This window comes from Herbihabitans rhizosphaerae, assembly GCF_004216555.1.
Lineage (GTDB): Bacteria > Actinomycetota > Actinomycetes > Mycobacteriales > Pseudonocardiaceae > Herbihabitans > Herbihabitans rhizosphaerae.
The window spans coordinates 57,375-113,262 of sequence record NZ_SGWQ01000001.1 but is presented as its reverse complement, the minus strand read 5'-3'; the positions used below and the strand labels follow the sequence as shown (position 1 = coordinate 113,262).

Below are 55,888 nucleotides of genomic sequence, written 5' to 3'. Positions count from 1 at the left end.
GAGAAGTTCCTCGCCGACCACGGGGAGGCCGTCGAGCAGGCGATGCGGCCGTTCGTGCCGACGTTCGACGCGTGGCACGCGGCCACCGCGCCACGGTCCTGGCTGGAGTCGCTGGTGAAGGCGTACGTGGGCGACGGGCTGGCCGCCGACTTCTACCGGGAGATCGCCGAGTGGCTCGACGAGGAGCCGAAACAGCTGGTGTTGACGGTGCTGGCGGACACCGGTCACTCCGCGTTCGCCGAGCGCGAGGTGCGGGCGGCATGTGAGCGAGATCGCACCGTGCGGGACCGGTTGACCCTGTGGGGGCGGCGGCTGCTCGGCGAATCACTCACCCAGGCGCAATACGTGGCCGCTGAACGGGAGGGGCTCGCCGACCTGTTGATCGCCGGTTCGGGTGACCTGGCCGCGATCGCCGCCCTGTTCCGTCGCCTCCAGCAAGCTCACGGTAAGCGCATGGCGGCGCTGGGTCTTGGCTAGGCTGCTCCCGCGGCGTGGGGCCGTTGACTTTGGGAGTCACCATGTCGTTCTGGGGAAAGATCGTCGCGCCTTGCCTCGCCGCGGCTGTGCTGTGCGGCTGTTCGTCCACGGACGCCGCGCCACCTGAGCAGTCGCCGATGAAGGGCCCGGATCTGTGCAACGCGCTGCGGGGCAAGGAGCCGGAGATCGAGAAGATCCTTGCCGGCCAGCGGGTCGAGGAGTACCGCGAGGGGTTCAACGATCCACGAGGGACCTGGGTTTCCTGCGACGTTGACCTTGCGATCGACAACGGTCAGTCCTCCGCGCCCCGCTCCTCGGCGACCTTCGTCGTCAAGGACCCGTTCCAGGATGACCTGAACCGACTTTTGGACAGCGCCTTCACAAAGCGGTACTCGGAGCCGCCGGCGGTGCACCCGCACGAGCCGGTTCCCGGGCTCGGTGAGGGAGCCGCCTTCGGTATCGATCCTGAATCGTCGTCCCTGGTTCGAGGTGTGAAACTCGCCGTGGTCGGCAAGGTGCGAGGTAAGCGGAAGGTCGTGGAGCTCACCACCAACACGAAAGGCGTCACGCTCGAGCACACGCGTCAACTCGCTCTCCTCCTGCTCGACCGCTGACCGTCGGGAACAACGGCGGCTCGTCTAGCCTTGTGGTGAGTGCGAACGCTGGTCAAACAACGTGGAGGTTCGGCGTGGAGGTAAAGATCGGGGTCGCGGAGACCGCGCGGGAGATCGTGCTGAACAGCACTCTGACCCCTGACGAGGTCGAGGCGCTGGTCGCCGACGCGCTGAAGAACACCCAGGGCACGCTCACGCTGGTGGACGAGAAGGGCAGCCGGTACGTGGTGCCCTCCGCCCGCGTCGCCTATGTGGAGATCGGCAAGAGCGACAGCCGCAAGGTCGGCTTCGCCGCCACCAGGGGCTGATCTATTCGACGTCGGCCAGGGTCGTCGGCACCGCGAACGGCGGTGTCGACGTCCCCATGATCCGGTACCGGTCCCACGGATCGGGGTCGGACAGCTCGCCATTCGCCTCGCCCTCGGGCGTGCGGATCACCGCCTTGGCCTTCTTGCCCGCCAGGAGCGCGCTCAGCGCCTGATCCGTCGCGATCCGGCCGTACCACCGATAGAAGCCGTCGATCGGCTGGAAGTGGCCGCGCAGCTCCACCTCGACGGCGATCTCGGTGTCGCCGACCACCAGGGTCGCCGGCCCGGTGTAGCCGTCCTCGTCGTGGTCGTCGTGCGTGTCGGTCATCGGGAGCCTCCGCTCGCTTCCGCGTCGCCGCCGGCGGGCGACATCTTGATCACCTTGTTCACCTCGAGCGGCTTGGTCGGGTCGACGATGACGCCCTTCTGCCGCAGGATCCCGTCGATCGCCGCCCAGATCAGCTGGGTGAGGTACTCCACGACGGCCTCGCGGCTCATCGTCCTGCGCTCCAGCCACCACTCGCCGACGTTCTGCACCAGGCCGACGATGCCGTGCGACCACGGCTCGGCCGCCCCGGAGTCCAGGTCGAACGCGCGCATGTAGTCGCCGAGCAGGGCGGTCAGCCCGGCGGCGATCAGTTCCTTGTCCTCGGCCACCACGTCCGCGTCCACCGGCTTCTCGGCGAACGAGCGGCGCACCAGCAGCCGGTACAGGTTCGGGAACTCCTCGATCACCGAGAAGAACGAGTCGATCGCCATCCTGATCCGGGGCAGCGGCGCGGTCTCGTTGTTCAGCGCCGGGATCAGCCGGTCGAACAGGATCTCGGTGCCGCGATGGCCCAGTGCCAGGAACAGGTCGGCCTTGTCGGTGAAGTGGCGGTAGAGCACCGGCTTGGTGACACCGGCCTCCGCGGCCACGTGTTCCATGCCGAGATCGGGCCCGTGTTTGTCCAGCGCGCGCAGCGCGGCCTCCACGAATTCCTCCCGGCGAGCCGCGCGGTGAGTCCGCCAGCGTTCCCGCCGTGCGTCGCCCGACCCCTGTTCACGTCCGTGACGCTTGACACCGTCCGCCATGGCGTTCATGCTACCAGAAGTAACTGTTACCCGAGGTAACGCTTAGCTGTCGTCAGCACGCAGCGAGCACGAGGAGGACTCGACGATGAGCCGCGCTGTGCAGGTCGCCAAGGTAGCGGACCGGGAGAAGACCGCGGGCAGGTTGCTCAAATCCTCGGCCGACAAGTTCTACGACCCGCTGGTCGACATCGACTGGAACGCGCCCGTGCCGGCCGACAAGCTGTACCAGCAGGAGGAGCGCGTCTCCCTCTACGGCACCCCGCTGTGGGAGACGATGACCCCCGAGCAGCGGATCGAGCTGGGCAAGCACGAGGCCGCCAGTACCGCGAGCAACGGCGTGTTCTTCGAGGTCCTGCTCATGCAGATGCTGCTCAAGGACGTCTACCGGCACGACCCGACCAGCAACCACGTGCAGTACGCGCTGGCCGAGATCGCCGACGAGTGCCGCCACTCCACCATGTTCGCCAAGGCGATCAGCAAGTTCGGCGTGCCCGCGTACGGTCCGCCGAAGCTGATCAAGACACTGGGCAAGCTGCTGCCGCTGATCGCCCGCGGCCCGTCCGCCTACGGCGCCACGCTGGTCGCCGAGGAGATCCTGGACCGCATGCAGCGGGAGAACATGGACGACGAGAACCTCCAGCCGCTGATCCGCATGGTCAACCGGATCCACGTGCTCGAGGAGGCGCGGCACGTCACGTTCGCGCGCCAGGAGGTCGTCACCGGCATGGCCAAGGCCGGCCGCCTGGCCAAGGTGTGGCACCGGCTGATCACCGCGATCGTGTCCTTCGCGATCACCCGCAGTCTGATCAACCCGAAGGTCTACGAGGCGGTCGGGCTGGACCGCAAGGAGGCCTGGAAGCAGGCCAAGGCCAACCCGCACTTCCAGGAGACAATCCGCTACTGGGGCGAGCGCGTGGTCGGGTTCCTGCGCGAGGCCGACCTGGTCGGCGGGCCCGGCATGGTGTTCTGGCGCCGGTCGATGCTGCTGCCGAAGTGACCATGTTCGTCACCGGCGACGGGACGACGCTGCTCGTGCGGGACTCCGACCCGCACGGGCAGGCCGAGGCGACGCTCGTGATCACGCACGGCTGGACGCTGGACCACACCTCGTGGGAGCGGGTCGTCGCGCTGATCGCCGGCGCGTTCGGGTCGCGGGTGCGAGTTGTCCAATACGACCATCGAGGTCACGGCGGCTCCGACCCGGCCAGACCCGGCGCGGGGACGCTCGAACAGCTCGCCGACGACCTCGCCGAGCTGATCACCGAGCGGGTGCCGGACGGCCCGGTCGTGCTGGCCGGGCACTCGATGGGCGGCATGACCATGTTCGCGCTGGCCGAGCGGCACCCCGAGCTGGTGCGTGACCGGATCGCGGGCACGGCGTTCGTGGCGACCTCGTGCGACATGACCAGCTTGACGCTCGGCCTGCCGACCTGGCTCGCGGCTCCGGTGCTCTACCTGGAGGCGCTGGTGAACCGGGGGTTGGCGAGACTGCGCAGGGGACAGCTGCTCGCCAACCCGCCGGCCGTCGTCCGCCCGTTCATCCGATGGCTGGTGTTCGGCAGGAAGGCCAACCGCCTCGACGTGATCGACACCGCCGCGCAGATCGGAAAATGCCACCCGGCCAGCATGGTCTCAATGCGCAACTCGATGGGCGTGCACAACCGCCCTGCCGCGATCGCCGCGTTCTCGGGAATTCCCGCGGTGGTGCTCGCCGGCACACGGGACCGGCTGACACCGGTGTCGCACGCCCGTCAGATCGCCGCCGACCTGCCGGACGCGGACTTCGTGGTCTACCCCGGCGCGGGCCACATGCTGACCTACGAGCGCACTCCCGAGGTCGCCGACCAACTCGTGCGCCTGATCACCGCGGTCACCACGGCGAAGGTCCGCAAGACGGCTTGACCGCGGCGAGGCCTCAGTGCTGCAGCGGGAAGCCGCCGCCGATGCCCCTCCACCCCAGGTTCGAGATCAGGTCGATCGCGTCCTGCTTGGCGATCGGCCGCTCGTCGGCGAGCCAGGACCGCGCGGTCACCTGACTGACGCCGACCAGGCCGACGGCGAGCAGCCGTGCGCGATCGGCGTCCAGCCCGGCGTCGGCGATGATCGTCTGGGTGATCGCCTCCACGCTGGCGTTCGTGGCCCGCTCGACCGCGTCCCGCACGGCCGGCTCGCCGCGCAGGTCGGACTCGAACACCAGCCGGAACGCCTGGCTCTCGCCGTCCACGAAGTCGAAGTACGCGGTGACCGCGGCGCGCACCCGCTGCTTGTTGTCGGTGGTGGACTCCATCGCGTTGCGCACGCGGGCGATCAGCTCGTCGACATGGCTCTCCAGCAGCGCGAGGTACAACTCGAGCTTGCCAGGGAAGTGTTGGTACAGAACAGGTTTGCTGACCCCGGCCCGCTCGGCGATCTCGTCCATCGCCGCGGCGTGGTAGCCGTTGGCGGCGAACACGTCCTGCGCGGCGTCGAGCAGTTGTGCCCGCCGCGCCGTCCTCGGGAGTCTGGCCCCCCGCGTCGCCTGTCCGTTCTGCTGCACCGTCTCCGACATACCGCCTCCACCCTCGTCACGCGCCACCCCTGCCAGGGTTGCCGGCACGGGACGGTGAGTCGACCTTACTCGCGGGTAGCGGAAATCCGATGCCCCGGGCTCTCAGAGGGCACACTGGTCTGGTGACCACCACCGTCTCCTCGGTCTCGCGCCTCGGTGGCGACGGTACCGACAATCGCACCGTCGTCAGAGCGCCGTTGACCCATGTGCCCCTGTCAACGACCGCGTTGCCGCCGCTGGACACGTCGATCCCGGCGTGGCCGGGCGAGCAGATGCAAGCCGGGGGCGTGCGGCTGCACGTGCGGCACACGGCCGGCCCGGACGGCACGACAGCGCTGTTCGTGCACGGTCTCGGCGGCTCCTCGACGAACTGGACCGACCTGGCCGGTCAGCTCTCCGGACAGGCCGACGGGCTGTCCGTCGACCTGCCCGGCTCGGGACGCTCGGTGCCCGACAAGAGCCACCCGTACACGCCGGAGGCCAGCGCCGCCCTGCTCGCCGACTTCGTGCGCGGGTTGGACCGCGGCCCGGTGCACCTGCTCGGCAACTCGATGGGCGGCGCGATCGCCATCCTGCTCGCCGCGCGGGTGCCGGACCTGGTGCGCACGCTCACCCTGATCTCCCCGGCGGTGCCCGATCTGCGGCCCAACATCCGCCGGGTGTCCGACCCTCGGCTGCCGCTGGCCTTCATGCCGGTGGTGGGCGCCCGTTTTCGTCGCGCGATGGCCCAGCTCACCCCGCGCGAGCGGGTCATGCAGGTGCTGGAGCTGTGCTACGCGGATGCGAGCACGGTGTCCGAGGCGCGGATCGCCGAGGCGGTCGAGCACTTCACCGAGCTGCAGAATCACAAGTGGGCCGGCCCGGCGCTGGCCAGCAGCACGGTCGGGCTGATCAGGTCGTGGCTGGTCCCGCGCTCCCGGTCGCTGTGGACGGTGGCGCGCACGATCAACGCCCCGACCCTGGTGGTGTGGGGCACCGACGACCGCCTGGTGACCGTGCGCAAGGCGGACCGCACCGCCAGCACGTTCCCGCGCGGGCGGATGCTCGTGCTGCCGCGTACCGGCCACGTCGCGCAGATGGAGCGCCCGGTGACCGTGGCGCGCGCCGTCCTCGGCATGTGGGAGGCCGTGGAGCGCGGCGAATGGTGATACTCGTCGTGGCTGACTGCTCACCGCTGGGTCATATGGCACCCTGTTCCACGTGGCTCCGATGACCCAGGACGGCCGTGCCGATGGACGGGGCGCGGTGCGCAAGCGTCCCCGGTCCGCGGCACCGCGCGGGTCGGCCGGCACCGTTCGGGTGCGGCGTCTCGGCGAGGAGGAGCGCTACAAACCGGGCGGCCGGCGCACCACCGCCGAACCGTTGGCCGCGTCGTGGAACCCCAAGCCTCCCAAGGGACGCAGGCGCAAGCAGAAGCGCCAGGGCGTCTCCGGTCTGATCGGCACGTACGGCTGGCGGGTGTACGCGCTGCCGATTCTGCTCGTGCTGACCGCGCTGGTGGCCGTGGACATCGCCGGTGACGACTCGCCGGACGCGCGCGCGGCGAACGCGCCGGGCAGCACGGCCCCGGGCGCACCGGGTGACGGGACCGCGCCGTCCTCGACGCAGCTGTCCGAGAAGCCGCCGCCGCCGCTGGACGTGAACATCCCGACCGCCGACCTGCCGCCCGGCGGCGACTTCACCCAGGTGGGTGCCAACACGTGGCGCGTGGTGCCCGGAACCGGCCCGCGGATCGGCAACGCGGGCAAGCTGTACAAGTACGCGATCGAGATCGAGGACGGCATCGACGTGGCCACCCTCGGTGGTGACGACGGCTTCGCCAAGCTGGTCGACTCGACGCTGGCCGAGCCGCGCGGCTGGGCGCGCAGCGGCCAGGTGTCCGTGCAGCGGGTGGACGGCAACACCAAGCCGGACTTCCGGATCAGCCTCACTACGCCGGGCACGGCGCACCGGGACAACCTGTGCGGCCACCGGATCCAGTACGAGTCGTCCTGCTACAACCGCGTGGACGACCGCGTGGTGATCAACCTGGCCCGCTGGGTGCGCGGCGCGCTGGCGTTCAGCGGCGACCAGCTCGGGTACAAGCAGTACGCGATCAACCACGAGGTGGGCCACGCGTTCGGGCAGGGGCACCTCGGCTGCGGCAACAACGGCGCGCTGGCCCCGGTGATGATGCAGCAGACCTTCGGCGTGGCCAACAACTACGTGGCGCTGCTGAACCAGGTGGAGCCGAGCAACAAGGACAAGGTCAAGGCGGACGGCAAGGTGTGCAAGCCGAACGCCTGGCCCAATCCCACGGGTAGCTAGGACGATTGTGTCCACATCGCGGGACCGTGTCTCGCGGTGGAAGACAATGGACCACGAGCACGTTGCCCGAGGTGTCGCCTGCACCTAGAGGAGGAACCGATGTCGCTGCCGCCGCTCGTGGAGCCGGCCGCCGAGCTGACCAAGGACGAGGTGGTCCGCTACAGCCGGCACCTGATCATTCCGGACGTCGGGGTCGACGGCCAGAAGCGGCTCAAGAACGCCAAGGTGCTGGTGGTCGGGGCCGGCGGGCTCGGCAGCCCGGCGCTGTTGTACCTGGCCGCCGCCGGTGTCGGCACGCTCGGCATCGTGGACTTCGACGTGGTCGACGAGTCCAACCTGCAGCGCCAGATCATCCACGGCGTGTCCGACGTGGACAAGCCGAAGGCGGTGTCGGCCAAGGAGTCGATCGCCGAGATCAACCCGTACGTGACGGTGAACCTGCACCAGGAGCACCTGAACTCGGAAAACGCGCTGGACATCTTCCGCGACTACGACCTGATCCTGGACGGCACGGACAACTTCGCCACCCGGTACCTGGTCAACGACGCGGCCGTGCTGCTCGGCAAGCCGTACGTGTGGGGCTCGATCTTCCGGTTCGAGGGCCAGGTGAGCGTGTTCTGGGAGGACGCGCCGGACGGCAAGGGCCTGAACTACCGCGATCTCTACCCGGAGCCGCCGCCGCCCGGCATGGTGCCGTCGTGCGCCGAGGGCGGCGTGCTCGGCGTGCTGTGCGCGTCGATCGGCTCGATCATGGTCACCGAGGCGATCAAGCTGCTGACCGGCATCGGCGAGCCGCTGCTCGGCCGGCTGATGGTGTACGACGCGCTGGAGATGACCTACCGCACGGTCAAGATCCGCAAGGACCCCGAGGGCGAGAAGATCACCGAGCTGATCGACTACGAGGCGTTCTGCGGTGTGGTGTCCCAGGACGCGCAGCAGGCCGCGGCCGGTTCGACGATCACCGTGCAGGACCTCAAGGCGAAGATCGACTCGGGTGAGGACTTCCAGCTGATCGACGTCCGGGAGCCGCACGAGTACGAGATCGTCAAGATCCCCGGCTCGGTGCTGATCCCGAAGGACCGCATCCTGTCGGGTGAGGCGCTGTCCGAGTTGCCGCAGGACAAGCCGATCGTGCTGCACTGCAAGTCGGGCGGCCGGTCGGCGGAGGCACTCGCCGCGCTGCACAAGGCGGGCTTCTCCGACGCGGTGCACGTCGGCGGCGGTGTGCTCGGCTGGGCCCGCGACATCGACCCCAGCCTGCCCACCTACTAGCTGGGAGTCCAGGCAGGTTGGTCAGCCGGCTGATCGGTGGTACCGACTGGCGGCCCAGGCGGCGATCTGGGCTCGGCTGGTGAAATCCAGCTTGGTCAGGGTGTTCCGGACGTGGGTGTCGACAGTGCGCAGCGAGATCACCAGCCGGGTGGCGATCTGCCGGTTCGTCATGCCCTTGGCGACCAGTTCGGCGATTTCCACCTCGCGCTTGCTGAGCGGGGAGAGCTCGTCCGGATCGGCCACGTCCTCGGCGTGTTCGTCGAGCGCGTAACGGATGGCCGCGTCCTCGGCCATCGCCCGGCCGATCGCGAAGGCTCTGTCGAAGCGCGCGTCCCCCAGCGCCTCGCGGGTCGATTTGAGGTACTTGCGGTGCGGGACGGAGGCGGCGACCTCCGGCACGTAGCCGATTGCGTCCCACTTCGTTGCCGCGATGCCGAACAGGGTCGCGGCGCGCAGGTGGTTGCCCTGACGGTCGGCCACCCAGGCCAACGCGTCGATACGGTACGTCACGGCGGCCTGAGCTCCGACCTGCAAGTCAAGGCGCAACGCCTCCTGCCCGTAGCGGGTGGCGGCATCGACATCACCGCCGAAGCGGACCTCCACTATCAACAGCCCGAAATAGGCCGTCGCCTGCTGGCAGGCGGCACCGACGTGGGTCGCCAAGGACAGCATCCGATGCAGCGCACGTCGCGCGGCCTCCGGGTCGCCCTCATAAGCCGTGCTGATGCCTTGCGTGAGCAGCGAGGGCAGTTCCCGCCGGATGATGCCGTGCCGGCGAAACGTCGCAGCCGCGGACCCGGCCAGCGCGGCCGTGCCTGCTCGAAGCCGCAACATCGACTCCCTCGCACGGACGTAGGTGATGTAGCCGTCAAGGACGTCGTCGTCACTGGCCGCCGCGAGTTCGGCCGCCACCGTCAACCGCTCGTCGGTGTCGTCGAGCTTGGTCAGCCACATGGAGTACAGCGCGGCGACCGTGACCGCGAACGGACGGTTCGGATGGTCGGCTGGCGCCGCGGCGAGCGCGCGGTCCAGCCAGAGCTGTGCCTCCGCGCTGAGCCCGCGAACCTCGGCCCAGTACTCGTCGAGCCGGCAGGCCATCCGCAAGGCGACTCCGGCTTCACCAGGGTGGGCGAGTGACCAGCCCAGCGCGGCCCGGATGTTCGCGTGGTCGGCGCGCAACCTGGCTGCCCACTCGACTTGCTTCGGGCTGACCCACTCCGCGTCGGCCGTGGCGGTCAGCTGGTCGAACCAGTCACGGTGCCTGCGCGCGACCCGCTCCTCGTCACCGCGCTCAGCCAGTCGCTCCCGCCCGTACTCGCGCAGTGTTTCCAGCATCCGGTAGCGAACCCGGTCCGCACCGTCCTCGCGTTGCAGCACGGACTTGTCCAGCAGGCCGTCGATGATGTCGAGCACGTCCCCGTCGACATCCGGGCCGGCGCACACCGCCGCGGCGGCGTTGATGTCGAAGGTGCCCGCGAAGACCGATGCCTGCGCCCACACCGCCTGCTCGGCGGGACTGCACAGCTCAAAGCTCCACTCGATGGTGTCGCGCAGGGTCTGCTGACGTTCCGGCGCGGTCCGTGCTCCGCTGGTCAGCAGCGTGAGCCGGCTGGAAAGGCGCTTGGCGATCTGCCCGGGCGACAGCGAACGGATCCGCGCCGCGGCCAGCTCGATGGCCAGCGGCAGCCCGTCCAGTCGCTCCGCTATCCGCCGCAGGTCCGCTTCGTTGTCCGCGGTCCGCTCGAACGCGGGCGCCACCGCGCGCGCCCGATCGACGAACAGGTTGACCGCGTCTCCGGAAATCTCCAGTGGCGCGAGTGGCAGAATCCGCTCGCCGGCGACGCCCAGTGACTGTCTGCCGGTGGCCAGCACCACGACCTCCGGGCAGTCGGCGATGACCGCGAAGGCGAAGGCGGCGCAGGCCTCCACCAAGTGCTCGCAGTTGTCCAGCACCAGCAAGATCCGCCGCTCGCGCAGGAACTCCAGCACTGACTGCAGGGTGGGTCGATCGGACTGGTCGTGCAGGCCGAGCCGGTCGGCCACCAGAGTGGCCAGCAGAGCGTCGTCGCGCAGCTCGGCCAGTCCGACGAACACCACGCCATCGCCGAACGCCCGCATCACCTGGTCCATGACCTGACCGGCCAACCGCGTCTTGCCGACCCCGCCCGGACCGGTCAGCATCACCAGCCGATTGTCTCCGATCAGCCGACGAAGCTCGGCGACCTCCTCCCGCCGGCCAACGAAGCTGGTCCACTGGCCATGAACCACCGCCGGCGGTTGGCCGCTCACCGACAACCCCGCTCACCTCGCACGCCCGGCTGGACACCATCCAGCGTCCCGGCACTCCTCGGCCGGGATGCCGCGCGCTCACTCTAGCCCGGTTGGCGTAACGGTGCCCGGGGGTCGCGCTGCTCAAGGACGTGGATTGGGTGTATGGCGGCGGTAAGCGTGGTGTGGAGGCGGTCGTTGTCCAGACATGGTGGACAACGCGGCGAACTTCGCGCTCGGCGGTCAGGCCAGCGCTGTGGCGACCAGCCCGGCCACCGCGTTGTCCCGCAGCATGCCGAGATGGGTCACACCGGCGACTTCGATGTTGTTCAGCCCCGGCAGCACCGTGCTGTTGGCCGGCATGACGACGCCGTCGGACGGTGACCAGATGGTGGTGCCGCTGACGCCCGGCGGCAGCGACGCACCCGCGTTGAGCCGCTCGAGGAATTCCGAGCCGGGAATCATCTCGCGAGCGGTGATCAACACCGACCCGAGGCCCGCGTTGGCGCTGCCGTTGTTCGGACCGGCCAGCGAAACCCAGTCGTCGACCTTGCCGGCGCAGCCGGTGTACTTGACGCAGTAGCGACTGTTCAGGCTGCCCATCGAGTGGCCGACCACGTCCACTTTGGACGCACCGGTTGCGGCGAGCACCTCGTCGACCTTGGCCGCGAACTTCTCCGATGTGGTGACGTTGGACTGCGAGGTCGAGTTGTAGCCGAAGGTGATGAGCTGGTCGTCGGTGTAGCCGGACGCCTTCAGCTTGCTCTTGAGCGTGTCCCAGTTCGACGGACTGCCGAACATCCCGTGGACCAGGATCACCGGGTCCTTACCGTTGACGCCCGGCGACGCGGCGGCCGTGAAGAACGTGGCCTGAAATCCGACCGCCGCGGCGCTGAGACCAACGACCACGCCGACAACCGCGACGATCCGCTGGCCCCTTTACGGTTGAGGCGCGATTGTCTAGTTCTCTCGACTCCTCATCAAGCGGCCCGTTCGCTTCAGGCTCAGCGGTTCAGGCTGCTCATGGGCGTCGATCGCAGTCGTAGAGGGTCATGCCTCGGTGGCCGCGGACGTAGTCGGGTGGTGCCACGGTCGCGCAGTTGGTGCTGAGCCAGGCGGCGCGGGCGGCGTACGGGCTTGGTCCTCCGGCGGCGGGTGCGTGGAGGACGTATCGGAGGGTGCGGTCGCGCACCAGGTCGGCGAGTTCGGAGATGGTGGGTGCGGGATCGCGCGCGGTGAAGCCGCCCATGGGCAGGACGGGATGGCCGGCGGCGAGGTAGGGCGCGGCGGTGCTGGCGTCTCCGGCGGCGAACAGGTAGGTCCGGCCGCCGCGTCGGGCGGTGAGGTATTCGAGCAGTGTGGGTTCGGTGACCGGACTGGGCAGTGGGTCGGGCATGGTGCGCACGCTGCCGGGTGGCATGCCGAACATCATGGCGACGATGTCGCGCGGGTCGCGGTCGCCGAAACGGACCTCGGTGATCGGTGGGCCGGCGACCGGGTTGGTGGTGGCCATGAGATCGCCATCCGCGTCCGGGGTGCTCAGTAGCCAGACAACGGGTGCCAGCAGAGTGGTGGTCGCGCCGGCCGCGGCGAGGACGGCCAGCGCTCGGGGTCCGGCGATCGCGGCGGCGATGGCGATCACGGCGGCGATGCCGACGGCGATGCGGAGCCAGGGCATGACGTCGGGGGTCCGGGACAGCACGAACAGCGCGAGTACTCCGGTCATGACGATCACGGCCGGCAGCGTCCAGCGATCGCGAGCTCGCCAGGCGGTCGCGACGCCCAGGCCGGCCAGCGCCGCGATCGCGGGTGCGAGCAGCACGGCGTAGTAGGGATGGATTCCGCGCGCCGCGCTGAGCGCGATCGCCACGCTGACGAACCAGCCTGCCCACAGGCAGTACGCCGCCCGGTGCCCACGATCCCGCCATCCGACGAGCAGGCCGAGCGCGGCGAGCGGCAGCAGCCAGCCGATCTGCCCGGCGAGTTGATCGTTGAGCAGCCTGCCGAGTCCCGGCGCGCCCCCGTAGGGCAACTCGATCCGCGCGGACTCGCCGGGCAGGCCGCGGCTGAGGCCGTTGTAGCCGAACACCATGTCCCACACCGAATCCCCGCCGTCCACGTGCGGGCGGCCCGGCGTGCCGAATACCGATACGGTGGCCATCCAGCTCAGCGACACGGCGACGGCCGTCCCGAGGAAGCCGCTCAGCCGCGCCAGCCGTGCTCGCGACGAACCCGGCGCGCCGATCGCGTAGGCGAGCAGGAACGCCGGCACGACGACGAACGCCGCGAGCATCTTGACCTGGAAGGCCAGCCCGATCGTGACGCCGGCGGCGAGCGGCCACCGCCACCGGCCGTCCTCGAGCGCGCGCTGCCACGTGTACGCGGCAGCGGCCAGGAGGCACACCAGGTAGATGTCCGGCAGGTTCACCCGCGCCGTCGCGAACAGGACCGGAGTGACCGCGAGGGCGACGCCGGCGATCGCTCCCGCCAACAGACCCGACGCGCGCCGTACCGCCGCGAAGACCAGCAGCACGGTCGCGGCCGCCGCGAGGAGTCCGGGTACGAGGAGCGCCGGCTCGGAGAAGCCGAACAGCCGGGCGGAGAGTGCCTGCACCCACATCGCGCCGGGGAGCTTGTCCACGGTGATGAACGGGCCGGGATCCAGAGCGCCCGTGGCGAACGCGAACCAGTCGTCGCTCATCGAGCGAACCGCCGCCGAGTAGTAGTAATGCGTCCCGCCGTTGGCCAGCCCCCACCAGCACAGCGCGACGGCGACCAGGCCAAGGCCCACGGGGACCGCGCGAGTCCGATACGACATTCCGTAGTACTACCATGTGTCGTAACGAGCTCCGCGCTCGACCGTGGGTAGGCTCCGAGCCGGCGTTCGGCGAGTGTCGGGAGGAACGGGTGAGCGGATTCGGCGACCTGGAGCGCGCCGTCATGGAGGTGCTGTGGTCGCGGCCCCACCCGTCGACCGTGCGCGACGTCGCCGATCGCCTCGCGGACCGCAATCTCGCCTACACCACGGTAATGACCGTCCTGGACCGGTTGCAGAAGAAGGGCGTCGTGCGGCGGCAGCGGGTCGGCCGGGCCTGGCAGTACCTGCCGGCGGACAGCAAGGACGCCTACGTCACCCAGTTGATCTTCGACGCGCTGGACTTCACCGGTGATCGGGACGCGGTGCTCGCGCGGTTCGCGCGGTCGGTCTCCCCGGCCGAGGCGGAGGTCCTGCGAGCCGCGCTCGACCAGGCGGCCGAACGGAACGAGAAACGTCGGTGAGCGCGGTCCTGCACCTGCTGCTCGCCGTGGTGCTGTGCCTGGTGGCAATCCCGATGCTGGCGCGCGCGGCCTGGCCGGCACGGTCGCCGAGGACAGCGGTTCTGCTGTGGCAGGCGATCGCTGTGACCCTGCCGCTGAGCGTCGCCGGGTCGCTGATCGCCTACGGCACCGCACCGCACGCCGGGTCACGGGTCGACCTGCTCGTGGCGATCGCCGGGGATCTGGCATCCGCCACGCCGACCAGGACCGTGGACGCCTGGCACCTGCTCGCGGTGCTCGGCGGCACCGCGATCGTCGTCGCGCTGCCGTTGGCCGCTCTGCTCACCTGGATCCCGCTGGCGCGGGTCCGGCGCAGGCACCGCGACCTGCTCGACCTCGTCACCAGCACCGACCCGGCGGCACCCGGAGCGGCGATCCTCGATCATCCCGTCCCGGTCGTGTACTGCGTGCCCGGCCGTCGTTCCCGCGTGGTGATCAGCACGGGTGCCCTGCGGCAACTCGACACGCACCAGGTCCGCGCCGTGCTCGCCCACGAGCGTGCGCACGCCACCGGCCGGCACCACCTGGTGCTGCTGCAGTTCGCGTCCCTGCGTCGACTGCTCGGCACGGCCGGCGCGCAGGTCGGCGCACTGCTGGAAATGTGCGCCGACGACCACGCCAGCAGGGTCGCGCCACGCACCGCGCTGGCCACCGCGCTCGTGCAACTCAGCGCGCCGGCACCGCGAGGCGCACTCGGCGTCGGCGAGCACGCCGTACGCGAACGGGTCACCCGTCTCGCCGACCCGACCGCACCGGTGCCGCTGACCGCCCGGCTACTCGGCCTGCTTACCGGCATCACGCTGATCGCGACGCCCGTGAGCTTCGCGGCCTACGAACTGAGCGCCTGGCTCTGACCGCAGGGCCCTCACAGATGCGCGAGGCGGCGACGGCCATCTCGATTCCGGCGCGGGTGAGCGTGGAGTCCACGGCCGCGGCGATGTCGCGGCGAGTGGGTGCGTACCGCACGGCACCTTCGAGCACGTTAGTGTTTTTCGTCAGCTACCGGCGAGCGAAATAGCGGTATTCGCGCGACATCGGCCCAGGATGATAAAAGGCGCCATCCGACATCGTCCTCGATGGCCAAAAATCATCGCGACGGAAGCGCAGGTCACGCCGCATATTCGGGGCAAAGAATCGCGCACATTCGGACGAGTATGACACTTATCTTCGTGACAAGTCTTCGACGGCGGTTGCGCCTCACGTGATTCTTGGATCTACGTATCGCCTACGTATTTCAGCTGATACCGGACCCGTGTGCCTCGTGTAACGCTGAGTTGCCCTGGCGCAGATCGGGAAGGAATTGACACATGCGGTTGCGTATTTTGGGTTCGGCTGCCGGCCTGCTGGCCGCGCTGCTGGCTCCGCTCGTCGGTACCGCGGGTACGGCGAATGCCGCCCAGTCAGCGGATGCCGTCCAGTCGGCGGATGTCGTCCAGTCGGCGGATGTCGTCCAGCCGTTGATCATCGGCGGTAAACCGGCATCGGAGGACTATTCCTTTTACACCAAGCTGTTCGAGAACGGGAAATTCCGCTGCGGCGCGGCGTTGATCGCCCCGCAATGGCTGGCCACCGCCAAGCACTGCATCGTGAAGGCCCATCCGAACTCGGTACGGGTCGGCGGCGGCACGCTGACCACCGGTGAGGAAATCCCGGTCGAACAGGCCATTCCCGGGCCGGGCGGGAACGACGCGATACTCGGCGCCGATTTCGGGCTGATCAAACTGGCGAAGCCATCGACCTCCACCCCGATCGGCATCACCACCGCGTCGCTGGGGACCGGCGTATCGGTCCGGATCGTCGGGCACGGCTTGACCTGCCCTACCCGCGGATGCGGCCAGCCGCCGGAACAGTTGCAGGAGTTGGACACCAAGCTGGTGACCGGATGTCTGTTGCAGGACGCCAACTCCGAGCTGTGCGTCGGTGATCCGAGTGGCAAGGGCGCCTGCTTCGGCGACTCCGGCGGCCCGCTGGTGACCAAGGTCAACGGCCGCTGGGAGCTGGGCGGCACCACCAGCCGGCTCGGCGGGCTGGTCCCGCAATGCGCGGTGGCCCCTTCGGTGTACAACAAGGTGCTCCACTACAAGTCCTGGATCGAGCAGCACACCGGCCCACTCACGACTGGCTAGCGCACGGATCCACGCCGGGACGGCCGGGGCGCACGATGCCCCGGTCGTCCAGGATCTTCTCCAGCAGGCTCGGGTACGCGGGCATGATCCCGTCCGCGCAGCTGTCGATCAGCCCGTTGTAGAGCGCCGCGTCCTCGACCGCCGACCCGCTGATCCACACGTGCACGGCGTACCCGTCGCGGTGCGCCCGCCGCACGAATTCCGGTGTGGCGACGGGAATCCCGTTCATCGCGACCGGCACCTGCAGCGCCACCGTGCCGGCCGGCGGCCGCACTCCGGTGAGCACGTACGCGGCGATCCCGGCCAGTCCCGGCGCGGTCGGCACGCGCGGCACCAGCAGGTGGAACAGGCCCACGGCGGCGTCGTTGAACGAGGTCACGATCAGATCCGTGCGACCGGTCGGCTTGATCAGATCCGCCAGCAGCCGCGCGTTGTGCAGGAACGACGGCACGTCCAGGTCGCTGGTGCCCTTGATCTCGATGTTGATCGGCGTGCTCGGGAACGCGGCCAGCACCTCGCGCAGCGTCGGGATCGCGAAGTCGTCCGCGGTGTACCCGGCCGGCGGCGGCACCGCGCCGGTGCGCACCCCGCGCAGCGGGTAGGACTCCGGCGGCAGCCCGCCGACCGTGCCACGCCCCGGCACGAAGTTGTACCCCGCGTCCAACGCCCGGACCTGGGCCGACGTGAGATCGCGGACCTTGCCGACGCCGTTCGTGGTGGCGTCCACGGTGGCGTTGTGCAGCACCACCAGCTCGTTGTCCTTTGTGGACTGAACGTCCAACTCGATCATGTCGGAACCGAGTGCCGCCGCACGCTCGAACGCGTACATCGTGTTGGTGGGCGCCTCGCGCTCGCCGCCCGAGTGCGCCATGTTCATCACCCGGCTGGCGAGCCACGGATTGCCCCGGCCTGCCTGTGCCGGCGTGGCGAGAACCGCCGCCAGTGTCATGATCGATAACGCGATGAGACCCGTCCTGCGAAACATGTTCGGGGACACTAGCGGGTGTCGGTGGCGTTTCCGTTGCCGTGCGGTGGCCGGTTCACGGTAGCGTGCGCGGCCGTGGGTTCATCTGCAGTACAGCCGCCGCAGCACGTCCTGGCCGCGTTCGGAGCCAAGGACGGCGTGCCCGAGCCGGTCGGGACCGGGCCGGTGTGGCGAGCCGGCGACACCGCGTTCCGCCCGGCGACCAACCCGGCACAGGCGTCCTGGGTGGCGCAGACGCTCGGCGAACTCGAGGTCACCGATCTGCGCGTCGGCCGTCCGCTGCGGTCCAGCGACGGGCGCTACGTGGTCGGCGGCTGGGTGGCGTTCAAGTTCGTCGAGGGCCGGCACGAGCCCCGCTACGACGACATGGTGGCCGCGTCGCTGCGGCTGCACCAGGCCACCGCGGACCTCGACCGGCCGAGGTTTCTCGGCAACGGGGCCGACGTGTTCACCATCGCCGACCGGGTCGCGTGGGACGCCGAGGAGGCGCCGATGGACCCCAAGCTCGGCGGCCGGCTGTTCGACGTGTTCTCCGGATCGTGCCGGCCGGTGCACCAGCCGCTGCAGGTGGTGCACGGCGACCTGTTCGGCAACATGCTGTTCGACGGCGACGAGGCGCCCGGGATCACCGACTTCACCCCGTTCTTCCGCCCGGCGGAGTGGGCGGCCGCGGTGATCGTGGTGGACGCGATCGCCTGGGGCGGTGCCGACGACGGCCTGGTCTCCCGGTGGTCGCACCTGTCGGAGTGGCCGCAGATGGTGTTGCGCGCCTTGCTGTTCCGGCTCGCGGTGCACGCGATGCACCCGCATTCCAACGAGCAGTCGCTGCTCGGGCTGGAGCACGCGGCCAATCGGATTAGCGCGCTGGTGTGAACGTCTTACCGGACGAGGATCTGCTGGCCGGTCTGCGGCGGCGGGTGCACGACGGCGTGCGGGACGCGTTGCGCGGCGCGGACACGGTGGCGCTGGTCAACTTCCCGAACCACGGCAACCCGGGCGACCCGGCGATCTGGTGGGGCACCCGATGCGCGCTGCGCGAGCTCGGCGTGCGCGTCGGCTACCAGTGCGCGTGGGACACCTACTCGCCGGACGCGCTGCGGCGGGCCGTGCCGGACGGCCCGGTGCTGATCAACGGCGGCGGCAACTTCGGCGACCTGTACGCGGGCCAGCAGGGCCTGCGCGAACGGCTGCTCGCCGAGCTGCGCGGCCGGCGCATCGTGCAGCTTCCGCAGAGTGTCCACTTCGGACAGACGGAGAACCTGGACCGGGTGCGCCGGCTGATCGCGTCGCACGGCGATGTGGCGCTGCTCGTGCGCGAGCAGCGCAGCGAGAAGATCGCCCGTGACGCGTTCGACGCCGAGGTGGCACTGGTGCCGGACATGGCGTTCGCCCTGCCCCGGCTTGATCGCCCGACGACTCCTCACCTTGATCTTGTGTGGCTGCACCGGCGTGAAGGTGATCCCGAGTACGTGTCGCACGGCGGCCCGCCGGACGGGGTGCGCACCCTTGACGTGGAGTGGTTGCACCTGCTCGACCCGGAGCCGCCCTGGCTGCTGTCGCACCGGCTCGCCCGCCGAGCGAACACCCTGCTCCGAGTGCGTGCCCGCTGGGCGTGGCGCCCGTTCGGGGCGACGTTCGTGCCGCTGTCGAAGGGCTGGGTGCGACGCGGTCTGCATGTGCTCTCGTCCGGCCGGGTCGTGGTCACCGACAAGCTGCACGGCCACCTGCTGGCGCTGCTCGCCGGGATCCCGCATGTGGTGCTGGACAACGGATACGGCAAGGTGCGCGCCACCTACGAGACCTGGACGAGCCCGAGCACCCTGGCGCACTGGGCCGACCACGGCGACCAGGCACGGGCGCTCGCGCTGCGCCTGCTCGAGGAGTGACGTGCGCCTGATCATGACGCTGCTGGTGCGCGACGAGATCGACGTGCTGGCCGCTTGCGTGGAGCACCACATCGCGGCCGGCGTGGACCTGATCATCGCGACCGATAACGGCTCGGTGGACGGCACCGCCGAGCTGCTCGCCGAGTACGCCGATGCCGGGGTGGTGGAGCTGCACCACGAGCCGGCCCAGGACTACGAGCAGGGACGCTGGGTGACCAGGATGGCGCGCCGGGCCGCCGAGGCGCACGGCGCCGACTGGGTGATCAACGGCGACGCGGACGAGTTCCACTGGCCGCCGTCGCTCAAGGACGCACTGTCCACTGTGGACTCCGAGTACGGCACGGTCGAGCTGCGCCGGGACAACCTGGTCGCCGATCCGGCCGTCACCGGCGGCTGGCCGCACCGGCTGGTGCTGCGCGACACCGAGTCGCTGTCCACCCGTGGCACCCGCATCGGCCCGAAGTCCGCACACCGGGGTGACCAGAATGTCGTTGTGGCACAAGGGAACCACGGCGTCAGCGGCCCCCTGATCGGCCCGGCCGCGCCGAGGAGCCCGATGGAGATCCTGCACGTGCCGGACCGCTCCTACGAGCAGTTCAGCCGCAAGATCACCAACGGCGGCGCGGCCTACGCGGCGAACACGCGGCTGCCCACCGAGGTCGGCTGGCACTGGCGCGACGACTACGCGCTGCTGCTCGACGGCGAGTTGCCCACCGTGTACGCCGCACGCCAACGCGACGCCGACGCGGTGGCGAAGGGACTTGCCGCCGGCACCCTGGTGCGCGACACCCGGCTGCGTGATCGACTGGAATCCCTTGTCCCACAAGCGATCCTGCCGGACGCGCTGCGCGCGATGCGCTAGGCAGCCGCCTCGTTGATCTGCCGGGCGTGCAGGTGGTGGCGGTGCGCGCCGTCGGCCGCGACGGCGATCATCGCGCGTCCCAGTTGCTCGGTGGTGGTGATCTGGTGCGGCGCAAGCCTTCTGAGCAACGGGTACAGCGGGACGGTGACGCGGTACAGGGCCCGGTAGAGGCGGGTCTTGGAGGTGATTCCGTGCAGCGGCTGGATGTATCCGGGCCGGAACAGATAGGTGTTCATCGGCAGGGCGAGCAGGTCGTTCTCGGTCTTGCCCTTGACGCGGGCCCACATGAGCCGGCCCTTCTCGGAACTGTCCGTGCCTTGTCCGGACACGTACACGAAGGTCAGGTCTGGGTTCCAAGTGGACAGTGCGCGCGCCACGCTCAGGGTGAGGTCGTAGGTGATCTTGCGGTACGCCTCTTCGTTCACGCCGGTGGCGGAGACGCCGAGACAGAAGAAGCAGGCGTCGTAGCCGGACAGCTCTTCTTTCGCGCCGGGCCTGTCGACCAATTCCGACAGGTCAGGCAAGGTGATCTCGCGCAGCTTCGCGTGCTCGCGCCCGACCTTCGTGCGCCCGACGACCAGGACCTCGCGCACCCGCTCGTCGCGCAGACACTCGCGCAGCACTCCCTGGCCGACCATGCCGGTCGCCCCGAAGATGATCACCTTCATTCGCTCACCTCTCGATCAATGTAGCCGTCGAGGAAGGTGTCGCGGGTCTCCGAGGCGGCGTGCGGCGACCAGAGCGCGTGCAGCGGCACGTGCACCGGCGGATCGAGGTCGATCACCCGCACCCGCCCATTCGCCGCCGAACCGGCCTCGGCGGTGACGAACGCGATCCGGTCCGAGCCGATCACCGCGGTCACCGGCGGCGCACCCTGCGTCGAGTTGACCTCGTAGTCCGGTTCGAACCCTGCCGCGCGACAGTGATCGAACAACAAATCGGTGTACCCGGACCGCCCCGGCGGCCCCCACACGATGAACGACTCGCCGGCCAGATCCGCCAGCGCGACCGTGGTCCGCGACGCCAACGGATGCCCGTTCGCCACCGCGATCCGCAGCCGATTCTGCGACACCGTCGTGCGCGTCAGACCGTGCTCCGGCCGCATGCCCCGGCTCAGCCCCACGTCCAGCCGCCCGTCACGCAACCGCTCGATCAGCTCGTCCGGAAAGCACTGGTAGATCGTGGTTCGCGCGTCAGCCGAAGCGACGAGCAGCGCGCTGACCTCGTCCGCCGTGACCGCCGGCGTGTGCCCGATCCGCAGCGTCTCCGCCTCACCGCGCCCGATCCGCCGGGCACGGCCCACCGCCGACCGAGCCAGACCGTGCAACACGTGCGCGTCCTCGATCAGCGCCCGGCCGGCCGGCAGCGGCACCACGCTCGCGCCGCTCCGGTCCAGCAGGCGCACGCCGACCTCGCGCTCGAGTGCGCGGATCGACGTGCTCAACGCCTGCTGGGACAGGTGCAGCCGCGCGGCTGCACGCGTGAAGCTGCCCTCCTCGGCGACGGCGACCAGGTGGCCCAGCTTGCGAAGGTCCAGCTCCATGCGGTCGATTGTCACCGAGTCGTGTAGCCGCCGTTGGGGAAGACGGTCTGACCGGTCATCCACCAGCCGTCCGTGGCCAGGAACGTGATGATCGGGACGATGTCCTCGATCTTCGTGAGCTGGTTGCCCATGGCCTGCGACTTGTGGAACTCCACTCGTTCGGGTGTTTCCTGTCCGTAGAAGAACGGCGTGTCCATCGGGCCCGGCGCCACCATGGTCACCGAGATCATCCGGTCCGCGAACTCCTTGGCCGCCGCGCGGGTGAAGTGCTCCAACGGCGACTTGCCGCCCGCGTAGGTGGAGTACCCGTCGGTGAACGCGTTCAGCAGCGACGTGCCGAGGCTGATGATCTTGCCGCCGTCGTTGAGCCGCCGTCCGGCCTCCTGGATGAAGAAGTACGCGGCCTTCGCGTTGATCGCGAACATGCCGTCGTAGTCCTCCTCTGTGGTCTCCAGGATCGGCTTGCGCAGCACCCGGCCGGTCGTGTTGACCGCGATGTCGACCCCGCCGAACGTGTCCACCGCCGTGTCGAACAGCCGCCGCACCTCGGCGACCTCCGTGAGATCGCCCCGCACCGAGACGGCCTCGGACCCGGCGTCCCGCACCGCCTTGACGGTGTTCTCGGCGTCGGACGCGGAGCCGTCGCCGTGGTAGTGCACGACCACCTTCGCGCCGGCTTCGGCCACTGTGGTGGCGAGCAGCCCGCCGAGGTTCTTCGCGCCGCCGCCGATCACGACGACCTTGTCCTTCAATCCGTGTTCAGTCATGAACTCGACGGTAGAAGTCGTTGCGGCGCAACGGAAACACGAGTTGTTGGTGAGCCTACAAGCGGTGCTGATACCCGCAGGTCACCAGGACACGGGCCCGTCGTCGTCGAAGAATCCGCCGGTCGGTCCGTCGTCGGCGAGGGTGGCAAGGCGGACCGCGATCTCGGCACCCTGCGCCGGTGTGCGGTGCCCCCGGTGGCCGTTGAGGTCGGTGGCGCAGTAGCCCGGGCAGGCCGCGTTCACCAGGACGCCGTCGCCGCGCAGGTGCTTGGCGTACTGCACGGTCAGCGAGTTCAGCGCGGTCTTGGACGGCACGTACGCGCCGGATGCCGGAAGCTGGGCGAGTTCGCCGTCCATGGCGCCGGCCAGCGATCCGACGCTGCTGGACATGTTCACGATGCGCGGAGCACTCGACCGCCGCAGCAGCGGAATCATCGCGTTGGTCACCCGCGCTACGCCGAACACGTTGGTGTCGAAGACTTTCCGGACGACGTCGAGGTCCGTCGTGTCGATCGGGACGCCCCACCCTTCGGCGATCCCGGCGTTGTTGATCAGCACGTCGAGCCGGCCGTGTCGCTCCTCGACGAGCTTGGCCGCCGCGTCGACGGAGTCCTGGTCGGTCACGTCGAGCTGGATCTCGCCGTTCCGGGGAGTGCGAGCCGTGCCCAGTACGGTCATGCCCCGGCTTGTGAGTGCCGAGGCGATCTCGGCGCCGATTCCCTTGTTCGCCCCGGTGACCAGGGCGATCGTGTTCGTGGTCATGATCCAAGCTCACCAGCGGATTCGCGGGAACTCCAGGACCGATAACGGCACCATTGATACTCTCGCTGTATGGATCGTCTCGAAACGCGGGAGTTGCACTACTTCGTCGCGGTCGCCGAGGAGCTGCACTTCGGCCGCGCAGCGCGGCGGATCGGCATCGCGCAGCCGCCGTTGTCCAGGGCGATCCGGCAGCTCGAACGGCGGCTCGGCGTGCGGCTGCTGGACCGCACCAGCCGCAAAGTCGAGCTGACGCCGGCCGGCGCGACCCTGTTGCACGAAGGGCGCAAGGCGCTCGAAGCGGTGGCGGCGGCCGGCCGCCGCGCGCGGCGCATGGGACGGGACGAGCCCCGGCTCGTCGTGGTCACGAAGCCCGGCGGTGACGGCGGCATGCTGCCGGACATCCTCGACGCGTACGCCCGCGAACCCGGCGCGCTCCCGGTCGAGCCGGTGCTGTGCGGGGTGGGGGAGCAGGCCGCGTTGCTGCGTGACGGGCGGGCCGACGTCGGGCTGTTGCACCGGCCCTACGACGACATGAGCGGGTTCGACACCGAGGACCTGCGGATCGAGCGGCCGGTGCTGATCGTGCCGCGCCAACACCGGCTGGCCGGCCGCGAGTCGGTGCGGATGCGTGATCTGGAGGGCGAGCCGATGCCGCGCTGGCCCAACATGCCGGACGACGGGTCGGACCGTCCGCTGGTGCGCGACGCCGCGCAGCTCCTCGGGTTGATCACGCTCGGCCGGGTGGTGGCGGTGCTGCCCGAGTCGGCCCAGACGGATCTGAACAGAGAGCTGGTCGCCGTGCCGGTGAGCGACGGCCAGAGCAGCACGATCGTGGTCGCCTGGCCGGAGCGCAGCTCGTCGCTGGCGGTCGCCGCGTTCGTGCGCGCCGCGGTGGCCGTTGCCGAGTCCACTGTGGACGATCACGAGCCGAGCGTGGCGACGATCTCGGCCAGCGTGTCGGTGAGTTCCAGCAGGGCTTCTCGCGCGTAGACGACACGGATGCTCATCCTCGGTCGTTCCACGGACAGCTCGATCCCCTTCAGAAAGCGGCGGACGCCGAGCCTTTTGCTTGCCGTACAACGGATGCCACCCTGGGATCGACACGTTGTCGAGGTTTTCGACGGCGTGGCACAGCGCCCGTGTGGCGGCGCTGTCGAGCAAAATCGAGTAGGTGTCGATCGCCCCCGGATGGATCAGTAGCTGCCGGCGGTCGTCGGTCAGGTCGAACAGGGTCGTGCAGCGCAAGTCGTTGTGCTTGCGGCCAGTCACGCACCAGCGGTGCGCGTATCCGGTCGGCGCGGCGACCCGAGGGGCGGCGGTCATTGATCACTCCACAGTGGACGGTCGGACTAGGTCGCACCTAAATGTTCATATGGACAGTCCTGACCTGGCCCGTAGCGCAGGACATTCCTGACCGGGAAACCCGTTCAGGAGTGCCCACATGCGATCATTCGGCTACGGCATGTGACCGAGGGGAGTTCCATGAGTGGGCAAGGGGCGGTGCCGTTCCGCAGGCGGCGGTTCGGCAAGAAGTTGCGCGAAATGCGTGAGGCGGCGAACAAGACGCTCGAGGAGGCCGCCGAGTACCTCGATATGAGCAGGAGCGCGCTACAACGGTGGGAGAGCGACGAGACGCAGCCGAATATCAACGTCGTGCGGTCGATGATGGATCTCTACGACTGCAGGCTGCCGAACATTCTCGAAGAGGTGCGTGCGGTGCGGCAGGCCCAGGGCGGAGGGCTGGGCTACGTCGATGCTGAGGAAGAAGCCGATGCCACGGATCAGCTGCACCTGTTGTACGTGCCTGGCTTGCTGCAGACCGAGTCCTACATGCGGGCATTGTTCGCCCTTGCCTTCCCGCCCTACAGCCCAGAGGAGATTGATGTACAAATCGTCAAACGGCTGAAACGTCCAGATCGGCTGGTCAGTGTCGAGCGCCCGTTGGAGTTGGTGGCGCTCATTGACGAGACCGCTCTGCGCATCCCCATGGGTGGGCCTGAGGTGATGGGCGAACAGCTTCGGCACATCGTGACGATGGCGAGCTTGTCCACGATCACCGTGCAAGTCATTCCGCTCGCGCGCGGCGGCCACAGTGGTATGCGCTCCGACTTCTCATTGCTCAAGTACCCGTACCCGGACTGCCCTGAGATCCTGTTTGCGCCGATCGTCAACAATGCCAAGCTCGAATACAAGGAAGAGGCGATCCGCGATGCGCGTCGTCTGTTCGACCACGTGCGCACGCAGGCTCTCGGGCCGGACGAATCGGTAGAATTGATCACACAACTGGCCGATGATCTGTACGGCGCGTGATGAGAAGGCGCCCACCGTTGCAAGAATCCTTGTGGGCCAACGTTTTCCGTTCCTGGCGGCGCGTTCGCGCAGCTCACATCGGCACTGCGGTGTTCGGCCCACCGAGCAGGCTGAGCAGGTACCACGCGTACAACTGCAGCGCGTTGAACTGCTGCTCGCCGCTGGAGTCCACCAGCGCGAACCCGATTCCCAGCAGCACGACCGACATGACTATTGCGGCGACGTTCAGCGCGACTGGCCGCAGCAGCACGCAGGCCACGAGCGCGAACGGCAGGCCGCCGCCGAGATAGCCGAGCGTGATCTGCGCGCTGGTCGAGAACTCGGCGCCGAATGTCACCGTGGCGGCGTATCCCCAGCCGGCAAGCCCGGCCACGCCGACCACGATCATCCACAGCACGCCCGCGCGCACGTTGCCGCCGAGCCAGGACACGCCGTCGGTCGCGCCCGCGATGAACGCCAGCGCGCCGAACAGCGCGGCCACCAGGAGCAGCGCGAGCAACACCGTCGCGACGGTGAGCCCGAGGAACGGGAACAGCGGATCGCGGACCTTGGGCGCGATCAACGCCGCGACCGTGCCCATCATCAGTGAGCCGGCCAACCAGACCGACAGAACTTGCGTGAGAGCCCCGCGTCGTGGCACGTGATCACGCTATCGGGCAACCCGATCGCGGCCAAGGAACCCACAGATTCGAGCCGCGAGTGTGATCCCATCGCCGTCCGCAGCCCAACGTGCACCACCTTCACGTTCTCCGCGACTTGTTGATCTCGTCTGACCTGCGCTTTCCTCGTGGCTCGAGGACTTTAGCGGGCTAAAGTACGCCGAACATGAATGGAACGGTCGTTAAGTTTCGGACATCGGGGCGTGGCTCGGCGGCGGTTGGTGCGGGGGCTGTTCGTGGAGGGAATAATTGAGGGTTCAACAACATTGAGGGTGGCGTACGGTCGTCACACCGGCGGCCATCGAGCTCGAGGAGGCCAAAATGCCTGCTGTCACGGCTGACACGCTGACCTTGCCCCGCCTGCCGGAGCTGCCCGCCGCCGAGACCGACTGGCGCCCGGTTCGCGGCGTGGTCAAGGCGCAGAAATTCCTTGAGGGAGAGGGGTTTCAGGTCCGCAGGCCGTTCCCCAGCCTGGACCTGGACGACGCCGACCCGTTCCTGCTGCTCGACCATCTTGGCGCGGTGGAGTACGCGCCCGGGGAGGCCAAGGGCGCGCCCTGGCACCCGCACCGCGGCTTCGAGACCGTCACTTACGTCATCGACGGCGCGGTCGAGCACACCGACTCGATCGGCGGCGGTGGACTGATCACGGACGGCGCCACTCAGTGGATGACCGCAGGTGCTGGGATCCTGCACAACGAGGTGCCACCACAGGACATGGTGGCTAAGGGCGGGTTGTTCCACGCCGCGCAGTTGTGGGTGAACCTGCCGCGCACGCTGAAGCTGGTCACGCCGAGGTATCAGGACATCGAGGCGGGCGACGCGACCCTGCTGTCCAGCGACGACGGCGGCGCGCTGGTGCGGATCATCGCCGGCTCGTTGGACGGGCACGACGGACCGGGCTCGACCTACACGCCGATCACCTACCTGCACGCCACGCTCAGCCCGGGCGCGCGGCTGGCCACGCCGTGGCCGGAGCACTTCAACGCGATGGCGTACGTGCTGTCCGGCTCCGGCACGATCGGCCAGGAACGCCGGCCGCTTCCCGAGGGGCACCTCGGCGTGTTCGGTCAGGGCGGGGCGATCAGCCTGCGCGCCGACGACCGGCAGCCGGCCAACTCGCCGAGCGGGTGGGAGGTGCTGATCGTCGGCGGCCAACCGATCAACGAACCGGTCGCGCGCTACGGGCCGTTCGTGATGAACACCCGCGAGGAGATCGTCACCGCGATCGAGGATTTCCAGGCCGGCCGGCTCGGTCAGATTCCCGCCGAGCACATCGCGCACCGCACCTCGGCCGACGAAGAGGTCTGACGCTCACCAGGAGGACGACGACTACTCGGTCGCCGAGAACGACTCGAAATAGTCGTCGTCGTCCTCCTGTTCTTCCCGAGCGCTGCCCTTCTTCGGCTCGGAGTGCTCGCGCTGCCATTCCTCGGCGCGTTCCCGAGAGCCGGCCGTCTCGTCCCTGAACGCATCGAGCTGTTCTTCGAACTCGTGGCCGATTCTGGCGAGATCGGTGATCGCGTTGTCGCGAAACTGGCGCAGTTCCTGGGAAACCTCGTCCACACTCATTTCGACTCCCGGCTCCGCTCGCTCTTCGTGGCACCGGCTCCCTGGTAGTCCCCCCACTCTGGCATTTTCTCGATGTCGTTCGGGCTGGTGGCGAGTCGTTCGGCGTCGCGGCGCATTTCCACCGCGTCCCAGGCCTTGTCGGCCGCGATCACGGCGCCTTCGCCGAACTTCACCGCCGTCTCGGCCAGCGAGTCGACCGTGCCGACCACTCGTTCCGCCGACTCCTTCCCGACCATCTTCGCGAACTGCATCTCGGTCAGCTTGTTGACCACGTCGCGCAGGAACGTCTCGATGCTGGTCACCAGTTGCCCGATCACCCGGACAGCGTTCTTGGCGTCGTTGGCGGTGAGGAGCTGGCCGATGACCGGGATGAGGCGTTTGAGGCCCTTTATGACGACGCTGAAGAAGCTGTCCCCGACGAGGTTCACGACGACCTTGTTGATTCCGGAAACGAGCCTCTTCGCGGCCATTTCGATCAGCAGCGCGCCGATCTGATATGCCTCGCCGATAATTCGTGCCGAGGCCGCGATGTCGCCGAGCCCAGCGATACGCCGTTCCATGTGCGCGGCGAACGTGTCGGCCGCGCCGCCCTTCCAATGCTGGAGAACCTTGGCGAGGCCCTGTTCCATGTCGGCCTTGACGTGGTCGACCCGGTTTCCGGCGTCCTCGAGCGCGATTCCGGCGCGGTCCAGGATCTGCCAGTCGCACAGGACGTCCGAGATGATGATGGTCAGCGCGCTCTTGTCGGCGGCGACGCTGAGGATCGCGTCGACGATTCCGGTGATGCCGTCGATGTCGCCGGCGACCTCCTCCAACGAGGCCCGCGCCGATTCCGGCTTCGGCAGCTTCGGGTAGTGGTCGAGGGGGTATTTGACCGAGTCGGGCAGCGGCTCTGGGTCACCGGGCCGGTTGGGTTTGAACTTGATCTCGGCGTTTGTCTCGTCCTTGGCGTACTGCCACGCCGACAGGCGCAGCTTCCCCGCGGTATCGCCCAGCGAGAACGCCGCGTTGGAGACGTGCAGGCCGATCTCGCTGCACTCCTTGTCGAGCGCCTCCGCGACCGCGCCGCCGAGAATTCCGGTCAGCGCGTAAACCTGGACGTGGGCGTTGAGGTGGTCCTTCGCCTCGGTGAGCGGGTCGCCGAGCGCGTCCAGCATCTCGGCGTAGCCGCCCAGTTCCTTCGGTTCTACGTCGAATCCCACGCTGCCCTCTCCTCGCGCTGTCAGGTGACAGCGACGGTAGCGAGCGCGGCTTTCAGATCCCTTTCACCGCGTGGATCACACGTTGGGGTGCCACCGGTAGGTGCGCAAGTTGATCTTGTCGCGGTCGGCCAGCACGCCTTCCGTGCGCAGCAGTTCGAGCTGACGGCGGGCGATGTGCGGTGCCGGCGTGCCGTTCGCGCGGAGCACCCGGTACCAGGGGATGTCGTGGCCGTCCTCGGCCAGGATCCGCCCGATCAACCGGGGAGTCGACGCGCCCGCCATGGCCGCGATGTCACCGTAGGTCGCCACCTTGCCCGGCGGGATCGACGCGACGATCTCGCGCACCCGCTCCAGCATCTCCTCGTTCACGTCTCAGCCCCCGGCGAACGACACGATCAACTCGGCGACGTCGTCCGGCCGCTCCAGATACTGCATGTGACCGCAGTTCAGGCCGGCCGCCTCGAAGTCGTCGCCCAGAGCGTAGCGGCACGCCCGCACGTACTCCGGCGGCACGAACTCCTCCCGCAGCGCCGGCACCAGCAGCGTGCGCACACCCTGCGGCGGCAGCGCGGGCGCCCGGCACATCTCGCTCCACGCGCCAGCCATCGCCGCCGGGCTGTACCTCGGCCGCCACGCGTCACCGTCGCGCACCAGGTTGGCGTCCAACTCGTCCTCGATCACCTCATCGGCCACGTCCGGCCAGCTCCCGCGCTGCTCGGCGGCCGCCTCCTCCCGGGTGGCGAACGAGCGCCAGGCGCCCTCGGCGTTCTTCAGCGCGTCCGACGCCGGCACATGGATCGCCGGATCGAGCAGCACCAGGCCGGAAACCCGTTGCGGGGCAAGCAAAGCGAGGTGCACCGCGACGACTCCGCCGAACGAGTGACCCACCACTGTCACCCGATCGGCCGATTGTGACTCGATCACCGCGAGCAGGTCGGCCGCGTGCTGCTCCAGGGTCCACGGCGGTTCCTTAGGCGACTGGCCGTGGCCGCGCAGATCCGGTGCCAGTACGCGGAAATCGGTCAACCGGGACTCGGCGAGCCGCCGCCAGCGCGCACCGTGTCCGTGCACGCCGTGCAGTAGGAGTAACACCTCACCGTCAGCGCGGCCGTATTCGTGAACATGCAGGGGTTGGGGCACACCAGAATCATCGCATCCATTGGCGGGTCGGTCAGGTTCTCGTCGTACCGGCATGGTTCCATCGCAGCGTGGGCCCGAACACGACCCCGGCGCCCCAGCTGGTGCGGCGGAAACCGGCACGGCGCGCGCGTCCCCGGTGGGACGACGCGGCCGAGGCGGTGCTGTCCGGCGGGCGGCCGTTCACCCGTGTGCTCGGTGGTCCCGGCAGCGGCAAGACCACGCTGCTCGCCGAGGTGGCCGCGGAGCGGATCCTGCACGGTGGCGCCGATCCGGAGAACGTTCTGGTGCTCACCCACTCCCGGCGCGCCGCCGTCGCCATGCGCGCGCGCATCACCGCGCTGCTGACCTCGACCGACGCCCCCGCCGGGAGCCTGCCGCGCACGGTGCGCGAGCCGCTGGTGCGCACCGTGCACTCCTACGCGTTCGCCGTGCTCCGCTCGCAGGCGACGCTGAACGGCGAGCCGAGTCCGCGCCTGCTGTCCGGCCCCGAGCAGGACACGATGATCCGCGACCTGCTGGCCGGTGACCTGGACGGTGGTCTTGATGGGGACGCCGGGGACTGGCCGAGCCGGCTGCGTGCGGCGCTCCCGCTGCCCGGGTTCGCCGCCGAGGTGCGCGACCTGCTGCTGCGCGCGGCCGAACGGGGGCTCGGGCCGGAGGACCTGGTCAAGCTGGGCAAACGGCGCAAGCGCGACGAGTGGGTGGCCGCCGGCGTGTTCTGGCGGCAGTACGAGGAGGTGACGCTGCTGCAGGGCGCCGGCCAGAGCGCGGCGGCACAGGCGGCGGCACCCGCGCTGGACGCCGCCGAGCTGGTCGCCTCCGCGCTGCTCGCGTTCGCCACCGACGAGCGGCTGCTGGCCACCGAGCGGGCGCGCGTGCGGCACCTGTTCGTGGACGACGCGCAGCACCTGGATCCGTTGCAGTACAGGCTTTTGGTGGCGCTCGGCGAAGGCGCGGAGGAGTTCACCCTGGCGGGGGATCCCGACCAAGCGGTGTTCTCGTTCCGGGGCGCGGACCCTTCCCTGCTCGCCGACGCGGACCCGGCCGGCGAGCACACCGTGGTGCTGGGCGTGTCGCACCGGATGCGGCCGGAGATCCAGACCGCCGTCCAGCGGCTCGCCGCCCGGCTGCCCGGTTCGGGGGCCGGCCGGGTGCTCACCCGGGACGACACCGACGGGCCGCCGGGAGCGGTCGCGCTGCACCTGCACCCGTCGCCCGCGGCCGAGGCGGCGTGGGTGGCCGACCAGCTCCGGCGGGCGCACTTGTTCGACGAGGTGCCGTGGTCGGATATGGCCGTACTGGTGCGCTCGGCGAACCGGTCGATCCCCGTGTTGCACCGCGCGCTGGCCGCCGCCGGGGTGCCGGTCGCGATCCCGGACGACGAGCTTCCGCTTGCACGCCAACCCTCCGTGCGCCCGCTGCTCGAATTGCTGCGCTGCGCCGCCGAACCGTCCACTGTGGACGCGTCGACCGCGGCGATGCTGCTGACCTCTCCGCTCGGCGGCGCCGACCCGATCGCTTTGCGCCGGCTGCGACGCGGCCTGCGGCGGCTGGAGCTGGCCGCCGGCGGCGATCGGCCCAGCGACGAGCTGCTCGTCGAAGTTCTGTCCACAGAGGACAAACTGGTGGCCTTGGCGGACTCCGAGGCGGGGCCCGCGCGGCGGCTGGTCGACCTGCTGCGCACCGCCCGCGAGGCGATCGCCGACGGTGCCGGCGTGGAGATGGTGCTCTGGCGGGTGTGGCAGGCCAGCGGGCTGGAGCGGCGGTGGGTGGCACAGTCCGCGCGCGGCGGGCCGCTCGGCGCGAAGGCCGATCGCGACCTGGACGCGGTGGTGGCGCTGTTCCACGCGGCCGAGCGCTACGTCGACCGGCTGCCCGGCACCAGCGTCGCCGGATTCGCCGATTACCTTGCCGCACAACACATCGCGGGCGACTCGCTGGCCCAGTCCGCGCCCACCGGTGACGCCGTCGCACTGCTCACCGCGCACGCGGCGGCCGGTCGCGAGTGGACGGTCGTGGCCGTGCCGGGCGTGCAGGAGGGCAGCTGGCCGGACCTGCGGCTGCGCGGCACGCTGCTCGGCGTCGAGCAACTCGTGGACGATCTGTCCGGAGTGGACAGTGGACCGCTGACCGCCGTGTCGCAGACCGCGCCGCTGCTCGCCGAGGAGCGCCGGTTGCTGCTGGTCGCGGCGAGCCGGGCGCGGCGGCGGCTGCTGGTCAGCGCGGTGCGGGGCGAGGAGGAGCAGCCGTCCCGGTTCCTCGACGAACTGGCGGGCGCCGAAGCGGGTGACGATCTCGCGGACCGGATCGCGGTGGCGCGGCCCGGACGCGCGCTGGTGCTCGCCGATCTGGTGGGGGACCTGCGGCGGGCGGCATGCGACGGCAAGGCCGATCCGGCGCGGCGGCGGCTCGCGGCGCGGCAGCTCGCGCGGCTGGCCGACGCCGGGGTGCCGGGTGCGCACCCGGACGAGTGGTACGGATTGGTGGACGCGTCGAGTGTGGAGGCGCTGCGCGCGCTGGACGCACCGATCGCCGTGTCACCGTCCACAGTGGAGGTTCTGGCGAAGTGCCCGCTGCGCTGGATGATCGAGCGGCACGGGGGAGCGGACCCGGCCGAGCTGCCGTCGGTCACCGGCATGTTGGTGCACGCGCTGGCGCAGGCGGCGGCCGAGGGCGCGGACGCCGAGGTGCTGCGGGTCGAGCTGGACAAGGCGTGGGCGGCGGTGGACGCCGGTGCGCCGTGGTTTTCTCGGCGGGAGAAGCAGCGGATCTACGCGATGCTGGAGACGTTCACGTCGTGGCTTGCCTCCTCGCGCGGTGAACTGTCCCAAGTGGACATCGAGCGGGACGTTTCCGTTGAGCTGCCAACTGATCCGCCGGTGACCCTGCGTGGGCGGGTGGACCGGCTGGAGCGCGACGCGGACGGTCGGCCGGTGGTCGTGGACATCAAGTCCGGCAAGTCGCCGGTGACCAAGAAGGACGCCGAGGCGCACCCGCAGCTCGCGGTGTACCAATTGGCGGCGGCCTACGGCGCGTTCACGTCGCTCGGGCTGGATCAGCAGCCGGGCGGCGCGCGATTGCTGTACGTGTCCAAGAAGGACAAGAAGACGGGTGCGGCCGAGCGGGTGCAGCCGCCGCTGGACGCCGACACGGGACGGATGTGGCTGGACGTCGTGCGCGACGCCGCCGCGTCCAGCGCCGGCCCCGAATACGCCGCCCGGGAGAACTCCGACTGCGACCGCTGCCCCGCGCGCACCAGCTGCCCCCTGCACCCCACCGGCCGCCAGGTACCCGAGTGACAGTCGTATACAACCGATCCGCGTCGGTTCGTGAGTGTGACCGCAACACCGCGCACGGCCTTACGTGGACCACCCTCACGTTTCGGAGCCCCTGTTGATCTCGGCTGACCTGGGTTTTCTCCGTGGCCTGTGTACTTTAGCGGGCTAAAGTACGCGGACGGGTGCTGGTGTGATTGTCAAGCTTCGGGTGGCACCTCGTCGTTCGGCTGTGCGAGTGCGTTTCGCAGTGGGGTGGTCCAAGTTGGTCGGGGTACCGTACGAGGCGTGGGCGTGCTCAGTTCGTTCCGGGCGGTGAGTGACGCGGGAAATGTCGCGGCACAGTTGATCGCTGGGAACGAACGGCTTCGCGACGTCTGGCGATTCGCCGTAGTGCAGATGCTCGATGACTATCGAAGCGTGTTGCGGCACAAGGGAATCGACGCGGCCAGCGCCATGTGGAGGGATGCACCCGAACCGGTGGGCGACCTACGCGCGGACGCGGCGTTCGCGGCACTCGCCGAGCATCTGGCTCGGCACGATGGGTGGCCGGTGCCGAGATGGGCGAGCGACCCGGCGCGCGAGGCGCTCCCGTGGTGGTTTGTCACCGAATTGCGCGGAATGCACCCCCGGGCACTTGTCGAGTCGCCGGCATCGTTCCGCAAGCGGGGTGTGTGCATCACCTCCGATGCGTTGGAGCGCGTGTGACTCTGGTCAGTCCCGCGGAGATCGCGGACGCGCTCGGGTTGCCGCCGCCGACGGACGAGCAGGCGGCGGTGATCGCGTCGCCGGTGGAACCCGCACTGGTCGTCGCGGGTGCGGGCGCTGGCAAGACGGAGACCATGGCGGCCCGCGTCGTGTGGCTGGTGGCCAACGGAATCGTTGTGCCAGAACGGGTTCTGGGCCTCACGTTCACCCGCAAGGCCGCGCGCCAGCTCGCCGACCGGATCCGCGCGCGGCTGCGCCGGCTGGCCGGGTCACAGCTGCTCGACAGGGTTGACCCGGGTGGCGAGATTCGGGCCGCCGTCGTCACCGGCGAGCCGACCGTGTTGACTTACCACGCCTACGCCGGCCGGATCGTGGCCGAGCACGGGCTGCGGCTGCCCGTCGAGCCGGGCGCGCGGGTACTCACCGAGACCGCGTCCTGGCAGCTCGCGCACCGCGTGGTGTCCACCTGGACCGAGGACCTGGACACCGATCGCGTCCCGATGACGATCACCAAGTACCTGCTGCAACTGTCCGGCGAGCTGAACGAGCACCTGGTCGATCCGGACGCGCTGGTTCGGCACGCCGAGGCGTTGTGCTCGCTGATCGAGGCGGCGCCGCGCGGTCCGAAGCAGCGTTCCGACATGACCGTGTATCTCCGTGAAGTCATTGCCGCACAACAACTCCGCACCGCGATGCTGCCACTCGTGGAGGCATACGGCGAGCGCAAGCGGCGCGAAGGAGCGGTGGACTTCGCCGACCAGATGGCCATGGCCGCGCGGCTGGCGTCCGAGCACCCGGAGGTGGCGCGCGGCGAACGCGAGCGCTACGGCGCCGTGCTGCTCGACGAGTACCAGGACACCGGGCACGCGCAGCGCGTCCTGCTCCGCTCACTGTTCGGAGTGGACAGTCCACAAGAGACGAAGCTGCCGGTCACCGCGGTCGGCGACCCGGCCCAGGCGATCTACGGCTGGCGTGGCGCCAGTGCGGCCAACCTGCCCCGATTCACCACCGACTTTCCCAAGCGGGACAAGGGAAAGCTGTCACCGGCCGAGCGCTACGGGCTGCTCACCAGTTTCCGCAATCCGCCCGAGGTGCTGGAGCTGGCCAACGCGCTGTCGCAGCCGCTGCGCGAGGCCGGCATGGACGTGGACGAGCTGCGGGCGCGCGCCGGCGCACCGCCCGGCGACATCCGGTGCGCGCTGCTGTCCGACGTCAACGAGGAAGTCGACTGGATGGCCGACTCGCTCGCGTCCCGCTGGCACGACGTCCAGAGCGAGACCGGCCGCCCGCCGACTGCCGCAGTGCTGGTGCGTCGCCGCGCCGACATGGCCGACATCGCCGCCGCGCTGCGCAAACGCGGCCTTCCGGTCGAGGTGGTCGGGCTCGGCGGACTGTTGGACGAGCCGGAGATCCGCGATCTGGTCAGCACGCTGCGGGTGCTGGTCGACCCGCTCGCCGGCACCGCGGCGATGCGCCTGCTGGCCGGATCCCGCTGGCGGCTCGCCGCGCCCGACCTGGCCGGGCTGTGGCGGCGGGCGGCCGAACTCGCCGGTGTGCCGAACCGGCGCGCGGCCGGGGAGCGAGCCAGCGTCGAGGAGATCATGGCCGACGCGACCCCGGGCGAGGGCGCCGAGCAGGCCGGACTCGTCGACGCGCTGGACGATCCCGGCCCGGCCGAGCGGTACTCGCCGGACGGCTACCGCCGGGTCCGCTCGCTGGCCGCGGAGCTGGGCGCGCTGCGGCGACGCCTGCACCAGCCGCTGCCCGAACTGGTCGCCGACGTCGAGCGCACCATGCTGCTGGACATCGAGGCGAGTGCGCGGCCGGGCGGCGCGCGACGGGCACATCTGGACGCGTTCGCCGACGTGGTCGCGGACTACGCGACGGCGAGCCCGTCGGCGACGCTGCGCTCGCTGCTGGACTACCTGGCCGCCGCGGAGAGCGCCGAGGACGGGCTGGAACCCGGCGAGGTCGAGGTCGCCGAGGACCGCGTGCAGGTGCTCACCGTGCACTCCGCCAAGGGCCTGGAGTGGCAGATCGTGGCGGTCCCGCACCTGGTCAGCGACGTCTTCCCGAGCCGAAGGCAGTCGTCGTGCTGGCTGCGCGCGGTCACCGAGCTGCCGGCCGAGCTGCGCGGCGACGCGATCGACCTGCCGAGGCTGCACCTGCCCGACGGCGCCGATCGCAAGGAGATCGAGGAGACGCTGAAGGAGCACAACGACGACTTCGGCGAGCGGCAGCGGGTCGAGGAACGGCGGCTGTGCTACGTGGCGGTCACCCGGGCCGAACGCAGCCTTCTCGTGTCCGGCCACTGGTGGGGGCGGACCGGGTCGAAGCCGCGCGGGCCGTCGGAGTTCCTCACCGCGCTCGGCACCTATCTGTCCACTGTGGACCTCGTGGAGCACTGGGCCGAGGAGCCGGCCGAGGACGCGGAGAACCCTTTGCTGGCAAGGAATCGGACCACCTCCTGGCCGGTCGACCCGCTCGGCGAGCGACGGCTGGCGGTGGCCGAGGGCGCGGCCATGGTGCTCGAGGAACTTGGCGCGCTGCCGGACGGCGACCTGCGCCTGTTCGAGGTGGACGACGCCGACGACGAGCAGGGCTGGGTGCGCGACACCGACGTGCTGCTCGCCGAGCGGGCCGCGGCACTGAACCGGATCGAGCACGTCGACCTGCCCGAGTCGCTGTCGGTGAGCCAACTCGTCGAGCTCGCCGGCGACCCGGACGCGCTGGCCCGGCGGCTGCGGCGGCCGCTGCCGTTCCCGCCGAACGCGGTGGCGCGCAGGGGAACCGCGTTCCACACCTGGCTGGAGAAGTGGTTCGGCGCGACCCGCCTGCTTGACCTGGACGAGCTGCCCGGTGCGGCCGATGCCGGTGCGACACCGGACGATTCGCTGGACGTGCTGCGCGAGGCGTTCCTGGCCAGCGTGTGGGCGAACCGGGTGCCGCACGAGGTGGAGGTGCCGTTCTCCACCGAGATCGACGGGATCGCCGTGCGCGGGCGGATGGACGCGGTGTTCCGCGACGAGGACGGCGGCTGGACCGTGGTCGACTGGAAGACCGGCCGGGTGCCGTCGTCCGACGCGATGCCGGCGTTGGCGGTGCAGCTCGCGGCATATCGGTTGGCCTGGGCGGCGCTGTCGGAAACTCCGTTGGACAAGGTGCGCGCCGCGTTCCACTACGTGCGGCACAACCGGACCGTCTCGCCGGCGGATCTGCTGGACGGAGAGGGTCTTCGTGCCCTGCTGCGAGGCGTTTCGAGCGCCTAGATTCCTTCCACGGGGATGGGAGGGCGACATGAAATTCGACGGTTTCGGCCGGATCGGATCGCAGCATTCGGGGAAGGTGCTGGACGTCGCGGACGGGTCGGTGGAGTCCGGCGCGATCGTCCACCAGTGGACGACGGTCAACGACGCGGGCAACCAGTTGTTCCGGTTGCAGAAGTTGAGCAGCGGGCTGTTCCGGATCATGGCGCAGCACTCGGGGAAGGTGCTCGACATCGCGGGCGGATCGGTGGACAGCGGCGCGCGGGTGATCCAGTGGGACTGGCACGGCGGGCCGAACCAGTGCTTCGCTGCGGAGGAAGTGGGCGGCGGGGTGTTCCTGTTGCGCGCCAAGCATTCCGGCAAGGTGCTCGACGTGGCCCGCGGCTCCAGGGATAACGGCGCGCAGATCATCCAGTGGGACGAGCACGGCGGCCCGAACCAACAGTGGCGGTTCCTCAAGCGCATCGACTGACCGCGAGTCCCGCGCCCTGCACCGGTGAGTCCCGCGCCCTGCACGGTGCACAGCGCGGGACTCGGGGTGTCTGAGCGCGGGACTCGCGCGTTCGCGCACGCGGCTGGGCTACGCTGCGCCCGTGATCCGTCCGAAGTCGCCGGTCGACCAGCTCACCGACCGCCCGGATCACTCCCTGGTCGGAGTGATCCGGATGCCGGAGACGACCGTCAGCCCGGTCACCTCGATCGTGCGGCGCGTGCTGTACGCGGTGTTCGCGCTGTTCGCCGCCGTCATGCTGGTGTACCTGGACCGAGGCGGCTACCGGGACAACAACGGCGACGGCGTCTCGCTGCTCGACTCGATCTACTACGCGACCGTCTCGCTGTCGACCACGGGATACGGCGACATCACGCCGGTCAGCGAGACCGCGCGCCTGGTCAACGTCCTGGTGATCACGCCGCTCCGAGTGCTGTTCCTCATCGTGCTGGTCGGCACCACCCTCGCGGTGCTGACCGAACGATCACGACAGGCATTCAAGATTCAACGGTGGAGGTCGAAGGTGCGGGACCACGTGGTCGTCATCGGGTACGGCACCAAGGGCCGCTCCGCGATCAGCACGCTGCTGTCCGACGGGCGCAAACCCGAGCAGATCGTGGTCGTGGACACCGACCAGAACATGCTCGACTCGGCGTCCGCGCTCGGGCTGGTGACCGTGCACGGCTCCGGCACCCGCTCGGACGTGCTGCGGGTGGCCGGCGTGCCGAACGCGACGGCGATCGTCGTCGCGTCCAACCGGGACGACGCCGCCGTGCTGATCACCCTGACCGCGCGTGAGCTGAACCCGAGTGCGCAGATTGTCGCGTCGGTCCGGGAAGCCGAGAACGTGCACCTGCTGCGCCAGTCCGGCGCCAGCTCGGTGGTGGTGTCCAGCGAGACGGCCGGCCGGCTGCTCGGCATGGCCACCAAGACACCGACCGTGGTGGACATGGTGGAGGACCTGCTCACGCCCGAGGCCGGTCTGGCGATCGCCGAGCGCGAGGTCGAGCAGTCCGAGGTCGGCGGGTCGCCGCGGCACCTCACCGACATCGTGCTGGGCGTGGTGCGCGACGGGACGCTGTACCGGGTCGACCACCCCGAGGCGGACGCCGTCGAGGCCGGCGACAAGCTGCTGTACGTGAAGAAAGTGACCCCCGCGTCGGACCGGTGATGTCACACCTTTGAGGGTGCCCCCGTCTCCTTGGTGACGGTGGAGCGATCCGAGGAGGAGACATGACGAACGTGGAGGGGCACCGGGTGGTGGTCCTGGGCGGCGGGTACGCCGGGCTGGTGACCGCGCATCGGTTGGCGCACAGGGGATCCAAGGCCGGCGTGTCGGTCACGCTGGTCAACGCGGGGCCGGACTTCGTGGAGCGGATCAGGCTGCACCAGATCGCCGCCGGACAGCCCGTCGGCGTGCACCCGCTGGTGGACGTGCTCGACGGCAGCGGCATCGACGTGCGGGTCGGCATGGTCACCGGCATCGATCCGGACGCGCGGACGGTCGCGGTCCAGGGCCAGCCTGAGATCGGCTACGACACGCTGGTGTACGCGCTCGGCAGCATGATCGACAAGTACGCGGTGCCGGGCGTGGCCGAGCACGCGGTGACGCTGTCCGATCCGGCCTCCGCTGCCGGCATCGCGATGCGGCTGCGGTCGATCGCCGAGCGCGGCGGCACGGTCGTGGTGTGCGGCGGTGGGCTCACCGGCATCGAGGCGTCCACCGAGCTGGCCGAGACCTACGACGGGCTGACCGTGCGGGTGATCACCAAGGGCGAGCCCGGCGATTGGCTGTCCCCGCGCGCCCGCCGCTACCTGTGCGAACAGTTCGACCGTCTCGGCGTGCTGGTCACCCCGAACGCGCCGGTGGCCAAGATCGACGCGGACGGCGTGCTGCTCGACGACGGCGAACGGGTCGATGCCGACATGGTCGTGTGGTGCGGCGGTTTCACCGTGCCGCCGATCGCCGAACGGGCCGGGTTGGAGGTCAACCGGAACGGGCGGATCGTGGTCGACACGACGCTGCGGTCGGTCTCGCACCCGGAGGTGTACGGGGTGGGCGACGCGGCGGCCGTGCGGGGCGAATGGGGCGACGAACTCGCGTACGGCTGCCGTTCTGGCGGGTTCACCAGTCCGTACGTCGCGGACGTGATCGCGGCGCGGCTGGCCGGGCGGGAGCCGAAGGAGTTCCGGTTCCGCTACATCCAGCAGTGCGTCAGCATCGGACGCAAGCGCGGTCTGGTCCAGTACGTCAACGGCGCCGACGAGAGCCCGAAACGCGCGATGCTGGGTGGCCGGAAAGCCGCGTGGTACAAGGAAATGGTGTGCCGACTGGCGGCCTGGACGGTTCGCCACCCCGGCCCTTATTTGGGGCGCCCGACGTTGTGAACGAGCACACCGAGGTGTTCCAGCGGCATCGCGGCGCGGTGTTCGGCGTCGCGTATCGGATGCTGGGCACCGCGAGTGAGGCCGAGGACGTGGTGCAGGAGACCTGGCTGCGCTGGGACCGCGCGGATCGGTCCACTGTGGACGATCCGCGCGCCTACCTGACCAGGATCGCGGCGCGTGCCTCGCTCGACCAGTTGCGGCGCGCGCGGGCCCGGCGGGAGACCTACGTCGGGCCGTGGCTGCCCGAGCCGCTGCTCACCGGGCCGGACGTGGCCGAAGGAGTGGTGGACGACGCGGCGACGGCCGAGTCGGTATCGGTGGCGCTGCTGGTCGTGCTGGAGACGCTGTCGCCGCTGGAGCGCGCGGTGTTCGTGCTGCGCGAGGCGTTCGGCATGGCCTACGGCGAGATCGCCGAGACCCTCGGGCGGTCGGCGACGGCGGTGCGCCAGCTCGGGCATCGCGCGCGCGAGCACGTGCGGGCGCGGCAGCCCCGGTTCGACGCGGACGACGACGTGCGGGCAGCGGTCACCCGGCGGTTCCTGGACGCGACGATGACCGGCGACATCGCGGCGCTGCTCGCCATGCTCGCCCCCGACGTGGAGTTCGTGGGCGACAGCGGTGGTCAGGTGCGCGCGCCGAAGCGGATCGTGCGCGGCTACGAGCGGGTCGCGCGGCTGATGGTCGCGATCAGTCCGGACATCCCCGCCGGTACCGAGGTCGAGTATCGCGAGGTCAACGGCGGGCCGGCGGCGGTGTTCGTGCTGGACGGCGCGCCGTACGCGGTGGCCGTGCTGGAGGTCGACCCTGAGACAAGTCTGATCGCGCGCGCGAACTTCGTCGGCAACCCGGACAAGCTGACCGCGCTCGCCGCGAGCTGGCGGTAGGTGGAAAGTCGCGAAAACACTCCCAGCGCCGCACCGGTGTCGCTACGGTGTGTTCTACGACACATGCGCCGTTGGCGCTCGGAGCTGGGGGGCTTCATGGCAGTCGACTACTGGATTGATCCGGACCTCGTCGAACGCGGTATTCGCGAGGTCATCGACCCGATGATTCGCCTGCTCACGCGGGCCAGTGACGAGATCAAGAGCGCGACCGGCGATGGTCTCGAGAAGGTGCTCCCGCCCGTCGACCTCGCCGCCTCGGTCGCCATGCTCGCGGAGTTCAGCCTGGCACACGCCAAGATCCTGGAAAACCAGCGCGCGGGCGTCGCCGCCATGTGCCAGTTTCGCGAATTCCTGCAGTTGGCCGTCGACGAGTACCGGGCGCAGGAGCAGAAGCACGGCGATACCTTCCGCCGGCTTGGACGATGACTGGGGACGGAATGGCTGAGAAGTTCGACCCGGACGTCGCTGACGAATTGCCGTGGCTGAAGGAGGAAAAGGACGAGATCGTCAAGAGGATCGGCGAGTTGCACGAGGTGTTCCCCAACGCATGGCTTCTCGGTTTCTGGATCAAGCGGTACTACCGAATGGAGCCGTCCGATGGCACGATTCCGGGAGCACCAGGATCGAATCACGTCTTCGATGACTTCTTCGACTGTCTGCGCTTCGTTCTCCCGCCGAGCCGGGAGCTGATCGAGAAATCCCACGACACCATGGTCTACGGGTCCGGGCATACGATGGACTGCATTCCGGAGCTCACCAACGGCATCGCCGCGATGCACAAAGGGTGGTCCGGTGACGCCGCGCTGGCGGTCGGTGATCTCGCGACACGGTTCCAGAACTACATGGAGGACCAGGCGAAGGTCACGTTGCGGCTGGCCGAGTGCATGACCGCGTACCTCGGAATGGTCGAGGGTGCGCGCCGGTCGCTCAACGACATCATCGACAGGGCGATCCAGGCGTTCATCGACGAGGAGGAGGCCGATGAGGCGGCGCTCCTCAGCGTCATCATCACGGCGATCGTCGGGGTCGCGACCGCCGCGGTGACATTGGGCGCCTCGGCGATAGGAACCGCGGCGACTCAAGCGTTCTCGAAACTCCTGATGACAGAAGTACTCAAGACCGCGATTTCCACGGCTGGAACCACCGCGAGCAACGCGATCGGCGGTACCGACCCCTATAAAATCGGCGACCAGTATCTCGAGGCGGTCGCGTCGGTACAGGGCGACGTGACGACGGGAATCTCCGAAACAGTCAGTCCGGAACTCGGCGAGATCATCAAGGCCGTTCCCCGACCGCCGAAGATGGATATCACCGAGGAGGACCTCGGGAATCGATCGGACGCACCGAACTAAAGAGGAGTTCGCGATGTCGGCACCTCAGTCACCGAACGAACTCGAGCGGCGGTCGATGCGGCTCCTCGCGCGGGCGGAGGCGAGGGACAAGGCGTTCGTGGAGGCCGAGCAGCGGATCGGCGCTGTCTCCGGGGAGGCCTCCTCCCTGGACGGATCAGTGCGGGCGACGGTGGACCCGTGGGGCACGCTCACCGCGCTGCGCCTGGACGACCGAACCGCGCGCCTGCCGAGAGCCTCGCTGTCCGATGTGATCGTCGAGGTCGTGCGGCAGGCGGCCGAGAAGGCGCGGACCGAAGTGCGTTCGGTCCACAAGGGACTGGAGGACGCCGGGTTCACCAAGCGATTGCCGCTGGACGCGCTGGGGCCGGCGCCGGCCGCCGAGCCCGATGTGCCTCGCCGCCGCGCGACCGGTGGGGACGAGCCGTCGGCCGTGTTCGACGAACAGAACTGGTGACCGCGCTCAGGCGACCATGTTGGACCCGGCGGTCCAGGTGTTGCACGCGCCGGAGTGGTTCTTGGAGTAGCCCCAGTCGACCCAGGTCTTGTTGAGGCGGGGCGCGCCGTGATCGCGTAGCGGGTACTGCGGCCAGTCGCCTCGGTTGCCGGAGTCGGCCAGGCCGTCGTTGACCATCTGACGGCTGACCCCGCCCCGGCCGCCGAGTGCGCCGAGTGCCATTCCGCCGAAGCAGGTGGCCTGGAGTTCGGATCGCCGGGACAATTCCAACCCGCGCGCGGAATCGGAGTCCACGGCGTACCGCTGATTCCAGTACGCCTTGTTGATTCCGCTCATGTTCTGCACGTGATGACCATACTCGTGGGCCAACTGTCCCAGGTGGACACCCGATTTCATGCCGAATTCCGAGTACTTCGGGTACGTCCAGTAGATGGTGTTCTCCTGGCCGCAGTACATGGCGGTCTCGGTGCCCCGCCGAGTGCCGCAGTCGGAGTTCACGCTGCCGGTGACCATGACCAGTCGCGGGCTCGTGTGCGGCAGGCCGGCCGCCTGCAGCACCGGCGCCCAGGCCTGGTCGAGGCAGTGGATCGCGGCGACGAAGTACGCCTGCTGCGTGCCGACGTCGGTACCGAACCGGGGAAGCGCGCAGGTCACGGCGGGTAGGCCGCGCCCGTTCACCATGAGCGGGTTGTCGCCGAGGCGCAGCACCGGCCGCGGCCCGGCCGGGGTGGTGGACGTCGGGGTGGAGCTGCTGGTCCGCGACGAGGTGGTGGTCGTGGTGGTGCGCGAGGTCGTCGTCGTTGTTGTCGTTGTCGTGGTGCTGGTCGTCGTTCGCCTCGACGTCGTCTCGTAACTCGAATACCCGGTGTCCTGGGCGCGATTCTTCTGATCGTCGTCGTCGTTCATCGCGATGATTCCGACGACACCGGCGCCGACGATCAGAAGTGCGGACAGGACCACCGCGAGAATCGGCCCGCTGTTGCTCTTCCGGCGAATCGGATACGGGGGAAAGGGCGGCTGGGCCCAGTTTCCGGGTGGTTGCTGCGGGAACTGCGGCGCGCCCGGCGGCAGCGGTCGCCCCTGCGGTGGCTGTCCCTGGGGTGGGCCGGCGTGCGGCGGCTGCTGTCCGGGCGGCACGGGTCCGCGCGGGCCGGGCTGCTGTCCCTGCGGTGGCCGGCCCTGCCGCGGGTGCCCCTGTGGTGGCTGCCCTTGCGGCGGCCGGCCCTGTGGCTGCTGACCTTGTGGCTGCCCCTGCGGTGGGCGCCAGTGTGCCGGCGGTGGCTGTCGGTGGGCTCCCGGAGGCGGCGGCACAGGGCCGCGCGGGCGACCGGGCGGCCACGGTGGTTGGGTCATAACGTCGATCCCCGGTCTCTCGTCATCCGCCCCGGCCCGGTGATCAGCGAAAGCGACTCGATGATCAGCCGAGCGTGATTGCGCACCTTAACGGGTCGGCTCACTCGTATGGATGTCACCCCATCGGCCTACCCGACCGCGTCCTCGTTCGCGGCCCAGGTATTGCACTGGGAGGCATTGTTCTTGCTGACGCCCTGGTTCGTCCACGCCTTGCGGTTGCGGCTGGATCCGTGGTCGCGCGGGCCGCGCGGATTGTCGCCCCGATCGCCCCTGATCTTGATCGCCGAGTTGACCATCGTCTGATCGATGCCTTTGCCGAGCGTGGCGGCGAAGAACATGCCGGCGAAGCAGTCCGCCTGCAGTTCGTGCCGGCGGGCCACCTCCTGCGCGCCCGCGGTGCCCTCACCGGCCTCGTACTCCGCCTTGTGCGACGCGGCCGCGATTCCGCTCAGCGCCTGGATGTGATGCCCGTACTCGTGCGCGAAAATGCTCAGGTACGCGCCGGACTCGTTTCCCCAGGTCTGCGTCTCCAATCCGGCGAACGGCATGTGCAGCGATTTGTCGCGCCCGCAATAGAACGCCGACTTGTTTCCGCTCGTGCCTCTGGTGCACCCGCTTTCGTAGTCGAACTTGAGCGTGGGTGGGGTGAACGGCAGCCCGGCGGCCCGCATGACCGGCTCCCACGCCGCGTTGACACACGGCAGCGCGGCGCGGAAGAACTCGGCGGCCGCCTCGGGATTGCTTTGCCAGCGCGGAAGATCGCACCGGATGGTGGGCAGCGGGGTGTCGCGGTGCAGCGGGTTGTCCGCGAGCTTGGCGACCGCGCGCGGGTCGCCCGGTTGAGTGCCGGTCGATTCCGGGTCGGGATTGGGGGAGTTCGAATAGCCGGCGTAACCGGCGTCGTTCGATCGGTTCCGGTTGTTGGTGATGGTGGCGATCGCGACGATTCCCGCACAGAGCAACAGAATGGACGTGAGGACGATCGTGGTGATCGGTTTACCCGATTTTCGGGGCGCCGGCAGCGGGTACGGCTGCGAATACGTCCACGGCTGGCGAACGGCCGGGATCACCACGGTCGGCGGAGACATGTCCGGGCGGACCGCGCGGAGCGTGGTGGTCGTCGCGGCCCGAGGCGGCGGGAGCGGGCGACCGTGGGGCGGATGCGGCATCGGCGGACCCGGCCGGCGCGGTGGCGCCATCGGCCCGCGTGTCATCGGGTGGCCGTGTGGCGGGTGAGTCGGTGTCGGGTGGCCCGGGAACGGGCGCGGACCCGGCTGTGGTCCGTGTTGGGGTCCGTGGTGTGGCCCGTGCTGGGGGCGCGGCGGCCCGCCGGGTGGCCGGCGGTCCGGCCACACCCGGCCGTCACCGCCTTGCCGGCCGTGCGGCGGCTGCGTCATCGGCGGCTCCCCGGAACCCTCGTATCCGTCATGTTCCAGGACGATCCGGCGAGCCGGAGGGTTCCCGGTATCGGGTCACGACACGGAGTTCCCGTTCACGCTCCAGGTGTTGCACTGGAACGTGCGGTTCTTGGTGAGCCCCTGGTTGGACCACGCGCCGGTGTTCTGGGACGTGCCGTGCGTACGCGGCCCGCCCTCCCGGTCACCGCTCCTGGCCGAGGACTCCAGCGCCTCGTCCACGATGCGCTGGTCGACCGAGCCGCGCTTGTACGACGAGGCGAACCACATCCCGGCGAAGCACTCGGCCTGCAACTCGTGCCGGCGGGACAGCTCCAACTCCTTCGCCGAGCCGTCGCCCGCGTCGTATCGCGCGTTGTGCGAGGCCTTGGCGATGCCGGTGAGCGACTGGACGTGGTGGCCGTACTCGTGCGCGAACACGAGGAGGAACCAGCCGACGCGCGGACCCCGGTCCACGCCGAGCCCCTCGAACGGCATGTAGATCGTGTTGTTCACGCTGCAGTAGAACGCCGCCGCGGTGGCAGCCGTGCTCGAACCCTTGCACGGGCTGCGCCACACCGTGCCCGTCGGGAACTCCAGCCCCGGCGGCTCGAACGGCAGGTTGGCCTGGTTCAGCACCGGTGCCCACGCCTGGTTGAGGCACTGCACCGCGGCGCGGAAGAACGTCTGCGACGCGGCCGGATTGCTCACCCAGCGCGGCAGGTCGCACGAGGTGGCGGGCAGGCCGACGTTGGCGTGCAGCGGATGGTCGGCCAGTTTGTGGACCGGGCGGGGGCCGGCCGGGGCGGTCTGCGTGGACCTGCTCGTGGACGAGGCCGTCGTGCGCGAGGTCGCCGAGGTGGAGCTGATCGACCTCGTGGTCGTGGTGCTGCTCGTCGCCCGCGTCGTGGTCTCGCTCGCGGAGGTGGTCGTGTAGCCGGTGTATCCGCTGTCGGCGACGCGGTTCTTGTCGTCGTTGTCCTTGTCGGTCAGCAAGAACACGCCCACGATGCCGGCGCCGAGTACCAGCAGCGCGACGAGCACGATCGCCACGACCGGTCCGCTGCCCGTCTTGCGCGGTGGCGGGCCGTAACGGAACGGCGGGTGCGGACCTCGGGCCGCCCACGGCGGTGGCGGGGGAGCACCGCGATGCGGCATCGGATAGGGACCGGTCGGCGGGCCGGGGTGCCGCATCGGACCGGTCGGTGGACGGTGTGGCGGTGGCACCGGCATCTGGTGTGTCGGCCGCGGCGGAGGAAGCGGGCGCGGGGCGGCGCCCGGCGGTGGTCCTGGTCGGCCGTGCGGCGGCCACGGCCCGTTCGGCCCGTACGGTCCCCTCGGCGGTTGTGTCATGCCCCGTCCCCCTGCGGTCCACCCGATAACCCGGAACGCTGCATGACTGTAGAACCTGTGGGCTATTGTCCGCAGGCGTGTTGACCAAGTGGGTGGTCCTGCCCGTCCTGGCGGGCGCGGGTTTCCTCGCCGCGCAGCCCACGCCGGACGTGCCGGTCCTGGCGCCAGAAGCCGTCGTGGCGGAGCAACCCTCCGCCGGACAGCCGACGCCCAACGACCGCCCGTCCGGCGCGATCGACATCCGGCTGAAGGTGGAACTGGACGGCACGCTGTCCGTCCGCGAGTCGATCTTCCTCGACCCCGGCAAGAAGATGGCGCGCCGCTCGCCGCTGCGCATCAGTGCCGGCGAGGACCGTGACCGCGTGTTCGGCGTGCACGACGCCTACGTGAACGGCAACGGCGACGCGCGGGTCGAGAACGACGAGCTGATCATCGAGGTCGGCGAGGGCACCTCCGAGATCACCTACAAGGTGGACGGCGCGGTGGCCGCCGTCGGCGAAGAGCTCGAGGTGCGCTGGCAGTTGACCAGCGGCTGGGACACCAAGATCCCCGTGCTGCGCGCGGGTTTCAGCGCGCCGGAGGCCCCGGTTCGGGTGGATTGCCTCGCCGGCGCGCTCGGCTCGCAGACCCGGTGCGGCATGGCGCAGACCGACCACGGCCAGGTGCTGCGGGTGCGGCACGGCGATCTGCCGCCCGGCGAGCGGATCGACCTCGCCGTCGGCCTGCCGGCCAAGCGCACCTCGGAGACCGGCGACATGGTCGACACGGTCCCGGTGAACGCGCGGTTCGAGGAGAACAAGACCGTGGCGAGCGCGTTCGCGTTCACCCCGGTCAGCGGCATCGGCCTCGGCGGGCTGACCCTGCTGCTGGTCGGCGGGTTCGCGCTGCTGTGGTTCGTGCGCGGGCGGGACGCGAAGGCGCTGGCCACCGATGTCGGCCCGGTCGAGGTGCTGCTGCGCGACGGCGACCGGGTGGCGTTCGCATCGCCGGACGGCGTGCTGCCCGGCCAGATCGGCACCGTGGTCGACGAGCACGTCGACGTGGCGGACGTGAGCGCCACGGTCGTCGACCTCGCCGTGCGCAACTACCTGTGGATCGCCGAGGAGCAGACCGAGAACGGCCTGGACTGGCACCTGATGCGGCGCAATCCGGCCGACGACGCGCTCACCGGCTACGAGCGTGCCGTGTACCAGACGCTGCTGCCCGACGGCGTGGACTCGGCGCGGCTGTCCGAGCTGGCCGATCGCACGGTCACCCTGGAGACGGTGCGTACCGCGATGTACGCCGACGTGGTCGAGCGGCACTGGTTCGCCCGCCGCCCGGACACCGAGCGCAGCAGGTGGTCCTGGATCGGCGTGGGGTTGCTGGTGCTCGGCGTGATCGCGACGCTGGTGCTGGCCGTGACGGTCGGACACGCGCTGATCGGCCTCGCGCTCGTGGTCGGCGGTGTGGCGCTGGCGCTGGGCGCGCGGTTCGTCCCGGCGCGCACGCACCGGGGCAGCGTGCTGGTCGGGCAGGTGCGCGGGCTGCGTGACTATCTCCACGGCGCGGACCCGGCGAACCTGCCGGACGCCGACCGGGAGATGGTGTTCTCCCGCTCGTTGCCGTACGCGATCGTGCTCGGGCAGGCCGAGGACTGGCTCGGCCGGTTCGCCCAGCTCGATCCGTCCGCGGACGGAACACCCGGGTTGTACTGGTACGGCACGGCGGAGCACGAGGAGCGAAGCCGCGACCTGCAACGGTTCTCCCGCACGTTCCCCGAGTTCCTGAGTCGCCTCGCCGATGTGCTCGCCGGAAGTGGGCATCTCCGCTCGCAGAGGTGACCCGTAGGCTCGTCCTCATGAACGTCGCACAGAACGCCGGGCTGCACCGGTACACGCTGCCCAACGGCTTGCGGGTGGTGCTCGCGCCGGATTCCACGACGCCCGTTGTCGGTGTGAGCGTGCACTACGACGTGGGCTTCCGGTCCGAGCCGGAGGGCCGCACCGGGTTCGCGCACCTGTTCGAGCACCTGATGTTCCAGGGCAGCGAGAGCCTGGAGAAGCTGGCCCACTTCCGGCACGTGCAGTCCTCGGGCGGCACCTTCAACGGGTCGACGCACCCCGATTACACCGACTACTTCGAGGTGCTGCCGTCGGCCGGTCTCGAGCGCGCGCTGTTCCTCGAGGCGGACCGGATGCGCGCGCCGAAGATCACCGAGGAGAACCTGCGCAACCAGGTCGACGTGGTGAAGGAGGAGATCCGCCTCAACGTGCTGAACCGGCCCTACGGCGGGTTCCCGTGGATCCTGCTGCCGCCGGTGCTCTACACGACCTTTCCCAACGCGCACAACGGTTACGGCGACTTCACCGAGCTGGAGCAGGCGTCGCTGGACGACTGCGCCGCGTTCTTCGACAGCTACTACGCGCCGGGCAACGCGGTGCTCACCGTGGCCGGCGACCTGGACGTGGACAACGCGATGGCGCTGATCGAGCGCCACTTCGGGGACGTGCCGGCGCGACCGGTGCCGCAGCGGCCGTCGTTCGCCGAGCCGCCGCCGGCCGGTGAGGTGCGCGGCGAGCACGCCGACCCGCACGCGCCGCTGCCGGCGCTCGCCGTCGGCTACCGGGTGCCGGATCCGGTGTCGGAGCTGGACGGCTACCTGGCGCACCTGGTGCTGGCGTCGGTGCTGGCCGACGGCGACGGTTCGCGGCTGCAGCAGCGGCTGGTGCACCGGGAGCCGCTGGTGACCGACGTGAGCGCGGGCTGCGGGCTGTTCGGCCCGTTCGAGGCGCGCGACCCGGACACCTTCACGGTGACCGCGGTGCACGCGCCGGACGTGACGCCGGAGCGGGTGCTCGGCGCGCTGGACGAGGAGCTGGACAAGCTGGCCGGCGAGCCGCCGAGCACGGAGGAACTGGCCAAGGTGACCGGGCGCTGGGCGTCGATGCTGCACAAGGAGCACGACCGGATCACCAGCCGCACGCTGGGGCTCGGCGCGTCGGAGTTGTTGTACGGCAAGCCGGAACTGCTCTACGAACTGCCGGGCCGGATGTCGACGGTGACCGCGGAGGCGGTGTCGGTGGCGGCCAAGTCGCTGCGCCCGGACTCGCGCGCCGTGCTGACCATTACGCCGGCTGGAGGTGCCGCATGACGCACAGGACCGCTGAGGAGATCGGGCGTACCGAGACCGGCCCGAGGCCGCTGCCGCCGCTGGGCGTGCAGCGCCCGCCGACCGGTCTGTCCCATGTGGACACCGTGTTGGGCAGCGGGCTGCGGGTGATCGCGGTGCGCGCGGCGACCGTGCCGATGGTGGAGCTGCGGCTGCGGATTCCCTTCGCCGGCACGGATTCCCGGCATTCGGCGCTGTCCGAGGTGCTGGCCGAGACGCTGTTGACCGGGACCGAGCGGCGGGACCGGATCGCGGTGGACACCGATCTGGCGCTGGTCGGGTCCGAGCTGGACGTGAACGTCGACCCGGAGCGGCTGGCGCTCGGCGGCAGCGTGCTGGCCAGCGGGCTGGACACCCTGCTGGAGGTGCTCGCGGACGCGCTCACCGGTGCGGCGTACCGGCCCGACGAGGTGGCCCGCGAGCGCGACCGTCTGGTCGAGCGGATCGCGATGGCGCGCTCGCAGCCGAGCGTGATCGCGCGGGAGGCGCTGCAGAAGCAGCGGTACGGCGATCACCCGTTCACCCGCGAGATGCCCGAGGCCTCCGATGTCGCGGCCGTGGTCGCGGATGACGTGCGCGCGCTGCACCGGAAAGCCGTGCTGCCCAAGGGATCCGTGCTTGTGCTGGTCGGCGACGTCGACCCGGACGCCGTCGTGTCCACTGTGGACACGGCGCTGTCGGGCTGGCGGTCCGACGCGTCGGCGCTCGAGCTGCCGGCGCTGCCCGAGGTGGCCGGCGGCGACCTGCTGGTGGTGCAGCGGCCGGGGGCGGTCCAGTCGCAGCTGCGGCTGTCCGCGCAGGCGGTGCCGCGCACCGACGCGCGGTACCCCGCGCTGCAACTGGCGAACCTCACGTTCGGCGGGTTCTTCTCCTCGCGACTGGTGGAGAACATCCGCGAGGACAAGGGGTACACGTATCACGCGCGGTCCTACCTGGAGTTCACGCCGAGCGGCGCGACGCTGCTGATCGACGCGGACACGGCGAGCGAGGTGACCGCCGCCGCACTCTGGGAGATGCGCTACGAGCTGGGCCGGCTCGGGCTGGTGCCGCCGGACGGGGTCGAGGTGGACACCGTTCGGCAGTACGCGATCGGGTCGCTGCTGACCGGACTGGCCTCGCAGGGCGGGCTCGCATCGCACCTGGCCGCGCTGGCTCCGCTGGGGCTCGGCGTCGGCTGGCTGGCCGCGCATCCGGAGCGGCTGCGCGCGGTGACCGGCGAGCAGGTGGCCGAGGCGGCGCTGGAGTTCTTCGCGCCGACGAAGTTCACCGGCGTGGTCGTCGGCGACGCGGACAAGCTGTCCGGCCTGCGTGGGCTCGGCGGTGTCGTGCTGCCGTGAGGTTCGAGCTCACCGAGCCGCCGCTGCTGTCTCGGTCCACTGTGGACAGAGCTGATCAGTTGCGGGACGACGAGGAGCGGCTTGCCGAGCTGTGGCAGGCCGGCCGGGTGATCCTGGTCGACCGGAAGGGCGACGCCCTGGCGCGGGACGGCGGTGCGACGCTGGCCTCCCGTGCGGCGACCGACCTCGGCGACAAGCCGGTGGACGGCGCGATGTTCCTCGGGCTCGCCGGAGATGTGGCGCACTGGGTGGTCACCTCCCCGCGCGACGAAGTGTCCACTGTGGACGGTGAGGAGTGGCTGGGGCTGCGGCAGACCGGCGTACTGCTCGACGACACGCAGGTCGGCCTGGTCGCGACGGCCACGGCGTTGGCCAACTGGCACGGCCGGTCCCGGTTCTGCGCGGCGTGCGGCACCGCGACCGAGGTGGGCCGGTCCGGCTGGGCGACCCGGTGTCCCGGGTGCGGGATCGAGGAGTACCCGCGCACCGATCCGGCGGTGATCTGCCTGGTGCACGACGGTGTCGGCGCCAACGGCGAGCAGGTGCTGCTGGCGCGCGGGCCGCAGTGGCCGGAGAACTGGTTGTCGGTGCTGGCCGGGTTCGTCGAGGCGGGCGAGTCGCTGGAGGCGTGCGTGGCGCGGGAGATCGCCGAGGAGGTCGGCCTGACCGTGCACGACATCCGGTACCTCGGCAGCCAGCCGCACCCGTTCCCGCGTTCGCTGATGATCGGCTTCGCCGCGCACGCCGATCGGTCCGCGCCGCTCACCCTGGCCGAAGGCGAGATCGCCACCGCGCGCTGGGTGTCGCGCGCCGAGGTGCGTGAGGCGCTCGGGGCCGGCGAGGACGGTCCGCTGCGGGTGCCCGGCCCGGTGTCGATCGCCGGCCGGATGCTGGAGGCGTGGGTCGCCGAGTGATCAGGAGCTGATGACCTGGTCCGCGATGGAGGCTGGCGATGCCCGCAGCCAGAGCGTGAGCACCATGGAGAAGAGGAACAGCCGTTCGTGCAATGGCATGTAGTCGGGCACAGTCGCGGTGTGGGGTAAGGGACCACCGTGCGCCTGTGCTTCGAACACGGCGATCGCGCGGCCGTCCTGGCGGAGTTCCCAGGTCTGGAGCAAGAGCGATGGTCGGACAAGCTCGAGCGTTCCTGCCGAGGTCTGCGCGAACCACCTGCGCCACGACTGCCGCCGCGCGTTGGCGACGATGCCACGTGGGCAGTACAGGGCGAATTCCGCGCGGGTGACCATGACCGCGATGTACGGGATGGCGTGGGCGCTGAAGGCGAAACTGGTCCGGTCACGCGCCGCGAGCACCGTGACATGGCGACCGTCCTCGGCGACGTCGTAGCTGATCTTGAACCAGCCTGGTCGACGTGTCGCCTTCAACATGGCTGTTCAACGCCGGCCCATGGGCGGCGGTTCCAGCGGGTGATCAGACGCTGGCCGACGCGGCGGCTTGCGATGCCTGCAACCAGAACGTGAGCACGACGTAGTAGATGAACAGCCGCTCGGGCAGCGGCATCTCCTGCGGTAGGTGAGCCGTGCCGCGCATGCGTCCCCAGCCCATCTTGGCCTCGAAGTAGCCGATCACCCGGTCGTTCTGGTGCAGTTCCCAGGTGCTGTTCCACATGGACGGCAGCACGAGGGTCAGCGCCGTGCCGGCCGGGGTCTGCACCAGCCACCGGCGGCGGGTGTGCCGGCTCGCCCAGGCCTCGACGCCGTTCGGGCCGTGCAGGCGGAACTCCTTGCGGTTGGCCATCGCCGCCACGTACGAGGCGCCCGCGATGTCGAACGCGCAGCTGGACCGGTCCCGCGCCGCCAGCGTGGCGACCGGCCGGCCGGACTCGCTGATGTCGTAGCTGACCTTGAACCAGTGGGATCGACTCGCCGCTTCCAGCATGCGGGTTTGACGCGTGATGGTGGGCCGGGGGTTCCCGGAGGTCAGCCGCCTCCGCCACCGGCCGCCGCCGCCGAGGCGGCGCGCTGCCAGAGCACGTGCACGATGTAGAACGCGAACAGGCGGACGGGGAGTGGAATGTCGGCCGGAAGGTCGGCGGTCGCGCCCTTGGAGAACGCGCCGTTCTTGCTGATGGTGCCCAGGCTGGTGCCGTCGCGGTGCAGTTCCCACCCGTCCTTCCACATCGACGGCTTGACCAGCTCGAACCGCCCGGCGTCGGAGTCGATCGACCAGCGCCGGCCGCCGTCGCGGGTGGCGGTACCGGTTCTGCGCCCGCGCTCGGTCAGCAGGAGCCGCTTGCCGCCGTCCCTGGCGATCGAGTACGGCACGCCGTCGAGCGTGAACGAGGACTTCTCGCGGCCCCCGTGCTCGAGCGTGACGAGCGGTCGGTCGTCTTCGGTGATCTCGTAATGGCGCTTGAAGAAGCCACTGGTCGTGGAGTGGAGCACAGGCCCATTAAACAGGGCGGTGCGCCCACCTGGGCCGGCGTAGCGTGGGCCGCCGGCCGGCGTGCGGTTCGGGTGGCTACGAGTAGTACGGCTCTTGACGCGCCGCCAGGCTGTGGCTGAGGCGGAGCTGGATCGATGGGTGGATGTTGAGACGGTCGAGGCTGGACGGCGCGACCCACGAGACTTCTTTACTTTCGTTGCTCTCGCGCAGTTCACCTCCAGTGGGGGAAGCTCGAAAGCAGATGGAGAATTCTTGGCGGACCTCGCCGTCGTCGTAGGCGATAACGTGATTTGGGTTGCTGTAGACGCCGATGAGCCCTGTGACTTGGACATCGATGCCGGTTTCTTCTTTGACTTCGCGTACGGCGGCTTGGGTGAGGGTTTCGCCGAGTTCGAGTTGGCCGCCAGGTGGGCTGTAGAGGTCGTTGTCGGTACGGCGGATCATGAGGATGCGGCCTTGGTCGTCCTGAACGAAGGCACTCACGGCGACGGCGATGCTGTTGGCGGTGGGCGCGTTGGGATCGTGGAAGTAGTCCTTACGGCTCATCGGCTACCGGCCCTAGAAGGTCGCAGGCTTGGACAGATTCCAGACGGTTTCGAAGCTTTCAGAGTAGGTCTCGAGAAGGACGAGCAGAAGAAGAGTCCTCAGTAGATAGTCCACTTTAGACAGTCAACGCACGTTGGGTCGTGTGGCGATGCCGCACGCCTTTGTTGTGCTTCCCACTCTCATCAAACAGGCGGGCCGTCGAAGTCGAGCAACGCGAGGTCCGGCGGCACCAGGGTGGTCGACCGGATCAGCTCCTTGAACAGGTTGTCGTTGAGCGTGTTGCCGACCGGCTCGCCCACCTCCTCCCTGAGCAGCCCGTGCACGCCCTTGTCGGACAGGCGCATGCGCACGCCGGCGATCAGGTGCTCGACCTTGCGCGCCGTCCAGACCTCGGACCGGGTCAACTCGTTGAGCTGATCGGCGACCGCCCGGCGAGACAGCGGCTGCGGGTACGCCTCGTGGTAGAGGTAGCGCTGTCCCATCACGACCAGCGCCATCCGCTCGTCGCCCGACAGCCGATGGGTCCGGGGCGGCTCGGTCATCGCGGCGTGCCATGGGACCGGGCGGCCACTCTCGTCCGAGCCGGCCACGTACAGCTCGAGCAGATGCTCCCGGTCGCGCGAACCGTGCACGAACACCGGCGTGTAGCCCTCGGCGAGTGGCACCTCGTCGTGATCACTGGACAGCCACAGCGAACCGGGTAGCCGCAGCGGCAGCAGGCCGGTGTTGCGCAGCCACCACCGGCCACTCCGATGGGTGAGCACGCCCTGTTGCCGGCTCACCTTGCGGTCGTCCTCGCCGATGCACACGTCCACCTGCGGCTTGTTGCGCCCGAACCGGACGGTGCGCGCCTCGCTGGGAGGTGCCGCGATGCCGCCGCTGAGCGCCAGCGCGTACATGGTGCGGGGGGCCGACGGCGGCACGCCGAGAGCAAGACTGCTGTGTCCTCTTGCCAGCCTGGTCACGCCGTCTCCTCCTGCCGTGTTCGCCTCCGACCATGCCGCCACCTGCTGGGGACCGGTCCCCGGACAGTGCGGTTACCCAGGTAACCGTATTGCTCGGTGACGGAGGGGACGATTTCATGAGCGGGCGGACAATCGGTATCGCGTCCTGTGTGGCGGTGGTCCTGGCGGTGATCGCGGCGACGGTCGGGTCGGCCGAGCCGGTGCCCGGCAGGACATTGACGGTCGGGCCGAACGGGGAATACCAGACGATTCAGGCCGCCGCCGATGCCGCGGAACCCGGTGACACCGTCTCGATCGAACCGGGCACCTATGACGGCGGGCTGTCGATCACGAAAAGCGGATCGTCGGGAAAGCCCATTACCTTCAAAGGTGAGGGTGGAACGGTCGTCGTCACGGGCGACGGCGGTGGCGACAACGGGCTGATCGCGCTGGGCAACAATTCCTGGCTGCGATTCTCGAACATCACCTCCACGGGCTCGCGCGGATTCGGCGTCTACGGTTCCGGCGGACATGACCTGGTATTCGAGAACGTCGGAGTCAACGGCTCGCAGGACGGTGGGCTGGTG

58 protein-coding genes (2 of these 58 only partly in view) are annotated in these 55,888 nt (G+C 69.7%); 34 read left to right on the top strand and 24 right to left on the bottom strand.

The features are described from left to right. From EV193_RS00540 to EV193_RS00530, 3 genes are all read left to right on the top strand, one after another. A protein-coding gene (locus EV193_RS00540) for a ferritin-like fold-containing protein (RefSeq protein WP_130341943.1) crosses the window boundary here: on the top strand, positions 1-477 show its 3' portion. Its footprint begins 210 nt before the window's first position; 477 of the gene's 687 nt are visible here — the last part of the coding sequence; its start codon lies beyond the left edge, outside the window; the stop codon is at positions 475-477. Positions 478-518: 41 nt separating this feature from the next. Next, a complete protein-coding gene (locus EV193_RS00535) occupies positions 519-1,091 on the top strand; it encodes a hypothetical protein (protein ID WP_130341942.1) in 573 nt (190 codons plus the stop codon). A 74-nt stretch (positions 1,092-1,165) separates the two neighbouring features. Then, entirely contained in the window at positions 1,166-1,399 is a 234-nt protein-coding gene (locus EV193_RS00530) for a DUF3107 domain-containing protein (protein ID WP_130341941.1), read from the top strand. Between the two features lies 1 nt (position 1,400). On the opposite strand, the gene EV193_RS00525 is transcribed toward EV193_RS00530, so the two are convergent. Next, positions 1,401-1,727 carry a DUF4873 domain-containing protein gene (locus tag EV193_RS00525; protein WP_130341940.1) on the bottom strand — a complete coding sequence of 109 codons (327 nt, stop codon included), beginning with the start codon at positions 1,725-1,727 and terminating at the stop codon, positions 1,401-1,403. After that, complete coding sequence (locus EV193_RS00520) at positions 1,724-2,482, bottom strand: TetR/AcrR family transcriptional regulator (RefSeq protein ID WP_130341939.1); 759 nt, start codon at positions 2,480-2,482, stop codon at positions 1,724-1,726. The genes EV193_RS00525 and EV193_RS00520 overlap by 4 nt, the downstream gene beginning before the upstream one ends. Before the next feature lie 76 nt (positions 2,483-2,558). Here EV193_RS00520 and EV193_RS00515 point away from each other — a divergent pair, with 76 nt between their 5' ends. Further along, positions 2,559-3,470, top strand: coding sequence for an AurF N-oxygenase family protein (locus EV193_RS00515; protein WP_130341938.1), 912 nt, complete (start codon positions 2,559-2,561; stop codon positions 3,468-3,470). Between the two features lie 2 nt (positions 3,471-3,472). Next, a complete protein-coding gene (locus EV193_RS00510; RefSeq protein WP_130342822.1) occupies positions 3,473-4,375 on the top strand; it encodes an alpha/beta fold hydrolase in 903 nt (300 codons plus the stop codon). A 13-nt stretch (positions 4,376-4,388) separates the two neighbouring features. Here the strand turns inward: EV193_RS00510 and EV193_RS00505 are convergent, their stop codons facing one another. Next, positions 4,389-5,021: a TetR/AcrR family transcriptional regulator gene (locus EV193_RS00505; protein ID WP_130341937.1), complete on the bottom strand. Its 633-nt coding sequence runs from the start codon at positions 5,019-5,021 to the stop codon at positions 4,389-4,391. Positions 5,022-5,143: 122 nt separating this feature from the next. Here EV193_RS00505 and EV193_RS00500 point away from each other — a divergent pair, with 122 nt between their 5' ends. The 3 genes from EV193_RS00500 (at position 5,144) to moeZ (ending at position 8,600) form a co-directional block, all read left to right on the top strand. Next, entirely contained in the window at positions 5,144-6,169 is a 1,026-nt protein-coding gene (locus EV193_RS00500) for an alpha/beta fold hydrolase (RefSeq protein WP_242613068.1), read from the top strand. A gap of 61 nt (positions 6,170-6,230) precedes the next feature. Next, entirely contained in the window at positions 6,231-7,328 is a 1,098-nt protein-coding gene (locus EV193_RS00495) for a DUF3152 domain-containing protein (protein ID WP_130342821.1), read from the top strand. Between the two features lie 99 nt (positions 7,329-7,427). Continuing rightward, positions 7,428-8,600, top strand: coding sequence for an adenylyltransferase/sulfurtransferase MoeZ (moeZ, locus tag EV193_RS00490; RefSeq protein ID WP_130341935.1), 1,173 nt, complete (start codon positions 7,428-7,430; stop codon positions 8,598-8,600). A 21-nt stretch (positions 8,601-8,621) separates the two neighbouring features. On the opposite strand, the gene EV193_RS00485 is transcribed toward moeZ, so the two are convergent. The 3 genes from EV193_RS00485 to EV193_RS00475 all read right to left on the bottom strand — a co-directional run bounded on the left by EV193_RS00485 (position 8,622) and on the right by EV193_RS00475 (position 13,686). Then, complete coding sequence (locus EV193_RS00485; RefSeq protein WP_242613067.1) at positions 8,622-10,889, bottom strand: ATP-binding protein; 2,268 nt, start codon at positions 10,887-10,889, stop codon at positions 8,622-8,624. Between the two features lie 222 nt (positions 10,890-11,111). Next, positions 11,112-11,777 (bottom strand): esterase/lipase family protein, encoded by a 666-nt coding sequence (locus EV193_RS00480; protein WP_130341934.1) that lies wholly within the window; start codon positions 11,775-11,777, stop codon positions 11,112-11,114. 112 nt (positions 11,778-11,889) lie between these two features. Next, positions 11,890-13,686 (bottom strand): glycosyltransferase family 39 protein, encoded by a 1,797-nt coding sequence (locus EV193_RS00475; RefSeq protein ID WP_130341933.1) that lies wholly within the window; start codon positions 13,684-13,686, stop codon positions 11,890-11,892. An 89-nt stretch (positions 13,687-13,775) separates the two neighbouring features. Here EV193_RS00475 and EV193_RS00470 point away from each other — a divergent pair, with 89 nt between their 5' ends. From EV193_RS00470 to EV193_RS00460, 3 genes are all read left to right on the top strand, one after another. Beyond that, entirely contained in the window at positions 13,776-14,147 is a 372-nt protein-coding gene (locus tag EV193_RS00470) for a BlaI/MecI/CopY family transcriptional regulator (RefSeq protein WP_130341932.1), read from the top strand. Further along, positions 14,144-15,040, top strand: coding sequence for a M56 family metallopeptidase (locus tag EV193_RS00465; protein ID WP_130341931.1), 897 nt, complete (start codon positions 14,144-14,146; stop codon positions 15,038-15,040). Before EV193_RS00470 ends, EV193_RS00465 begins: the two co-directional genes overlap by 4 nt. Before the next feature lie 453 nt (positions 15,041-15,493). Further along, entirely contained in the window at positions 15,494-16,312 is an 819-nt protein-coding gene (locus tag EV193_RS00460) for a S1 family peptidase (protein ID WP_130341930.1), read from the top strand. On the opposite strand, the gene EV193_RS00455 is transcribed toward EV193_RS00460, so the two are convergent. Beyond that, positions 16,299-17,297 (bottom strand): glycerophosphodiester phosphodiesterase family protein, encoded by a 999-nt coding sequence (locus EV193_RS00455; RefSeq protein ID WP_207222446.1) that lies wholly within the window; start codon positions 17,295-17,297, stop codon positions 16,299-16,301. The genes EV193_RS00460 and EV193_RS00455 overlap by 14 nt on opposite strands. Before the next feature lie 75 nt (positions 17,298-17,372). Here EV193_RS00455 and EV193_RS00450 point away from each other — a divergent pair, with 75 nt between their 5' ends. Genes EV193_RS00450 through EV193_RS00440 form a run of 3 tightly spaced genes read left to right on the top strand, consistent with a single transcriptional unit; the run spans position 17,373 to position 20,045 of the window. After that, entirely contained in the window at positions 17,373-18,170 is a 798-nt protein-coding gene (locus EV193_RS00450) for a TIGR02569 family protein (RefSeq protein WP_130341929.1), read from the top strand. Continuing rightward, positions 18,167-19,183 (top strand): polysaccharide pyruvyl transferase family protein, encoded by a 1,017-nt coding sequence (locus EV193_RS00445; protein WP_130341928.1) that lies wholly within the window; start codon positions 18,167-18,169, stop codon positions 19,181-19,183. Before EV193_RS00450 ends, EV193_RS00445 begins: the two co-directional genes overlap by 4 nt. Before the next feature lies 1 nt (position 19,184). Then, complete coding sequence (locus EV193_RS00440; protein WP_165401157.1) at positions 19,185-20,045, top strand: glycosyltransferase family 2 protein; 861 nt, start codon at positions 19,185-19,187, stop codon at positions 20,043-20,045. Here the strand turns inward: EV193_RS00440 and EV193_RS00435 are convergent. From EV193_RS00435 to EV193_RS00420, 4 genes are all read right to left on the bottom strand, one after another. Further along, the gene (locus tag EV193_RS00435) at positions 20,042-20,713 is read right to left on the bottom strand and encodes a Rossmann-fold NAD(P)-binding domain-containing protein (RefSeq protein WP_130341926.1); all 672 of its coding nucleotides are present in this window, start codon (positions 20,711-20,713) and stop codon (positions 20,042-20,044) included. The genes EV193_RS00440 and EV193_RS00435 overlap by 4 nt on opposite strands. Beyond that, a complete protein-coding gene (locus EV193_RS00430) occupies positions 20,710-21,588 on the bottom strand; it encodes a LysR family transcriptional regulator (RefSeq protein WP_130341925.1) in 879 nt (292 codons plus the stop codon). Before EV193_RS00430 ends, EV193_RS00435 begins: the two co-directional genes overlap by 4 nt. Positions 21,589-21,599: 11 nt before the next feature. Next, entirely contained in the window at positions 21,600-22,355 is a 756-nt protein-coding gene (locus EV193_RS00425; protein WP_130341924.1) for an SDR family oxidoreductase, read from the bottom strand. 81 nt (positions 22,356-22,436) lie between these two features. Beyond that, positions 22,437-23,117, bottom strand: a complete 681-nt coding sequence (locus EV193_RS00420) for an SDR family oxidoreductase (protein WP_130341923.1) — start codon at positions 23,115-23,117, stop codon at positions 22,437-22,439. Between the two features lie 69 nt (positions 23,118-23,186). On the opposite strand from EV193_RS00420, the gene EV193_RS00415 reads away from it, so the two are divergent. Further along, positions 23,187-24,107, top strand: coding sequence for a LysR family transcriptional regulator (locus EV193_RS00415; protein ID WP_130341922.1), 921 nt, complete (start codon positions 23,187-23,189; stop codon positions 24,105-24,107). Positions 24,108-24,599: 492 nt separating this feature from the next. Next, the gene (locus EV193_RS00410) at positions 24,600-25,427 is read left to right on the top strand and encodes a helix-turn-helix domain-containing protein (RefSeq protein ID WP_130341921.1); all 828 of its coding nucleotides are present in this window, start codon (positions 24,600-24,602) and stop codon (positions 25,425-25,427) included. Positions 25,428-25,500: 73 nt separating this feature from the next. Here EV193_RS00410 and EV193_RS00405 read toward each other — a convergent pair whose 3' ends face one another. Then, entirely contained in the window at positions 25,501-26,067 is a 567-nt protein-coding gene (locus EV193_RS00405) for a hypothetical protein (protein WP_130341920.1), read from the bottom strand. A 340-nt stretch (positions 26,068-26,407) separates the two neighbouring features. Here EV193_RS00405 and EV193_RS00400 point away from each other — a divergent pair, with 340 nt between their 5' ends. Continuing rightward, entirely contained in the window at positions 26,408-27,397 is a 990-nt protein-coding gene (locus EV193_RS00400) for a pirin family protein (RefSeq protein ID WP_130341919.1), read from the top strand. Positions 27,398-27,418: 21 nt separating this feature from the next. Here the strand turns inward: EV193_RS00400 and EV193_RS00395 are convergent, their stop codons facing one another. The 4 genes from EV193_RS00395 to EV193_RS00380 all read right to left on the bottom strand — a co-directional run bounded on the left by EV193_RS00395 (position 27,419) and on the right by EV193_RS00380 (position 30,054). Further along, entirely contained in the window at positions 27,419-27,658 is a 240-nt protein-coding gene (locus EV193_RS00395; protein WP_130341918.1) for a hypothetical protein, read from the bottom strand. Next, entirely contained in the window at positions 27,655-28,860 is a 1,206-nt protein-coding gene (locus EV193_RS00390) for a WXG100 family type VII secretion target (protein ID WP_130341917.1), read from the bottom strand. The genes EV193_RS00395 and EV193_RS00390 overlap by 4 nt, the downstream gene beginning before the upstream one ends. A 75-nt stretch (positions 28,861-28,935) precedes the next feature. After that, on the bottom strand, positions 28,936-29,229 hold the full coding sequence (locus EV193_RS00385) for an MGMT family protein (RefSeq protein WP_207222445.1): 294 nt from the start codon (positions 29,227-29,229) through the stop codon (positions 28,936-28,938). A gap of 3 nt (positions 29,230-29,232) precedes the next feature. Further along, positions 29,233-30,054 (bottom strand): alpha/beta fold hydrolase, encoded by an 822-nt coding sequence (locus EV193_RS00380; protein ID WP_130341916.1) that lies wholly within the window; start codon positions 30,052-30,054, stop codon positions 29,233-29,235. Positions 30,055-30,068: 14 nt separating this feature from the next. Between EV193_RS00380 and EV193_RS00375 the strand changes: the two genes are divergently transcribed. From EV193_RS00375 to EV193_RS00330, 10 genes are all read left to right on the top strand, one after another. After that, on the top strand, positions 30,069-33,299 hold the full coding sequence (locus EV193_RS00375) for an ATP-dependent helicase (protein WP_242613066.1): 3,231 nt from the start codon (positions 30,069-30,071) through the stop codon (positions 33,297-33,299). A gap of 264 nt (positions 33,300-33,563) precedes the next feature. After that, complete coding sequence (locus EV193_RS33890) at positions 33,564-33,983, top strand: hypothetical protein (RefSeq protein WP_165401155.1); 420 nt, start codon at positions 33,564-33,566, stop codon at positions 33,981-33,983. Beyond that, entirely contained in the window at positions 33,980-37,252 is a 3,273-nt protein-coding gene (locus tag EV193_RS00365) for an ATP-dependent helicase (protein WP_423202115.1), read from the top strand. The genes EV193_RS33890 and EV193_RS00365 overlap by 4 nt, the downstream gene beginning before the upstream one ends. A 28-nt stretch (positions 37,253-37,280) precedes the next feature. After that, positions 37,281-37,721: an RICIN domain-containing protein gene (locus EV193_RS00360; protein ID WP_130341915.1), complete on the top strand. Its 441-nt coding sequence runs from the start codon at positions 37,281-37,283 to the stop codon at positions 37,719-37,721. Positions 37,722-37,914: 193 nt separating this feature from the next. Continuing rightward, positions 37,915-38,910 (top strand): potassium channel family protein, encoded by a 996-nt coding sequence (locus tag EV193_RS00355; protein WP_130342814.1) that lies wholly within the window; start codon positions 37,915-37,917, stop codon positions 38,908-38,910. Positions 38,911-38,972: 62 nt separating this feature from the next. Next, a complete protein-coding gene (locus EV193_RS00350) occupies positions 38,973-40,127 on the top strand; it encodes an NAD(P)/FAD-dependent oxidoreductase (protein ID WP_130341914.1) in 1,155 nt (384 codons plus the stop codon). Then, positions 40,124-41,011, top strand: a complete 888-nt coding sequence (gene sigJ / locus EV193_RS00345; RefSeq protein ID WP_207222443.1) for an RNA polymerase sigma factor SigJ — start codon at positions 40,124-40,126, stop codon at positions 41,009-41,011. Before EV193_RS00350 ends, sigJ begins: the two co-directional genes overlap by 4 nt. 96 nt (positions 41,012-41,107) lie before the next feature. Then, positions 41,108-41,437, top strand: a complete 330-nt coding sequence (locus EV193_RS00340) for a hypothetical protein (protein ID WP_130341912.1) — start codon at positions 41,108-41,110, stop codon at positions 41,435-41,437. A gap of 11 nt (positions 41,438-41,448) precedes the next feature. Next, positions 41,449-42,363: a hypothetical protein gene (locus EV193_RS00335; protein ID WP_130341911.1), complete on the top strand. Its 915-nt coding sequence runs from the start codon at positions 41,449-41,451 to the stop codon at positions 42,361-42,363. Positions 42,364-42,376: 13 nt separating this feature from the next. Further along, the gene (locus EV193_RS00330; protein WP_130341910.1) at positions 42,377-42,817 is read left to right on the top strand and encodes a YbaB/EbfC family nucleoid-associated protein; all 441 of its coding nucleotides are present in this window, start codon (positions 42,377-42,379) and stop codon (positions 42,815-42,817) included. 6 nt (positions 42,818-42,823) lie between these two features. On the opposite strand, the gene EV193_RS33885 is transcribed toward EV193_RS00330, so the two are convergent. Next, a complete protein-coding gene (locus EV193_RS33885) occupies positions 42,824-43,498 on the bottom strand; it encodes a neutral zinc metallopeptidase (RefSeq protein WP_242613065.1) in 675 nt (224 codons plus the stop codon). Between the two features lie 7 nt (positions 43,499-43,505). Here EV193_RS33885 and EV193_RS33880 point away from each other — a divergent pair, with 7 nt between their 5' ends. Next, positions 43,506-43,670, top strand: coding sequence for a hypothetical protein (locus EV193_RS33880; protein ID WP_242613064.1), 165 nt, complete (start codon positions 43,506-43,508; stop codon positions 43,668-43,670). Positions 43,671-43,855: 185 nt separating this feature from the next. Then, positions 43,856-44,248, top strand: coding sequence for a hypothetical protein (locus EV193_RS33600; protein ID WP_207222519.1), 393 nt, complete (start codon positions 43,856-43,858; stop codon positions 44,246-44,248). 50 nt (positions 44,249-44,298) lie between these two features. Here the strand turns inward: EV193_RS33600 and EV193_RS00320 are convergent, their stop codons facing one another. Both EV193_RS00320 and EV193_RS00315 read right to left on the bottom strand, forming a co-directional pair. Next, positions 44,299-45,384, bottom strand: coding sequence for a neutral zinc metallopeptidase (locus EV193_RS00320; protein ID WP_165401154.1), 1,086 nt, complete (start codon positions 45,382-45,384; stop codon positions 44,299-44,301). Positions 45,385-45,642: 258 nt separating this feature from the next. Then, the gene (locus EV193_RS00315) at positions 45,643-46,791 is read right to left on the bottom strand and encodes a neutral zinc metallopeptidase (protein WP_130341907.1); all 1,149 of its coding nucleotides are present in this window, start codon (positions 46,789-46,791) and stop codon (positions 45,643-45,645) included. Positions 46,792-46,994: 203 nt separating this feature from the next. Between EV193_RS00315 and EV193_RS00310 the strand changes: the two genes are divergently transcribed. Genes EV193_RS00310 through nudC form a run of 4 tightly spaced genes read left to right on the top strand, consistent with a single transcriptional unit; the run spans position 46,995 to position 52,319 of the window. Further along, positions 46,995-48,740, top strand: coding sequence for a DUF2207 domain-containing protein (locus EV193_RS00310; protein WP_242613063.1), 1,746 nt, complete (start codon positions 46,995-46,997; stop codon positions 48,738-48,740). 17 nt (positions 48,741-48,757) lie between these two features. Continuing rightward, entirely contained in the window at positions 48,758-50,050 is a 1,293-nt protein-coding gene (locus tag EV193_RS00305) for a M16 family metallopeptidase (protein ID WP_130341905.1), read from the top strand. After that, positions 50,047-51,405 (top strand): M16 family metallopeptidase, encoded by a 1,359-nt coding sequence (locus EV193_RS00300; protein ID WP_130341904.1) that lies wholly within the window; start codon positions 50,047-50,049, stop codon positions 51,403-51,405. The genes EV193_RS00305 and EV193_RS00300 overlap by 4 nt, the downstream gene beginning before the upstream one ends. Next, a complete protein-coding gene (nudC, locus tag EV193_RS00295) occupies positions 51,402-52,319 on the top strand; it encodes an NAD(+) diphosphatase (RefSeq protein WP_130341903.1) in 918 nt (305 codons plus the stop codon). The genes EV193_RS00300 and nudC overlap by 4 nt, the downstream gene beginning before the upstream one ends. Here nudC and EV193_RS00290 read toward each other — a convergent pair whose 3' ends face one another. From EV193_RS00290 to EV193_RS00270, 5 genes are all read right to left on the bottom strand, one after another. Then, entirely contained in the window at positions 52,320-52,793 is a 474-nt protein-coding gene (locus tag EV193_RS00290) for a hypothetical protein (protein WP_130341902.1), read from the bottom strand. 43 nt (positions 52,794-52,836) lie between these two features. Further along, on the bottom strand, positions 52,837-53,304 hold the full coding sequence (locus tag EV193_RS00285; RefSeq protein WP_130341901.1) for a hypothetical protein: 468 nt from the start codon (positions 53,302-53,304) through the stop codon (positions 52,837-52,839). 41 nt (positions 53,305-53,345) lie between these two features. Then, positions 53,346-53,810 (bottom strand): hypothetical protein, encoded by a 465-nt coding sequence (locus EV193_RS00280; RefSeq protein ID WP_130341900.1) that lies wholly within the window; start codon positions 53,808-53,810, stop codon positions 53,346-53,348. A gap of 76 nt (positions 53,811-53,886) precedes the next feature. Beyond that, entirely contained in the window at positions 53,887-54,357 is a 471-nt protein-coding gene (locus EV193_RS00275) for an NUDIX hydrolase (protein ID WP_130341899.1), read from the bottom strand. A 182-nt stretch (positions 54,358-54,539) separates the two neighbouring features. Next, entirely contained in the window at positions 54,540-55,322 is a 783-nt protein-coding gene (locus tag EV193_RS00270; RefSeq protein ID WP_242613062.1) for an FHA domain-containing protein, read from the bottom strand. 116 nt (positions 55,323-55,438) lie between these two features. Between EV193_RS00270 and EV193_RS00265 the strand changes: the two genes are divergently transcribed. Continuing rightward, positions 55,439-55,888, top strand: the 5' end (the start) of a protein-coding gene (locus EV193_RS00265; protein ID WP_165401152.1) for a right-handed parallel beta-helix repeat-containing protein. The gene runs 759 nt beyond the window's last position; 450 of the gene's 1,209 nt are visible here — the first part of the coding sequence; it begins with the start codon at positions 55,439-55,441; its stop codon lies beyond the right edge, outside the window.

What these genes read in the sequence shown, in the direction of transcription:
- EV193_RS00535 (WP_130341942.1), top strand. Translation starts at nt 519, where the DNA reads ATGTCGTTCTGGGGAAAGATCGTCGCGCCTTGCCTCGCCGCGGCTGTG.
- EV193_RS00410 (WP_130341921.1), top strand. Translation starts at nt 24,600, where the DNA reads ATGAGTGGGCAAGGGGCGGTGCCGTTCCGCAGGCGGCGGTTCGGCAAG.
- EV193_RS00475 (WP_130341933.1), bottom strand. Translation starts at nt 13,686, where the DNA reads ATGTCGTATCGGACTCGCGCGGTCCCCGTGGGCCTTGGCCTGGTCGCC.
- EV193_RS00355 (WP_130342814.1), top strand. Translation starts at nt 37,915, where the DNA reads ATGCCGGAGACGACCGTCAGCCCGGTCACCTCGATCGTGCGGCGCGTG.
- EV193_RS00400 (WP_130341919.1), top strand. Translation starts at nt 26,408, where the DNA reads ATGCCTGCTGTCACGGCTGACACGCTGACCTTGCCCCGCCTGCCGGAG.
- EV193_RS00305 (WP_130341905.1), top strand. Translation starts at nt 48,758, where the DNA reads ATGAACGTCGCACAGAACGCCGGGCTGCACCGGTACACGCTGCCCAAC.
- EV193_RS00350 (WP_130341914.1), top strand. Translation starts at nt 38,973, where the DNA reads ATGACGAACGTGGAGGGGCACCGGGTGGTGGTCCTGGGCGGCGGGTAC.
- EV193_RS00515 (WP_130341938.1), top strand. Translation starts at nt 2,559, where the DNA reads ATGAGCCGCGCTGTGCAGGTCGCCAAGGTAGCGGACCGGGAGAAGACC.
- EV193_RS00430 (WP_130341925.1), bottom strand. Translation starts at nt 21,588, where the DNA reads ATGGAGCTGGACCTTCGCAAGCTGGGCCACCTGGTCGCCGTCGCCGAG.
- EV193_RS00395 (WP_130341918.1), bottom strand. Translation starts at nt 27,658, where the DNA reads ATGAGTGTGGACGAGGTTTCCCAGGAACTGCGCCAGTTTCGCGACAAC.
- EV193_RS00290 (WP_130341902.1), bottom strand. Translation starts at nt 52,793, where the DNA reads ATGTTGAAGGCGACACGTCGACCAGGCTGGTTCAAGATCAGCTACGAC.
- EV193_RS00455 (WP_207222446.1), bottom strand. Translation starts at nt 17,297, where the DNA reads ATGTTTCGCAGGACGGGTCTCATCGCGTTATCGATCATGACACTGGCG.
- EV193_RS00340 (WP_130341912.1), top strand. Translation starts at nt 41,108, where the DNA reads ATGGCAGTCGACTACTGGATTGATCCGGACCTCGTCGAACGCGGTATT.
- EV193_RS00320 (WP_165401154.1), bottom strand. Translation starts at nt 45,384, where the DNA reads ATGACACGCGGGCCGATGGCGCCACCGCGCCGGCCGGGTCCGCCGATG.
- EV193_RS00360 (WP_130341915.1), top strand. Translation starts at nt 37,281, where the DNA reads ATGAAATTCGACGGTTTCGGCCGGATCGGATCGCAGCATTCGGGGAAG.
- EV193_RS00525 (WP_130341940.1), bottom strand. Translation starts at nt 1,727, where the DNA reads ATGACCGACACGCACGACGACCACGACGAGGACGGCTACACCGGGCCG.
- EV193_RS00415 (WP_130341922.1), top strand. Translation starts at nt 23,187, where the DNA reads ATGGATCGTCTCGAAACGCGGGAGTTGCACTACTTCGTCGCGGTCGCC.
- EV193_RS00460 (WP_130341930.1), top strand. Translation starts at nt 15,494, where the DNA reads ATGCGGTTGCGTATTTTGGGTTCGGCTGCCGGCCTGCTGGCCGCGCTG.
- EV193_RS00420 (WP_130341923.1), bottom strand. Translation starts at nt 23,117, where the DNA reads ATGACCACGAACACGATCGCCCTGGTCACCGGGGCGAACAAGGGAATC.
- EV193_RS00275 (WP_130341899.1), bottom strand. Translation starts at nt 54,357, where the DNA reads ATGAGCCGTAAGGACTACTTCCACGATCCCAACGCGCCCACCGCCAAC.
- EV193_RS00330 (WP_130341910.1), top strand. Translation starts at nt 42,377, where the DNA reads ATGTCGGCACCTCAGTCACCGAACGAACTCGAGCGGCGGTCGATGCGG.
- EV193_RS00300 (WP_130341904.1), top strand. Translation starts at nt 50,047, where the DNA reads ATGACGCACAGGACCGCTGAGGAGATCGGGCGTACCGAGACCGGCCCG.
- EV193_RS00285 (WP_130341901.1), bottom strand. Translation starts at nt 53,304, where the DNA reads ATGCTGGAAGCGGCGAGTCGATCCCACTGGTTCAAGGTCAGCTACGAC.
- EV193_RS00380 (WP_130341916.1), bottom strand. Translation starts at nt 30,054, where the DNA reads ATGCCGGTACGACGAGAACCTGACCGACCCGCCAATGGATGCGATGAT.
- moeZ (WP_130341935.1), top strand. Translation starts at nt 7,428, where the DNA reads ATGTCGCTGCCGCCGCTCGTGGAGCCGGCCGCCGAGCTGACCAAGGAC.
- EV193_RS33885 (WP_242613065.1), bottom strand. Translation starts at nt 43,498, where the DNA reads ATGGTGAACGGGCGCGGCCTACCCGCCGTGACCTGCGCGCTTCCCCGG.
- EV193_RS00335 (WP_130341911.1), top strand. Translation starts at nt 41,449, where the DNA reads ATGGCTGAGAAGTTCGACCCGGACGTCGCTGACGAATTGCCGTGGCTG.
- EV193_RS00495 (WP_130342821.1), top strand. Translation starts at nt 6,231, where the DNA reads ATGACCCAGGACGGCCGTGCCGATGGACGGGGCGCGGTGCGCAAGCGT.
- EV193_RS00510 (WP_130342822.1), top strand. Translation starts at nt 3,473, where the DNA reads ATGTTCGTCACCGGCGACGGGACGACGCTGCTCGTGCGGGACTCCGAC.
- EV193_RS00425 (WP_130341924.1), bottom strand. Translation starts at nt 22,355, where the DNA reads ATGACTGAACACGGATTGAAGGACAAGGTCGTCGTGATCGGCGGCGGC.
- EV193_RS00505 (WP_130341937.1), bottom strand. Translation starts at nt 5,021, where the DNA reads ATGTCGGAGACGGTGCAGCAGAACGGACAGGCGACGCGGGGGGCCAGA.
- EV193_RS00435 (WP_130341926.1), bottom strand. Translation starts at nt 20,713, where the DNA reads ATGAAGGTGATCATCTTCGGGGCGACCGGCATGGTCGGCCAGGGAGTG.
- EV193_RS00520 (WP_130341939.1), bottom strand. Translation starts at nt 2,482, where the DNA reads ATGAACGCCATGGCGGACGGTGTCAAGCGTCACGGACGTGAACAGGGG.